Below are 57671 nucleotides of genomic sequence, written 5' to 3'. Positions count from 1 at the left end.
TGGCAGAAAAAAATATTGCGTTTAGCTTGATTGGCGGTTTTGAGAATACTGATGTTGGTTCATCGTTATGTTATGGCGCTTTGGTTGCTTTAGCGATGATCATGCTTTGTTTAATCCGCCAAAAAACAGCAGCAAGCTTGATTCTTCACGCCAGCTGGGTTGGTGCAAAATCGATGTTTGGTGCGATAATTATTTTATTCTTCGCGTGGACTATCGGTAGCGTGATCAGCGACATGCATACTGGCGCGTACTTATCATCTTTAGTGCAAGGCAATATCGACTTAGAGTGGTTACCAGTTATCTTATTTATTTTGGCTGGTATTATGGCATTTGCCACGGGCACCTCATGGGGCACGTTTGGTATTATGTTGCCGATTGCCGGAGATATGGCCGCAAATACCGATATTAGTTTAATGCTGCCGATGCTTAGTGCCGTTCTTGCTGGCAGTGTGTTTGGTGATCACTGTTCGCCAATTTCAGATACGACTATTTTGTCATCGACCGGTGCGCGCTGTGATCATATTGATCATGTTCGATCACAGCTACCATATGCATTAGCGACTGCCTTTATTTCGGTGATTGGTTTTATCGTTTTAGGCTTTACTGGTCAATTACTGATGGCGTTAGCTGTTACCTCTGCTGTTTTTGTGCTGATGCTTACCGCGATGAAAGCACTCGCTGCAAAATAATGCAGCGTTGAACTATTGACGTCGGCTTGCGACGTCAATAGTTTACTGTTTGATCCCCATCCCCATTCTTATCTCGAAATACCAAGCTCAAGCAGTTAGACACTGCAATTACCTTGTTAATATATCGAAGCCCGATCACCACAATAAATTAGGCAGCACTCGCTTGTTTTTTTGAGTTTGATTAAATTGTGTCCGGCGACTATTCTTGCTTTATTATATCGATACGTTGATTCAGATTTGTGTACTTATTTGTCGGTAGATAGGTAAATAGATAGCTAGATAGTATCGTGACTATTAGATTAGAATAGGGTTTGGTTTATTATGGCAATGTATATCACTGATGTTATTCGGTCCGACATGCTAAAACATGCACGCATCAGTTTTCCCAAAGAATGTTGTGGTTTCATTGTCGGCAGCACAGTGGCTGACGATCATCTTAATGGCAACTATCCTAATTCTAATAAACCTAATGATGTTAATGGCCGTTTTTACGTTGCATGTGAGCCGACTTTTACCCCCCATTGCCGCTGGCGATTTTCGGTTGATCCTCAACTGTTTCAGCAGGTTGCTGCAGAAGCTTTAGAACTCAATTTGCAGATTATTTGCGTCGTTCATTCTCACCCTAACCACTCCGATTTACCATCTGAGTTCGATCGTCAGCATGCGATAATTGGGCTCAATTATCTGATTATCTCGGTCTGCGATGGCCGTGTTCACAGTTATAATGCGTGGCAGTTACCCGATCCTAGCAGTATTTTTGTCGCGCAAGATATTATTCGACTTGAATAAAAAGCAGCGGCAGGTGCTGTACCGATAGGTGTTCTAAATGAAACCACAACTAACCCATATTGCTTTACATGTCAAAAATGTTGATTCTAGCGTGTTGTTTTATCAGGAATATTGCCAACTTGAGATCATTCACCGTCGTCACAATAGACACAGTGAGGTGATCTGGTTAGCTGAATTTGGCCGTGCTCAGGAATGGGTGTTGGTATTACTCGGTGGTGGCGAAAAACGCACCCAGTCATCGACTGATTTTGGACACCTTGGTTTTGCTGTTGCGACCAAAATCGAGGTAGACCAAATAGCGCTTATGGCTAAACAGCAGGGTATTTTGATATGGCCGCCAGTGCAGGAACCATTTCCGGTCGGTTATTATTGTGGGGTGGTCGATCCTAACGGTAACTATGTCGAATTTAGCTATGGTCAACCGCTTGGCCCTGGTGCAGAAATATCAATTGAACAGCTTAAGTAACCTTTAATTTAGGGGAAACTGACGATAAAACAGGATATTATCAGTGCTCGCATTAGGGGTTTAAAGGAGCTTATCGTTCAATGATCTACGATTATATTATTATTGGTGGCGGCATTGTCGGTATGGCTACCGCTTGGCAGCTGCAACAACGTTATCCTGATAAAAAGATTTTGTTATTAGAAAAAGAACAACAATTTTCACAACATCAAACAGGGCATAATAGTGGTGTGATCCACGCAGGAGTTTATTATGCCCCAGGCAGCCTCAAAGCCAAATTTTGCAAACAAGGCGTGGCGGCCACCATTGATTTTTGCGATCAATATCAGATCCCCTACGATCGTTGTGGCAAGTTATTGGTGGCAACGACTGCCGTTGAAGTTGAACGAATGCACGTATTATTTCTGCGTTGTCAGCAAAATGCTATTGCGGTTGAAATGCTTGACCAAGCCCAGTTAAAAGCCCGTGAACCTAATATTAGTGGGCTAGGTGCAATTTTTGTTAAAGATACTGCGATTGTTAATTATCAGCAAATTACCCGACAAATGGCGCAGTGTTTTAGTGACCTCGGTGGCGAAATCCGCCTTGGTCACCAAGTTATAGGCTTGCAAGAGCACCATGATAAAGTGGTGGTTGAGGCCAAACATACAGACATCGTATCTCGCTTTGAAACGCATTTTCTGATCACTTGTTCGGGCTTAATGGCCGATCGTGTCACCAAAATGCTTGGCATTAAAACTGATTTTCAAATTATTCCATTTCGTGGTGAATACTACCAATTGCCAGCAAAGTACAATCAGATCGTTAACCACCTAATTTATCCAATCCCTGATCCCGACTTACCTTTTCTCGGGGTGCATTTAACGCGGATGATTGATGGCCGGGTCACGGTTGGTCCAAATGCGGTGCAAGGGTGGAAGCGAGAGGGTTACGGACGATTTAATCTCAGCTTATACGATGTCTGGCAAATGTTTTGCTTTAGTGGTTTTTGGCGGGTGTTAAAAAATAATTTTAAAACCGGATTAATCGAGACTAAAAACTCACTCTATAAACCAGGTTACTTAAAATTAGTCCAAAAATATTGCCCCCGGTTGACGACGGCAGATCTAAAACCCTACCCAGCGGGTGTTAGAGCGCAAGCCGTGATGAGTGATGGCTCATTGGTGCATGACTTTTTGTTTGCCACTAGTGCCCGTAGTTTGCATGTTTGCAATGCGCCTTCACCTGCCGCGACATCGGCTATTCCAATTGGCCAATATATTTGTGACAAAGTCAGAACACAACAGGCTGATGTAAGCGAAAAAGAGTAAATCTAAACTGGCGATCGCTGCCAGTTAATCCCGTCGCGACATCGGCTATGCCAATTGGTCATTATATTTGTGACAAAGTCAGGATACCGCAAGTAGATATAAGTGTAAGGACTAAGCATAAATTTATGGTTGCTTGATTATCTGAGCGGCCACGACTTAATAATATGATATTGAACGCCCATTGGGCTGCTAACTGAATGATATAAATGTAACTGTTGCGGTTTTAACGTCAAAGTATTTATTGACGTTAAGCAAGGTAATGTTTTGGCTTTACGGATCAACGTGATGTGTGGACGGTACTTATGCGGGGCAGGATCTAAACCAAGACTTACCGCTATTGTTTCCAGATCATATACCAGCTGGCTTAATACACAATCTTGAGCAATGCCTGCGAAGCAGATTATTTTAGGTTTTTGCCATAACTCAAGCGTGGTTAAACTGACCGAAAATTGCGCCAACGGCAATTGACTTATCGCCATGGTAATTGCATGGCAAAGGTCATGGTCGCATTGGCCGAGATAAAACAGCGTCATATGTAAATTGGCTAACCTAGCAGGCCGACCTGTTGGCGCTAGTTGCTGTTGCAGTGCTGCTAGGGGCGCTACTTGGTCACTGTCAGGGCTAATCCCTAAAAATAGTCTTTTAGTCATGGTCGGCCCTTACTATGTAGATTGAGGTTAAAAATAATATAACGCAGTTAATTGCGCTTGTAATTGCGAGCTGCTCCATTGCTGATAATTGATTTGTGAACGCAGAGCCCAATCGACCCGTGGCGCCCAATGCCAAATGAGCTTGGTGATCGTATGATTATCATTAATACTGTTGAACAATATGCCGTGGTAAGCAGTGAACCCTAGCTTATGTTGGGGATTGAGTTGCCAAATAATGCCAGTTTCAGCCCCCAGCCCAGGTTCGGTGCTTTGGGTGATGCTGCCGCGATTAACTTCGGCAGAGCCAAGTAAATACCCGTGGATCTGACGAGGATCGCCCCATGACTTGCCATAACCTGCCTGAGCAAACCAGCGTCCGCTTTGTTTATTGACTGCAGGTTGACGGTCGAATCCGGCGCGAACATTCCATGACCAGCTATTAAATATTCTGTTGTGCGGAGCAAGCGACATCGCGTCGAGCAAATAGAGCTGCTCGAGCTTGCTGTCTCCTGTGTGATCAATGCTTAAGCGAGTATCTAGGAAGCTAATTTGAGCACCCGCAATAAATCCGCCAGCTCGGTCAAATAAATCATGGTAAGCCAGTCGCCAACTCAGGTCTAGCTCAGTAGACTGACCATCAACTTGACTGATGCCAACGCCAATTCTGGCCGAACCATGCCCTGTGTCTGGTGAATACAAGGGCTGAGTTGGCTCGGAGTAGGGTGATGCTACTTTTAGTAGACTACGCTGATATAATAAATTGGTCAGGCGTGGCGCAATCTCACGGCGAGCTAGACCTTGATCATAAAAATTGTAATTGAGCCATTCATAGCTCATTTCTAAAATGGCCGCTTGTTCGCTAATCGTAAATGAGTCTGGCACGGACCGATTATACTGTACGATATCTGCGCTGGCATTAAACTGTGCTGGATTAATCGACTGAGCATAATGAAGCAGTTTGGTACCAAGAGCAGGGCGATATTGGGGCGGATTAAGTAAGCCGTGCTGCTTTAGTACCGCTACTGTCTCTGATGGAATCGCTGAAAATTTAAAGGACGAGACCAAATCTAACTCTTCGCTGCCCAATTGCAGTAGCGCTAACAGCTGATAAGAGCAGTTTTCGTCAAGAAAATAATAATCGAATCTGGCGTCAACCAGTTCCCATAAATGTAGCAAAATACGTTGAACTTGCTCAGGGGAAAAGTTGAGTTGATATTCCCAAATATCACGCGATTCCAAATCGCTATATTCACGAACTTTTTGGTAGTAAGGCATCAGCGAAAAGGCGCCGGGGTATTGGCCGATCAATCCCTTGAACGCAAATAGTGCTGCGTTATCACTCTCATCAGGCGCGGCAGCAAAATTAACCGCAAAAGCGACTAATTCACGGTCACGATTCTGTCCATTGGCGTCAATTCGCAATAAGGTGTGACCAAACATCGATGATGGACTATTCATAAAAGCGGTAGGAAACACCAAAGTGATGCCTTTAGGATCGATAGTTTGGCGCCATTGCGATAATTTGGGACAGTTGAGCTGAGGCCAGTTGGTGTTTAGTTTTGATTTTAACCATTGATACCTTGCCGGATAACGACAAGCAATGTTGCTGCCATCTGAATGTTTAAAAGCAGCGATAGTAGCCACCAATTCAGCTTTGGGGTTGGTTTTTCCTTGCGCCGCAAGAAAAAAATCAGGATTGTCGATGGTGCTTTTCCAGCGAGTTTGAGTTGCCGGACCATAGTGTCCTAACTTGAGCCAATAGCCTTGATTGGCCAATTGGCTTACTTCAGTGGCGTTGGTCACATGAGCGATTACAACAAGAATCGTTAAAAAATAAAATTTAGTGTTTAGCATCGTATACAAAAAGGCCCCATAAGGAGCTCTTTATCAAAGGATTATAATAATATTCTTTAGCATATAGCTGTCATTTGTCAAAGCGAAGATTAATTACTGTCACTTTGACACGCATAAATTACCATTGCTAGTGAATATGTCCGGACGAACCGGATGGATTAAGCTAGGGTATAACTTGCAAGCTTAGAGTCTTGAGCAAGTAAGGCATTGAGGTTGTCAAATACTTGCTGCGAAGTGACGTTGCCAGTACTAAACACCTTAGCGAAGTTCGCTTGAGTGAACGCTGAAAAGGCCGCTTTATCTTGAGCTTTGATGCCCCATACTTCTGATAATGTTGCTAGTGTTTCGCCTTGGCCTTTCGCGATATCGCGCGCTAGGTTATCCATGTTGCCATCGATAAAAAGTGCAAGAGTTTCACGAGAAGTAATTGCGCCATCAGAAGAACAGCCTAACGTACCAAAAGTAATGCCAAACGTTTGATTACCAGAAGTTCCGTTGGTGGTTGCCCCTAGCACCTTTGGTGCTAAGCCGGTTTGTCCCTCAAAAGCCATTGAACCTAGACCACAACCAATATTTTGATCGGCCATTGCTTGAGACATCGGGATAAGCACTAAAGCAGCGGCTACGATTAATTTTTTCATTAATATTTCCTTGTGTTTTTGAACAGAGATAAAAAGTAAATTCACTTATTAAAGATTAAATCTAAGTAATATGTTGTCACCGCTAATCTCAAACCACCAGGTGTACCGTTAATCGATAGCAGCCAAGCATGCTTGTGATATCAAACATATTAATATTTAACTTAGCCGTTAAATTTAATGAAGCGAACCACAGATTTTAATTTGAACTGATTAGACACCATGGTGGCTTAACGACGAATGAATATACCAAAAAGATGACGCACCGAGCCATCAACCTAAGTAGCTGTTGTGCAATCGAATGCTAATAGCTATGTTGTACTACAGTGTTGCCATTTGAACAGCAAGTCGCCGTAAACCCATCGCTACTTCGGCGGACTTCGTTATGCCGCTGGCATCACGGTTCTACCTTCGTTCTGGGCTCTGGAACCGCATCTATGCTGCTCAAGATTATTTTTTAAATACCAACACTTTCAATCGATTATGCACATATCAACATCTAAGATGAACATAGCTAATGTTAATTAATGAACCATCTGGCTGCTAAAGCAATAATGCTTAGTATGGAGCATTAACTGGGCAAATTGTTGCTGGTTGAGGTGGATCAGGGTGCGATGATCGCCGCCCTCTAGGTAAACATCAGCTAGCTCGGTTAAGGTATCGTCGTATACGGCATTGATATGATAAGGCTGATTTAACGCCGGAATAGCGCCTTGATCGCAATCAGTAAACATTTTGTCGAGCTGCGATTGCTGGACCAAATGCAAACTCATATCGAGTTCAGTTTGTAATTTATGCAAACTTATTTTCCGATCGGCCGGTAATATCGCCATTAAATATCGACCTTGATGATCTTCTAAAATCACGGCTTTAGCGATGTTGGCGGCTGGGATTTTCGACGCGATAGCGGTGCTAATTGAGCTAGTGGAACTAATATGGCTAACGGTGTCGAAGCTGACTTGTTGCTGACTAAGGTACTCACCAACACGAATGGGAATGCTCATGGTTCTATCCTTTAATTAAAGGGAGAACCTAAAGTATATGCCTGATAGCAATTAATGCCAATAGCGATGTTTTGTTCGTCTTGCCAGCTAGAATAGCGGTTAGTAGTTGCTGGTTAAATGAGCTATAATGAGCGGGTAATTGCTGTTGGGTTGCGCTAATGTATCGAACGCTAATTAGAATATTCTTATTGGGTTGCCTGCTACTTAATGTTCTGGTGGTACGTGCCGAAGTCGAGACCGCCACTAAACCTGTGGTCATCGTTCCTGTGTTGTCAATTGACGGCGCGATTGGCCCGGCTGTTAGTGATTATTTATTGCGAGAAATCTCCGCGATAAACCTTCTGAATCAAACTCCTATTATTATCATCACGATCGACACCCCAGGCGGTTTAAGCTCAAGTTTACGTGATATTAATCAGGGTATTTTAAGTTCTAACATTCCAATTGTCTGTTTGGTTTACCCACAAGGTGCACGGGCCGCCAGCGCTGGCACCTACTTGCTTTATGCTTGCCATGTGGCAGCAATGGCAACCGCGACGACCCTCGGGGCTGCAACGCCGGTCATGATTGCGGGGCCATCTGCGGGTGCCAAAGAACAGCAGCCAAATGCCAAACCATCAGCCATGGAAAATAAAATACTAAATGATTCCATTGCTTATATACGTTCATTGGCACAATTGCGCCAGCGCAATGAAGAGTGGGCCGAATTGGCCGTGTCACAAGCCGCAACATTGACTGCTGCAGAAGCGTTAGATAAAAATGTCATCGACTTAATGGCCCAGTCACCAGAGCACTTGTTGAGTGCTTTGGCCAATCCAGCGTTAAAAATTAATCAAAACAAAGCTGCTTTGTCTCTCGCTGATGCCCAATTAGACTATCGTGATCCCGATTGGCGCAGTCAATTTATTGCAACCATTACTAACCCTAATATTGCCTACATCCTGATGTTAGTGGGGGTTTATGGTTTATTGCTCGAATTTTATAGCCCTGGTGTCGGAATTGCTGGAATAACCGGCGCTATTTCATTATTCATTGGCTTGTATGCATTTCAAATGCTGCCGCTTAATTACGCCGGTTTTGGTTTGTTATTGCTTGGCCTCACTTTGATGGTGGTTGAATCGATGGCCCCAAGTTTTGGGGTCTTTGGTATTGGAGGCTTGATAGCCTTTATTCTCGGCTCAATTTTTTTGATCGATACCGAGCTTCAGCAATTTCAGATTGCTATTGAACTGATTGTCGCCATAGCACTTGTTTCTGCTTTATTTATCGTGCTGTTGCTGGGAATGTTGTGGCGCTCCCGTCATAACGCGGTGGTCAGTGGCACCGAAGAAATTGTTGGAGCCTTGGCGCAGGTGACCGACGAATTTAATCAACAAGGATATGTCTTGTTAAATGGCGAACGTTGGGCAGCTTGCTGCGACGAACCGCTACAACCGGGGCAAATAGTGGTTGTTACAGCAATAGATGGCTTGCGCTTGCAAGTCTCTCAACGCCTGGCTAGCAGTAACAAAATGTCAGCAGGAGATTGAAATGAAAGGCTTTAATTTAGATACTGAGATGCTTATTACTGCGGCTTTAATTTTGCTGTTTCTAATCTTTATCTTTAGTGTTTTTAGGGTGTTAAGGGAATATGAACGCGGTGTGATTTTTCTATTAGGCCGGTTTCAACTAGTCAAAGGGCCTGGATTAATCATCGTGATCCCGATTATTCAGCAAATGGTGCGAGTAGACCTACGCACGGTGGTGATGGATGTGCCAAGTCAAGATGTGATAAGCCGTGACAATGTGTCGGTGCGAGTCAATGCGGTTATTTATTTTCGGGTCATTGATGCTCAAAAAGCGATTATCAATGTCGAAGACTTTCTGCAGGCGACGTCACAATTGGCGCAAACGACGCTGCGATCTGTATTAGGGCAACATGAACTTGATGAAATGTTAGCTAACCGCGATATACTTAATGCCGACATTCAAGCGATCCTTGATATTCGCACCGATGGCTGGGGCATTAAGGTATCTAATGTTGAGATAAAGCATGTCGATTTAAATGAAACAATGATCCGGGCGATAGCACGTCAAGCAGAAGCCGAACGAACAAGGCGAGCAAAGGTGATTCATGCCTCGGGAGAACTTGAAGCTTCAGCTAAATTGGTTGAAGCTGCGACCCAATTATCAACCCAACCCAATGCTATATTATTACGTTATTTACAGACCTTGACCGAAATTGCTGGCGAAAAAAATTCGACCATTTTATTTCCGATGCCAATGGATTTATTCAATGGCTTGCTTGGCAAGCCAGACCAGAAACAGAGCCCACATAAACCAACGGACGAAATAAGGTAATTAATCCTAATTTGGCCAATATGCTCTGGTTTGGATTCCCGCCATTTGTATTTTAAGTTTACACTGCACTTATGCTTACACTGCACTTATGCTTACGCTGCACTTTTGCTTTTTACATTGCACTTAAGTTTACATTGCACTATGTATGTCTGAGGCACTCACGTAAACTGGCCGCATCATCTTGCTAACGAAGAATTATACATGAGTGATTTCCAGACCGATCCAAGCCGCTATCAGATGGCTGACTTGCTAGATATTATGGCGCAATTACGTGATCCTCAAACGGGCTGTCCCTGGGATCTAAAGCAAGACTTCGGCTCGATTGTTAAACACACGATTGAGGAAGCCTATGAAGTAGCCGACGCTATCGAACGCAAAGCCTTTGATCAATTGCCTGGCGAATTGGGCGATTTACTGTTTCAGGTGATTTTTTATGCCCAGTTAGGCCAAGAGCAACAACGTTTCGATTTTAATGATGTCGTCAATAACATCTGTGCCAAACTGATTCGGCGTCATCCACATGTCTTTGGTTCTGGTACCTTTAGTAACGAGAGTCAGCTTAACGCGAATTGGGAAAATGAAAAAGCCAAAGAACGCGCGCAGCTTAGTGATAATCAACACATCAGTTTGCTTGATGATATACCGTCCAATATGCCTGCACTTAGTCGGGCGGCGAAAATTCAAAAGCGAGTAGCTCATCATGGTTTTGATTGGCCAACCTGGCACGGCTCAATGGACAAGATAAAAGAAGAGTTGCTCGAAGTAGAACAAGAACTGGTCGCCAAGCAAGTTGATCCGGTTAAAGTGAATGAAGAGCTCGGCGACTTGTTATTTGCAGTCGTTAACTTGGTTCGCTCACAGCACGTTGACCCCGAACAAGCGTTGCGTAATGCCAATATAAAGTTTGAGCGACGCTTTCGTGGCGTTGAGCAATTGTTGCAGCAACAGGATCTAACTACCGAGCAAGCGTCATTGACTCAAATGGATCAAATGTGGGATCAAGTTAAGGCGCAGGAAAAAATGTCGAAAACTTGTGATTAACCCAGTTTTTCAATTGTTCTAAATCGCGTTTTTTGATAGAATACTCTCCCGTCCTAGTACTTCAATATCTTTTGTTTTTACAATCTCATTGTTTAAGCTAAGCGCAAGCTATTTAGTGAAGTTACTTACTCAAATTCTCAACATTCGGATCTTCAGGTTAAACATGACAACGAAATATATTTTTGTGACGGGCGGAGTTGTATCTTCGCTAGGTAAAGGTATTGCTGCCGCATCATTGGCTGCCATTTTAGAAGCACGTGGCTTAAAAGTTACCATGATGAAGTTAGACCCATACATTAACGTTGACCCGGGCACGATGAGCCCGATTCAACACGGTGAAGTTTTCGTGACCGAAGATGGCGCCGAGACCGATCTAGATCTTGGTCACTATGAGCGTTTCATTCGCACCAAGATGACTAAAGGCAACAACTTTACGACTGGCCGTATTTATGAAGAAGTACTTCGTAAAGAACGCCGTGGTGATTACCTAGGTGCAACTATTCAGGTTATTCCTCATATCACTAATGCGATGAAAGATCGTATTGTTGCTGGTTGTAAAGGCGTCGACATTGCTATTGTTGAATTAGGCGGAACGGTTGGTGATATCGAATCACAACCATTTATTGAAGCCATTCGTCAATTAGGTGTTGAAGTTGGACGTGATCATGCGATGTTTATGCACCTGACACTAGTACCATACTTAAAAGCATCTGGTGAAGTGAAAACTAAGCCAACTCAGCATTCAGTTAAAGAATTACGTTCGATTGGTGTTCAGCCTGACATTTTGGTTTGTCGTTCAGAAGTTGGCATTCCTGCACATGAACGTTCAAAGATTTCATTATTTACTAACGTGACTGAAAAAGCGGTTATTTCACTGCCAGACATGGACAGTATCTATAAAATCCCTGCGCTATTAAAAGCGCAAGGCCTAGACAAGTTGGTGATTGAGCGTTTTGGCATTGAATGCCCTGAAGCTGATTTAAAAGAATGGGAGCAAGTTGTTTCTGAAGAAGCCAATGCGACTGGTCTGGTCAATATTGCAATGGTCGGTAAATATATTCAATTACCTGATGCTTATAAGTCGGTTAATGAAGCATTAAAACATGCGGGATTGAAAAATGGCGTTAATGTAAAAATTAACTACGTTGACTCGCAAGATCTTGAGTCTAAAGGCACCGACATTCTAAAAGACATGGACGGTATTTTAGTTCCTGGTGGTTTTGGTGATCGCGGGATCGAAGGTAAAATATTAGCGGCTAAATTCGCCCGTGAAAACGATGTGCCTTATTTAGGTATTTGTTTAGGCATGCAAGTGGCGTTAATTGAGTATGCTCGAAATGTTGCCTTGTTGGAAAATGCGAACAGCACCGAATTTAACAAAGAAACAGAACATCCAGTCGTTGGTTTAATCACTGAATGGTTAGACGAAGATGGTCAGGTTGAACAACGTGATACTAAATCTGATCTTGGTGGAACCATGCGAGTAGGTGCTCAACTTTGTCACCTTGAAGAAGGTTCTAAAGTTGCCCAAGTATACGGTGCAACAACGTGTATGGAACGTCATCGTCATCGCTTTGAAGTAAACAATAACTACGTTGAAAAACTTAAAGCTGCAGGGTTAAGCTTCACCGGTTTGTCAGCAGACAAAAAACTGGTCGAGATTATTGAGCTCAAAGATCACCGTTGGTTTGTTGCCGGTCAATTCCATCCGGAATTCACCTCAACCCCGCGCGATGGTCATCCGCTATTTGAAGGTTTTGTTGCAGCAGCAACTCAATACCAACAAGATTAATACCTTAAACCGCTTTCGAGCGGTTTTTTATTATGTGATGAATTTCCCAAAGCAACATTTTTAGGTGTATCATGACAAATAGTTGTTGTGAAACCATCAGTTATACCAATTGCACTAAAGAGATGATCATTTATCCTCGCTATAAATATTGATCGCTTAATTAATACAACGGGTATTATTATTTTTATTATTGATATCAAAGAGAATATAAAATGTCTAAGATTGTTAAAGTTATAGGTCGTGAAATTATGGATTCACGCGGCAACCCAACGGTTGAAGCTGAAATTCATCTTGAGTCTGGTGCTATTGGTATTTGTTGTGCACCGTCAGGGGCATCAACAGGTTCTCGTGAAGCATTAGAATTACGTGATGGTGACAAAGGCCGTTATTTAGGCAAAGGGGTGTTAAAAGCTGTTTCTGCGGTTAATGGACCAATTAGCGAAGCTATTTTAGGTAAAGACGCTAACGCTCAAGCCGAACTTGATCAACTAATGATTAAATTAGATGGCACCGAAAACAAAGCAACCTTTGGCGCTAATGCAATTTTGGCCGTTTCTTTGGCTGCAGCCCGTGCTGCCGCTTCAGACAAGCGTATTCCTTTGTATCAACACATCAGCGAACTTAATGGTTCTGCCGGTATATACTCAATGCCATTACCAATGATGAACATCATTAATGGTGGTGAGCACGCAGACAACAACGTCGACATTCAAGAATTTATGATCCAGCCTGTTGGCGCTAAAACGTTCACCGAAGGGTTACGGATGGGCGCTGAAGTATTCCATACCTTGAAAAAAGTATTAAGTGGTAAGGGTTACAATACTGCGGTTGGTGATGAAGGCGGATTTGCACCAGATCTTGGTTCGAACGCTGAAGCACTAGCGGTAATCAAAGAAGCGGTTGCTTTGGCAGGTTACGAGCTAGGCAAAGATATTACCTTAGCGCTTGATTGTGCTGCGTCAGAATTTTACCAAGACGGTCAATATCACCTTAAAGGTGATGACAAGGTGTTTTCTGCAGAAGAGTTTGGTGATTACCTTAAAGATTTATCTGAGCAATACCCAATTGTTTCAATTGAAGATGGCTTAGACGAAAGCGATTGGGATGGCTGGGCGAGCTTAACCGCAAAATTAGGTGATAAAGTGCAGCTGGTGGGTGACGATTTATTTGTTACTAATACTAAGATTTTAACTCGTGGTATTGAAAATGGGATTGCTAACTCAATCTTAATTAAATACAACCAAATTGGTACGCTTACCGAAACGCTTGAAGCAATAAAAATGGCGAAAGATGCTGGTTTTACCGTGGTTATTTCACATCGCTCTGGTGAAACAGAAGATACCTTTATTGCTGATTTAGCGGTTGGCACGGCAGCGGGCCAAATTAAAACAGGTTCACTAAGTCGTAGTGATCGTGTTGCTAAATATAACCAGCTAATTCGCATTGAAGAAGCACTAGGTAGCAATGCACCTTATAATGGTTTATCAGAAGTTAAAGGTCAGTAACGTTTAACTATCACGATAAAAAGCCAGCATTTATGCTGGCTTTTTTGTTTTTTGGCATCGGACATGGCGTATCAGCGACAACTGGTTCTGTATTAGTCCCAATTGTATTGGCTCTGTTGTACTAAAGAGTTGCCATTTGAACAGCAAGTCGCCGTAAATCCTTCCATGGAGGCTCTGGCGCAGCATCCATGCTGCACAAGCTTGCTTTATCAAACACCAACACTTTCAATGTATTGCGAAGCTAGCTACATTTAAAGTGAACAGAGCCAATTGTATTAAAGGTATGATCTTGTTGTGCACAGGGGGAATTAGCAAGAACAAGGCGCTTGAATGACCAATAGCTGGCTATTGGGATTGAGAGGTACGCAGTTGCCTACAGGACGTAGGTAAGGGGCGCGAGCAGGACGCGGTAGCCTTATTGTTGATTTAAACTAGCACAAGAGGTCAATTATTAAATGCAATTAATGGTATTAGTACGTAGAAAAATAAAGCAAAGAAATAATTGTTAATTTTAATAAGTGAAATAGGTCAATTAACCGGCAGAAATGGTATTGTTATCACAATAAAAACAAATAGTTGTGGTAGTGGATTTGATGAGAGTAATACTGGTAATTTTACTGATCTGTAGCAGTGGTATGTCAATGAGCTTATGGGCAAATGAATTAGCTGATGATGACCGTGATGGTGTGATAAATGCCCGCGATAAATGTCCACAGACCAAATTAGCGCTCAAAGTTGATAGCATGGGGTGCCAACAAGTGGTGATGAAAGTAAAACGGATCTTACTGAATATACCGTTTAAATCAGGCTCTGCCTATATTCATCCACGATACAATAAAACAATAGAAGTAGTTGCTAAACAACTCAATCGTTATCCGTTAGCCCGCTTGAGCTTAATCGGCCATACCAGTACCAGAGGTTTAAAAGATGCCAACCAAATGATGGCAATGGCTCGAGCTCAACGAGTTGCGTCTGTCTTAATAGAGCAATATAACATTGCTGTTACCCGAATAAGCCTTGAAAGTGCAAGTGCACAATCAGCGCTAAGCAGCTCTAAGGTCGAACTCGCCGAGCGCCGTGTAGTAGCCTACATTAGCCGTCACCAGATAATCAGTCACCATGATTATATCAATTGAGCGTGGCAGGCTTTATTTAAAGAGTCGCTTTGCTAATTAATACTGACGCTATCTGGTATGACAAAATAGCCGGTATTATTCGTAGCTAAGTGGGTCAGATAAATCATTGGCGCTAAAGGCTTCAAGACGCTCAACACAAGAACCACAAACACCACAGGCTTTTTCACGGCCGTTATAACAAGTCCAAGACTTGCCATAATCAAGACCCATGCGCAGGCCATCGGCTAATATTTCTATTTTGTTATTGGCAATATAAGGCGACACGATATCGACTGGCTCATAGTTAGCAATTTGCGAGACTTCATTCATCTTATGCACAAACTCAGGACGACAATCGGGGTAAATGGCGTGATCGCCACTGTGCGCGCCGTAATAGACGGCATTGGCGTCGATTGATACTGCATAGGCAATAGCCATCGATAGCAAGACCATGTTGCGGTTTGGCACCACGGTCGATTTCATGCTGTCTTCTTCGTAATGGCCTTGTGGAATATCGAGGTCGCTGTCAACCGTGAGCGACGAGCCGGTCATTAGTTGATTAATAGCACTAATATCAACGACTTTGTGCGGTACGGCGAGCTCTTGACAAACCCGCGCAGCATAGTCAATTTCTTTGCTATGGCGTTGGCCGTAGTTGAAGGTTAAAGGATAAACATCTTTGCCTTGTTCAATGGCTTTATGAAGTACGGTAAATGAGTCCATTCCACCAGAATAGATGACGACGACTTTTTGTTTCATGTTGCTTGTCCAAGGGCTATATACGTATAATACGCGCCAGTTTACGCGAACTTTAAGCAAATGAGTATGACCAAGCTACCACTAAATGAAATATTTGAATCAATTCAAGGGGAAGGCTCTTTTACCGGCGCACCCTCAATCTTTGTCAGATTACAAGGCTGTCCAGTGGGCTGCGCCTGGTGTGATACCAAACATAGCTGGTATTTAAAACCAGAGGATAAAACCACCTTTGAAACCGTCGTCGCAAAAGGCGGTGATGGTGATAGCTGGTGTGACGTTGAAATTGATCACTTAGTGACTCATTTACTGACTTACCAGGCGCGACATATTGTATTAACTGGCGGCGAGCCATGTTTATATGATTTGGTTGAGCTAACGACCAAGTTGATTAGCAGTGGCTTTAGCTGTCAAATTGAAACGTCGGGCACCTTTGAAATTAAAGTTGCTGCGAGCTGTCATGTTACGGTGTCGCCTAAGGTTGCGATGAAAGGGGGCTTTAAAATTTTAGACAGCGCGTTAGTTCGTGCCAATGAAATTAAACACCCAGTGGCAATGCAGCGCCATATTGATGAGCTTGATGCGCTGTTAGCACGACTAAGCCCTGAACAGTTAGCCGCTAAAAAAGTTTACCTGCAGCCGATTAGTCAGCAAAACCGAGCCACTAAACTGGCGATCGATACGTGTATTGCCCGTAATTGGTGGTTGTCGATTCAAACCCACAAATATTTAGATATTCAGTAATCATTAGATCTAAGTTGAGAGCGAATCGATGAAACTACTGGCCGTTACCACGGACCACCAAAAACAATTGATGAGTTGGTTTGAAAATCAGCAACAAATTATTGATTGGGCTGGGCCAGACTTTCGTTACCCGTTTGAGAAGGACTCATTCGCTCAAAATCTGATGCTCGATGCGCGGCCATCGTTTGCATTAATCGCTGATGACTCAAGCATGGTTGCGTTTGGTCAATATTATCAGCGGTTAGGTAAGTGTCATTTGGCTCGGTTAGTGGTTAAACCTTCGGCGCGTGGTCAGGGAATTGTTACTCAGCTGTTAACTCGTTTATGCGCGAGAGGGCTAAAAGAGTTGGCGCTAACCGACTGTTCGTTATTTGTGATGGCACATAACAATAAAGCAATTAACGCTTATTTGGCGGCTGGTTTTATTATTGAGCCTTATCCGTTGACGTTGCCGTCAGAACAGTGTCTTTATTTAGTGAAGACGTAAACTGTGCCCAGTAGTAAAAATTATCGGTCAATTTAACCGAGCAAGAGTGAGTTATTGCTCGGCTAGGGTTTATTACTGGGCTTGTAAAGTACCAGCTGCAGTGTGGCGAGTTATGCTATCTCAGACCACTGTCCGGTGGCCCAAAACGTTTCTAGTTGAACCAAATAAGGTTCGACGTCAATATTGTGCTTAGCGCGCCAAGCTTGGTTGTAATAACTGTGCTGATAACGCGAGCCATCATCGCAAATCAGCGTGACAATAGAGCCTGTTTGCTGTTGTTGCTGCATTTGCCGTAGCAAATGAATTACCCCGTAAAAATTGGTGCCGGTTGAGCCGCCACATTGACGCCCCAGCACTTTCTCCAGAAATAGCACCGCGGCGACCGAAGCGGCATCTGGTACTTTTTGCATCGTATCAATGACACCAGGCACAAAAGACAGCTCGACTTGCGGTCGACCAATACCTTCAATTTTAGAACTTGAATTAATGGTGAAAGAGGGATCTTTGTTGATGAAACCATCATAAAAAGCCGAATTTTCAGGATCAACAACATGCAGTTTAGTCGTGAGTTGGTTATAACGGATATAACGGCCAATGGTCGCACTTGTACCACCAGTGCCTGCGCCGGTAACAATCCACGTTGGCTCAGGGTGCTGTTCTTTGGCCAGTTGCTCAAAGATACTTTCGGCAATATTGTTATTGCTACGCCAATCGGTGGCTCGTTCGGCATAGGTAAATTGATCCATAAAATGACCGTTGGTTTCGCGCGCTAACCGGTGAGATTCTTGATATAAAGTGCTCGGGTCATCGACCAAATGACATTGACCGCCATAAAAGTTTATCTTTTTAATTTTTTCTTGTGAGGTTGTCGCAGGCATTACGGCAATAAAAGGCAAGCCGAGTAACCGCGCAAAATAGGCTTCTGACACCGCAGTACTACCTGATGAAGCTTCAATTATTGTGGTGTTTTTATTGATCCAACCATTACATAAGCCATATAAAAATAATGAACGTGCCAATCTATGTTTAAGGCTGCCAGTAGGATGAGTCGATTCATCTTTAATATATAAGGCAATATCAGCAAAGGCGGGAACATCAATTTTAAGTAAGTGAGTATCGGCACTGCGATGAAAATCAGATTCTATTTTTGCGACGGCTTGGTTTACCCAGGTTCTGCTCATGCTTAGCTCTATATTCCAAAAAGGAATAATGATATAACAATAAGGAATGAAAGGCGAGGGTTAATTAAGCTGATTTGTCCGGTTACGGCTCGATAATAGTGAGCTGTAGAGCGCACGTGATTGATAACTCGGTTAAGAAATTATTTTATCATTTCTTAACCGAGTTACTCCGACTTATTCGTTATTAGTTATTACTTTTTCTGGCGACGAAGTATTTCGTCGTATTCCCGTTTTATTTTAGTGTAGCGTTTTGCATGGGCATTCGTGAGGCGAACACCATTAAGCAGTCTTAAAGTTTCCTTACACTGCGGTAATATTGGCTTGATATGTTTTTTATGATCTTGCATTAATCGAGTTTGAACTTGAAATAAATTGAGTGCTGCACCTGAATTGACTGGTGATAGAGTAATAGCCTGCTCGAATAATTCGAGTGCTGCTAGGTTATTGCTATTGGTATAAGCTTCGATACCAGCTTTGGTTATTTTATTAAACTCTCGATGACGTTTAGCACTGTCTTCATCGGTGAGTTTGGCATTAATCTGGGCGATAACTTTAGCATCATCGGTCAGTTGGGCGGCGAACTTTTTCGCCAGATCAATTTCGTCAATATGAATCAGCGTAAGGCAGGCATCAGGGGCGAGTTCATTGGGTAATTCCCATTGATCATTTTCATCGCAAAAAGAGTGAATAGCTTCCATCAAGGTTTTCTTTGCTTTTAGTTTTTCACCTTTAGCAGCCTGTAATTGTGCTTGCAGCACTCCTTCAAGACAGCTGTATGAATAGGGAAGATTACGACCCTCTTCGGTTTTAGCGCGTTGTAACGTAATATTTAATTCATTTTGAAGCTTGGTAATATCATTTTTTTCTTCACAATTTTCAACAACGTCGATAATGCTTCTCGCGTAATTTGATAAGTTTGAGGTGCCAGCATGCACAGAGCGGCGACTAAGTTGCAGTAATTTGCCATAGCTGTCTTTTACCAAGCTTAAATCACCATTAATGGTAGCGACATCAACCATCTGTCGGTGTCGTTTCATCGAGTGAGGGGAAATATCAATGCTGCGTTTTAACGTTGTTTGAGCGTCAGGGGTATTGCCTGCGGCTAATTGTACTTGAGCTAATAAGTCGAGTGCTTCAACGTTGGTTGATTGTTTGCTCAGGATGGTGGTTAAGATCTGCTTTGCTTGATCGCACCGATTAAAGCCTAAATGGACCCGAGCCATATTAATTTTCGCCCATTGCAGGTCTCGTTCTTTTAGCACGGAGTTTAAAATAACCTCGGCTTCTTCAAATTGACCTTCATGGCACATGAAACCTGTCATCATTTCTAAACAAAAAGCGCTATAGCGATTTTTTTCTTTGATTAAGCTTTTGCAGGCAGCTATCGCGTGAAGGTAGTCACCTTTTTGTAGGCAATAATAAATTGGACTCATAGCATGACGTTTTGACCAAGCTTTTTGCAAACGGTTATCAAGTAAGCGCTGGGAAAATGGCTTAATAATATAATCATCGGGTTGCATTTCCATTGTGCCTAATACAGCAGCACGACTGGTTTCACCCGATATTATAATAAATAAGGCATCGGGTTTGATAAGCTTAAGCGTTCTAATTTCTTCAAGTAATTGGCGACCATTTTTATTGGCGCCTAAATTATATTCAACTAATAAAATATTGAAATTTTCAGCCCGGCACATTCGTACTGCAGCCTCGCCAGTTTCAGCAAAGCTCAGTTTTTTAACCCCAAAATTAGCTAAAATCCCTTTCATCATCATATGAAAAGGACGTTGGGGGTCGACTAATAAAAATTTCAGCTGATCGTACGGGATTTTTTCCATCAACAATAATAAGATCCGATTGTTATTAACTTTATAAAACTTAACATATAGTAGAGATTTATAAAGGGCTTATTGTTATTTCTTGATTAAGATGACGAATACTTTCGATGATTGTGACGCTGATTAAAAAGATTGTCGGCACAGCATGCGAAAATTGCTAAATTATCAACAAATATCACATTGTGCGTTATATCAATTATCGCGTGTTTGAACATCATTACGACAATCAAACATTACTGTATAAAAAATTAAAAAAATGATCTTGGCAATGGTTTTAACTATAAGTTGATTGGCTTGCCCATTGTTAATATGCGCAGTAATAAACATCAGGCGTTAATATATGGCTCCGCCGTCTCTTTTGCAGAAGTTTTTATTGATAATGACACGGTCACCCGTGTCATTTATGTTGGCAATGCTGATGTTGTTCAAGAACGACGGGTAAAAGCACAATATCCAGATCGGCAGTTAAAAGTCGTTAGCAAGGTCGCCGCCGCTAAACTGATTAAACAGGAAAAAAAGCAATTAGAAAACAGCTGCCAAACTACGATTTCCGTTAATATTAATTGGAAGGAATTTAAACAGAATGGTTTGAGAACAACTCCTGCTAAACTCGCCGCTTATCTCAAGGCTTTAGAAAAAGTTTGTCTATTAGATGCCGACTACTTAGAAGCTGTTAAAGACATAAAATAAATACAAGTCACTATTTCAGACAATATGGAGCAGCACCAGGTTGTGTTAGAAAATGAGACCCTATTGATCGCTATTGGCGACCAACTTGCCAGAACGTAGCGACCAAGCCATTTACGACTCTTTTTAATAAACTATAGCAAGGATACAAGATGAAAAAGCAATGCGTGCTGCTGACGAAAGTGTCGCGGCGCAACTGATAAAAGTGCATGCAAGTTGTGGCAATGACAAGCTGGCCGTTGCCTTTGTATGGGATGATTATAAAGCGATGATTAAAGCGAACAAAGCAACGATAAAATAAGAGCGTTATAAGAAGCAGTGGGTCATTTCTCAAGCCGGAGAGCGGGCTGTAGCATCACTTGAAGCAATGATGAAAATTTGCCAAGACGATGCCGATTACAAAGAAGAGATCGCGGCTGTTTCAAGTATTATGATTAAGCCAAAGGCAGAATTAAAAGACTACAATAGTGAGTTTAATTTAGATGATACGACAATTAACATTACTTTTGGTCATATGATGACTAGAAGAGCGTCTGATTTTGTTAATCTAGTTACGGAAATGTTTTAGATTTTAATTTTAAGGTTAGCGCTGATATAGCGTCGATGTAATTTGGAACAATAATGAGAATAGACTTGAGTGGTGGAGGGAGGTGGATTCGAACCACCGAAGGCTGAGCCGTCAGATTTACAGTCTGATCCCTTTGGCCACTCGGGAACCCCTCCATCTCAAGTGCGGCGAATAATAGAGGAGTTTTGGCCGCAGGTAAAGCGGTTTATTTAACTTTTTTTAATAAAGTTTTCATTCGGTTGGCCGATATATTAATTAACAGCAACTACCGTATTAATAATATGCAAATCGAGCGGATTTTATCCAACGAACTCCAGTTAGGGCAACAATTGAACAGCAGTGTGGTAAACGACCGCGCTAACTTTTCATTGCTATTAGCACTAATGTCGCAAGATGTTCAGGACCAAGCTCAATTTCATTTAGCCTCAAATACAACAATTGCTTCAACTGACGATCAACCGTCTTTAGCCGATAAATTTTCAGTGCCGTCACCACAACCACTCGTTTCAGATTTTGAGGGTGAAATACAGTCACTTGAATGCGGTCTGCTGGCCAAAGAACATGGTTTATTAGCGGCGCGCTTACGCCATTGTTTAGCGCCAGAACCACTCAGCTTCGAGTTGGATAAAAAACATGGCATCGCAGCCGATGTTTTTGATAGCCTTGACGTGATTACTGCGCAAAGATTTACCGGCGACTACCAAACACAACAATTTGAGCGTTTAATACCTGATGTAGTAATAGGGCAGCAGCAAAATTATGCCGCGGCGCTTAATCGAGTCTACAACTAATCACTTTGGCCAATCACATTAGATATGTTCACCTTAAATGTGGCTAGCTTCGCAATACATTAGTACAACAGAGCCAGTCACATTAGTTAACTATCACAACATTTCTTGAATTTCTTACCGCTACCACAAATACAGGCATCATTGCGTTTAGGCACAGTGCGCGGAACTTTAGGCGGCGTTGAACTGTGGTAATACCAAGCGTGAGTTTTTAGCATCGGCTGATCGCTAATCGCGGTTAACAGCGGATCGACAGGTTCTAAAGTAAAGTGTGACAGATCATGCAGGCATTGCACCTTGTCATTTTCTTTATACCAAGCGACAAACTCGACTTGTGCTGTGGTTGCCGTTTGACTGAAATTTATTACTTCTAGCGCTAACCACTGACAACTTTTAGCCCATTGCCCAATATCGACTTTAGAAATCGTGTCGCGAGTTGGTGGAGAATGAGTAGCGACTAAATAGTCAACCGCCAGTTTGGCAAAAGCACAATAACGGCTTTTCATTAATAGTTTGGCATCGCCAGCAAGGCGCGCACCGCTATGCAGGGGGTGACAGCAACTTATGTAGGGCACCAAAGAGCCACAGGGGCATTGTTGATTCATTTTTACTTTACCGTTTTACGAACTAGCTAATCTGATAGCCGCTATTATACGCACTAGCCCCACCAGATTAAAATAAGCTATGACCTTTTGGGGTAAACAGATTATGGTAAAGTTTGGCGGCAAATTCGTCGGTCATGCCTGAAATATAATCGGCGATAATTCGCATTTGCACCTGATCTTTTTTATCTTGAGCATTTTTCCAACGCTGCTTAGTATTATCAGGTAATAAGCGGTATGGATCAGAGGCGAAGGCTTCAAATAACTCCATCACAATTTGTTGGCCTTTATATTCCATCGCTTGAAATTCTGGTTTGTTAATCACGCGCTGCTGCACAAACTGCTTCAATATCTCGAGTACTTTGGCATAAGTTGGCTTTAATTTGGCATTATATCGCAGTAACGGCTGCTCAAATTGGGGTAATTCGGTTATTTCTATCGCGGTAATTAAAGCATTGACTAACTGACCAATTGCATCTTTACGTTTAAATTGCTCCGGGCCAAATAACTGCTTGGTAATGTCATGAATGTGCTGACTAATCCAGTTGTCGGCTAAGGAGTCAATTTGGCTGACCACATCTTGTTGCCACTGGTTAAGATTAACGGTCGCCATCACAATCGCATCTTCGAGATCATGCACCGAATAGGCAATATCATCAGCCAGCTCCATAATTGAACAGTCGAGCGATTTATGACAGCTGCTTAAGTGAATGCCAGCACCTGGCATTGTCTGGGTGAAAAGTTCGCGGTCGTGGGTGCTGAGTGGGGCTAATACCCAATCTAAATTTGAACTGTCGACATCGAATAGCGCCTTGGGTGGTAACCAGTTATGTGCTTTTAGTTGTCTGAAATTATTGATGTTTGTGTCATTGTATTGGCCTACAACTTGGTCGTGCAATACCGGGTATTTTAAGACTCCCAGTAAGGTACGGCGCGACAAATTCATGCCATGGTGTTCGGTATAAGGCTCCAGCCGCGTTAAAATCCGGAAAGTTTGACCATTGCCTTCAAAACCGCCGTGGTGGCGCATCATAAAATTAAGCGCTATTTCGCCACCATGGCCAAAAGCCGGATGACCAATGTCGTGTGCGAGGCCCAGCGCTTCAACGAGCATGTCGTCTTTCAATGCGGTGGCTAAGTGTGGATATTTTAATCGGAGTTGGGCGTTGATACCAGCGCCTATTTGCGCGACTTCGAGCGAATGGGTTAGTCGGGTCCGATAAAAATCACTTTGGCCAATGCCAACAACCTGAGTTTTTGCCTGCAAGCGTCGAAAGGCGGCGGAATGCAAAATTCGTGCGCGGTCACGTTGATAAATAGTGCGGTGATCTTGCTGGCGCAGCGTTGGCGCCGTAGATTTTCGCTGGTCCCAAATGGCTGATATATCGACGTTGGTCAATCGTAATGCTCCTAGCTATATAAGTTAATGCCCAAGCGATAGGCTATACCAATCCCATTAATTAAATGCTCACCTGTGCTTGTTTCAATTAATTTTCTCCACGCACAACAAGATCATATCTTTAATGCAATTGGTATAATGACAAATGTAGCAGGGTTTTTAAATGTAACTCAATAAATTTTAGATATTTTTTGAATATAGCTTGGCTGGGTACAAATACTTGATCAATAATTTCGCCCAGATTAAGTACTGGGCGAGAGATTGACTGATTTAGGGCGGATTATTGTGAATAATTATCCAGGAATCTACCAAAGCGCTCAATTGCATTGGTTAAATCATGGGCATGAGGCAAGGTAACTATTCTGACATGATCTGGTTCTGGCCAGTTAAAGGCCGTGCCGTGTACCAGTAAAATCTTTTCACTTTTAAGTAAATCGAACACTAACTTTTGATCGTCAACAATGTTGAATTTCTTGACGTCAAGTTTTGGGAACATGTACATCGCGCCTTTAGGCTTAACACAGCTAACCCCGTCTATTGCATTAAGTGCTTCCCATGCGGCATCGCGTTGCTCTAACAAGCGGCCACCAGGCAGAATAAGCTCATTAATGCTTTGATAACCCCCTAATGCTGTTTGAATCGCATGCTGACAAGGCACGTTGGCACACAACCGCATTGAGGCCAACATATTGAGGCCGCTGACGTAACTTTTTGCTTTATATTTGGCGCCTGAGACCACAAGCCAACCTGATCTAAAACCAGCAATCCGGTACGATTTTGACAGGCCATTAAAGGTTAATATTAATAAGTCATCGGCCAGCGATGCGGTATGAACATGTTGCGCTTCGTCATAAAGGATCTTGTCGTAAATTTCATCCGAAAAGACCACTAAGTTGTGTTCACGCGCAATGGCTAACAATTCTAGTAACAGTTCTTTGGAGTAGACCGCACCGGTCGGATTATTAGGGTTTATAATGACCAGCGCTTTAGTTTTGCTGCTAATTTTACTTTTGATGTCATCAATGTCGGGGAACCAATCAGCTTGTTCATCACAGCGATAATGCACCGCTTTGCCGCCAGCCAAATGAACTGAAGCGGTCCACAACGGATAATCAGGCGCAGGAATGAGTACTTCGTCGTCATTGTTTAACAAAGCCATAGTCGCAATTTGAATCAGCTCAGATACGCCGTTGCCAATAAAAATATCGTCAACATCAATGCCATGTATAATCTGCTGATAGTGATGAAACACCGCCTTTCTTGCTGAAAACAGCCCTTTTGACTCACAATAGCCTTGAGCCTGGGGTAAATTGTGAATTACATCGCGAACAATTTCGTCAGGAGCTTCAAAGCCAAACGGGGCAGGGTTGCCAATATTTAGCTTAAGAATACGGTGACCTTCTTCTTCAAGTCGTTGTGCTTCTTCATGTACCGGACCGCGAATGTCATAACAGACATTATCTAATTTGTTCGACTTGTTAATCACCTAAAAAACTCCACCCAAAATATATTTATTTAATCGTAGTTCAAGATACCGCATTGACTGTGATTTAGGAAGTTGTTGGTTAATAAAAAGTAAAAATGAGAGTAGGCGGGCATAAAAAAACCGCTGGTAAGTATTTACCAGCGGTTTAGAGTATTATTGAAAGCTAATGGCTGTTTAAGCAAGTTCGCTTAGGCACATCTCTTCTTTAATTTGATTAACCCAACCGGTAACACGCTCATCGGTTAGTTCAGGTTGGCGATCTTCATCAATGCCAAGTCCAACAAAGTGAGTATCGCTAACTAATGCTTTTGAGGCTTCAAACTCATAACTGGCGATTGGCCAGTGACCAACAATTATCGCGCCGCGAGGTTCGATAATGTCTTTTAAAGTACCCATCGCGTCAAGGAAGTACTCTGCGTAATCTTCTTGATCACCACAGCCGAAAATAGCGACTAATTTGTCGTTAAAATCGATTTTTTCTAGGTCTGGGAAAAAGTCATCCCAGTCACATTGCGCTTCACCGTAATACCAAGTTGGAATACCCAGTAATAATAAGTCAAATTCAGCAATTTCTTTAGTCGTTGCTTTGGCAATGTCATAAACATCAACTAGATTTTTGCCAAGTTGCTTTTGGATCATTTTTGCGACGGCTTCAGTATTACCAGTGTCGCTTCCAAAAAACATTCCTACGCTAGCCATAATTTTTCCTATTGTTCTGCGGGTGCTAGTTCAATTTCACTCAGTGACATCGGTTCGATGGCAATGTCCATCGCTCTGATTTGTGTCATAAGTATAGATTCAATGATTTGGCTACGGCTTAAATTGTGCTCCGCCGCCAAATGATTTAGTACATTAAATAACTCTGATTCAACTTTCAATTCAATCCGTTTTAACCCTTTAGCTTTATCGCGTTTGATTTGATTGCGCTTATTAATTAGCAATTGATCTTTACGTGATAAAGGGTTGGTTTTTGGGCGGCCACGGCTTTTTTGATCGGCGAATAGATCAATCGTTATTCTGTCGTTAGATGCTTTTGCCATAGTGCTACAATAATATAATAGATTAAGTGTAAATTGTTAGGTTGCAGTCCAAAAAAATTGGATCACGCCTTTCATTACAAAACCAAGACAACCAAATGTTAATACGGCCCACACGGTGACTTTTCCGAAAAAGGGGACATCCGCGGTATTAAGTACATCACGAATTGCCATACCAATAAGAAAAAACACGCCAGCAAAAAATAGATTTAAACCTACTGCTTCTAGCTGCTGAAATTCTTGCGGTGTCATTGTTGAGTTTTGCCTTGAAATAAGTGCTGCATTAAGTCAGTGCCGCGCAATATAGCATACCCGAGTATATCGCGCTATCGCTAGAGTCAACAAATGACTACAGATTGTAATTATTTCAATTATTATGATATTTTTCGATAAAATTTAACACTATTTTATTGAAAGCGCTCGGTTTTTCAGCATGTAACCAGTGACTGGTCCCTTGAATTATTTTTGCCGTTGCCGCGGGGAAATATTTCATGATTTCAGGACGATGTTCGGCAGTTATATAGTCCGAAAGCTCACCTTTAATAAACAGAGTTGGCCCTTGATATTGCCCTTTGCTCGGTAAGCTACCAATAATAGCTGGGTAAGCTTGCTCTATTGCGTCGAGGTTAAAGCGCCAACCAAAGCCGCTGGCTGTTTTTACTAAGTTTTTAAGTAAAAACAAACTGACTCCCGTTTCTATGCCTGCTTGCTCAAGGACTTGCTGCGCTTGTTTTCTATTTTTCAGGTTGATTAGGTCGACCGATTTTAAACCTTTAAAGACCAAGCCATGACGATTGCTGTAGCTGACAGGAGCGATGTCGGCAACCACTAATGCGGCTATTCTGTTTGAATAAGCGAGCGCCAGTTCCATGGCTACTTTGCCGCCCATCGAATGACCTACTACGCTCACTTGATCAAGCGATAGTGAGTCGAGCAACGCGATAACATCGCTCGCCATTGAGCTGTAGTTCGTCTCGGATTGATGTTTAGATAAACCGTGATTAACCAGATCAACGCTGATTACCTGAAAACTCTGGCTAAGATAACGGGCGAGTGCGCCTAAGTTATCAAGGGCGCCAAACAGACCATGAATAAGAACGACTGGCTCGCCATTCCCCTCAATTTTATAATTTAATAACATCAACAACTGTCGTCGTGGGTAAAGTAGCAACAAGTGTGACCGCAGCTTAGTTAAAAATCAAATATAATAATCGCAACCTCTAGCATATTTAGTGTTAACTTAGTAAAGGTTTTTACTAATATAAATGGACTATCCGCTTAATATTAGTAACAATGACTATATAAAAAAACTATACCCAATATTAATACAATTAATTTAAGCCGATCGCAATTGCCACCAACAGGAACCCCTTCATGCCAACAAAGCCCGCTAAAAAGTCACCTTTATATATCCCTCATGCAGGTCATGCATTACTAGACACCTCATTATTAAACAAAGGGAGCGCATTTAGTGTTGATGAACGAAAATCTTTTAACTTAACGGGTTTATTACCACCGTTAATTGAAACGATTGAAGAGCAGGTTGAACGTTCTTATTGCCAGTACAGTGCTTTTAATACTGCATTAGAGAAGCACATTTATTTACGTCGCATGCAAGATATGAACGAAACACTTTATTACCGTCTTATTAACGATCACCTCGAAGAAATGATGCCAATCATTTACACCCCAACGGTGGGCGAAGCTTGTGAGCGTTTCAGCGATATTTATCGTTGTGCTCGTGGTCTGTTTATTACTTATGAACAACGTGATCAAATTGACGATATTTTACATAATGCGATCAAAGGCAATGTAAAGGTAATCGTAGTAACCGACGGTGAACGTATTTTAGGTTTAGGCGATCAAGGCATGGGTGGCATGGGCATTCCGATTGGTAAGTTATCACTTTATACCGCTTGTGGTGGTATTAGTCCTGCTTATACGTTGCCAGTGATGTTAGATGTTGGCACCAACAATGAAGAATTGATCAATAACCCAATGTACATGGGCGTACGTAAGCCAAGAATTAATGACGAAGAATACTTTGAATTTGTCGACATGTTTATTCAAGCCGTAAAGCGTCGCTACCCTAACGTGTTATTACAATTTGAAGATTTTGCTCAGCCTAAGGCGATGCCGTTATTAGAACGTTACCGTGACCAGTTATGTTGTTTTAATGATGACATTCAAGGCACAGCATCGGTTACAGTGGGCTCGTTAATGGCAGCTTGTCGCTCGAACAGCGAGAAATTATCACAGCAAGTTGTTGCTTTTGTTGGTGCGGGCTCAGCAGGTTGTGGCATCGCCGAACAAATCATTAAGCAAATGGTGAGTGAAGGCATTAGTGAAGAGCAAGCACGCCGTCAAGTATTTATGGTTGATCGTTTTGGTTTGTTAACCAATGGCATGGAAGGCTTGCGTGATTTCCAGCAACGACTAAGTCAACCGCCGCAAGTTATTGCACAGTGGAATACTGCGGGCGAGTACGCGAGCTTGCTTGAGGTGATGTTAAACGCCAAACCAACTATTTTAATTGGTGTATCGGGTCAACCTGGTCTATTTACTGAACAAGTCATCAAAGCAATGTACCAAGGCTGCGAGCGACCAGTTATCTTCCCATTGAGCAATCCGTCAAAGCAAGTTGAGGCAACGCCACAGCAATTGATTGAGTGGACCGACGGTCAAGCGCTTATTGCGACTGGCAGCCCATTTGATCCTGTTGAATATAAGGGTAAAACCTATGTGACGCCGCAATGTAACAATAGCTATATTTTCCCTGGACTTGGTTTAGGTATTATCGCTTGTGGTGCTAAGCGCGTAACGGATGAAATGTTAATGGCAACCAGTTTATGTTTGGCTAATGCCTCTCCACTGGCCAATACTGGCGAAGGAAGTTTGTTACCCCCTTTAACTGAAATTGCCAATTTAAGTAAAGTGATGGCTTTCGATGTCGCAAAAATAGCGATGGCGCAGGGCTATGCTTTGCAAATCAGTGATGAAAAACTGCGTGAAAAAATTAAGAAAAACTTCTGGTTACCGCAATATCGAGACTATCGTCGCGTTTCAATTTAATCGTGGAGCTTTTGATGCCAATCTGTATAATCCCATTATTACAAATTGGCATCAATTACTGAACACACTAGGTTATACCAATTATTCAAACCAAATGAACTATTTGGCGTGATAGTCTGTCTTGATAGTTAGGCTTGGTATGAAGATAATCTAAGGGAATTAAATGAAATTTATTGAAGTTGAAGATGACTTGTATCGTTATATTGCGAGCCAGACCGAATCTATCGGTGAAAGTGCATCAGCAATTTTACGGCGTTTACTTGGATTGCCTCCGGTCGGTGAAATTAAACTAGAATCGGCACTTAATGCCAACGTTGCTAAAGCATCAACCATAATGACTGCCAATATAGTGGCTGAAAATATTGTGGCATCAAAAAAAATGGTCGCGAGCATGATTGCCTCGCCAGTTGTAGCGGCGATTAAAGATCAATTATCTGAGGTGAAACAAGAATTAACCCAGGAATCTGCAGTCGTTAGCGCTGATTTTTCTGATTTAGTTCAGCATTCACAAGTGCAAGAGCAGAAAGCCTCTATCGGGCGATTTTTAATGATCTTGAGCTTGTTATACGGTCAACAACCGCAACAATTTGCCAATGTGCTGAAGGTTAGTGGACGAGACAGAGTGTACTTTGCTAAAGATCAGCAGACACTATTAGCCAGTGGTGCTAGCTCTAAGCCGAAACAAATCGCTAATACCCCTTATTGGGTGGTCACCAATTCCAATAATGGCATGAAATGTCGCATTCTAAAGAAAGCCTTGTTAGCGATGGCTTGTCCGAATGATATCGCCGACCAGATAATTGAACAAATCTAATGTATACATAGCTATTAGCTAAAGTTACTTATCTATAGTTAATAAAAAAGGTCGCCTCGGCGACCTTTTTCTATTGCAGCCTAAAAGTTAGACCTTAGTGCTTACACACACCATCTTCAGGCTCACCATATAGGTAAAGACTGTGGTTGGTTAGTTTAATACCATTAGCTTCGGCGATTTCGCGTTGGCGTGTTTCAATCATTTCGTCATGAAACTCAATCACTTTGCCACAGTTTAAACAAACTAGATGGTCATGGTGATGCTTTGAACTTAGTTCAAATACCGACTTGCCACTGTCGAAATGATGGCGTGAAACAATGCCAGCATCATCAAACTGGTTCAGAACTCGATATACCGTGGCTAAACCAATTTCTTCGTCTTTTTCTAATAAGATCTTGTAGAGCTCTTCGGCGCTAATATGTTGGTTTTGTGGCAACTGTAAAATCTCTAAAATTTTAATGCGCGGTAAAGTAACTTTTAAGCCCGCTTTTCTCAGTGCTAGGTTTTCATCGGTCATTATTGTCTCATATTTCACTATAGTATTTATCAGATTATCATAACAGGCTAGCTTCAATAATTCATTATAAATGCGCCAAATTTAACAGATCTTAATGTATTGTTAATTTGGCTGAGTTTGCAAGAGCGAATAACCCCTACGGTAGCTCAGTTATCGCGCCATATACTGCACGCGTTAGCTGGCTCAATTGGGCTTGGCTGATAATATAAGGCGGCATCAAATAAATGAGCTTGCCAAAGGGTCTAATCCACACGCCTTGCTCGACAAAATATTGCTGAATAGCCACCATGTCGACCGCGCAGTTTAATTCGACGACGCCAATCGCGCCTAATACCCTAACGTCAACAACACTAGGTAGCGTCAAACAGGCTGCTAATTCACTTGTTAATTGTTGCTCAATCGCAGCGACTTGGTGCTGCCAGTTATTTTCATTAATGATGGTAAGACTCTCTGCGGCTACCGCGCAGGCTAATGGATTAGCCATAAAGGTCGGACCATGCATGAAAACACCAGCCTTGGTGCGACAAATTTCTTCACCAATGGCTTGGCTAGTTAGGGTTGCCGCCAATGTCATATAACCGCCAGTAATCGCCTTGCCTAAACAAAGAATATCCGGAGTGATGTCAGCGTGCTCATAGCCAAATAACTTTCCGGTGCGGCCAAAGCCTGTCGCTATTTCATCGCAAATGAGCAACACATCGTATTGATCACATAACCGGCGAACTGCTTTAAGATAATTCGGGTGATAAATTCGCATGCCGCCGGCACCTTGCACTATCGGTTCAATAATCATTGCTGCAATAGTGTGGTGGTGTGCTTCAAATAACTCGATTAAGGAATCGAGATCAGATTCTAACCACGGGCCGTCAAATCGGCTTTGCGGCGCAGCGGCAAATAACTGCTTGGTTAAAACGCCACTAAATAATTCATGCATGCCGTTAACGGGATCGCAGACCGACATCGCGGCAAACGTATCACCGTGATAGCCATTTTCAACGGTCAATAAGCGATATTTGCTTTGCTGACCTTTAGCAACCCAGTACTGCAGCGCCATTTTTATGGCAACTTCGACCGCAACCGAGCCTGAGTCAGCCAGAAAAACCCGATCTAACGATGGTGCGGTCATCGCCACTAATTGACGGCACAAAGCAATAGCGCTTGGGTGAGTAATACCCCCGAACATCACATGGGACATTTGATCGATTTGATCTTTGGCAGCCTGATTAAGCCGAGCATTGTTATAACCATGGATCGCGGCCCACCAACTGCTCATGCCATCAATTAACTGACGTCCATCATTTAAGGTCAGCTCGACGCCTTGGGCGCTAACGACCGGATAACAGGGCAGTGGATCGAGTAATGAAGTGTAGGGATGCCAGATGTGATCACGATCAAATTGTAAATCGGCTTTAGTGATGGTCAAAATTTCTCCAGATGTTGACTAGGTGGGGTTAACTTGGTTGACAGCTTACCTGAACAGGGTATCCTAGCCAACAATTTAAATATAATAATAGAGTAAGCAATGAGCGCATCTGAAATCCGTCATAACTGGACTTTAAGCGAAGTCGAACAAATATTTAATCAGCCATTTAATGATCTGATGTTTCAGGCACAAAGCGTTCATCGCCAACACTTTAAACCCAACGAAGTGCAAGTCTCTACGTTGTTATCAATTAAAACCGGTGCCTGCCCAGAAGATTGCAAATATTGCCCGCAATCGGCGCGTAATAAAACCGGCCTAGTAAAAGAGCAATTGCTGGAAGTTGAAAAAGTAATAAAAGCGGCAGAGCAAGCACGAACAGCCGGTTCAACCCGTTTTTGCATGGGCGCGGCGTGGAGCAATCCAAAAGACCGAGATATGCCACTGGTACTAGACATGGTGCGTAAAGTGCGTGGTATGGGCATGGAAACCTGCATGACCTTGGGCATGTTAACGGCCGCTCAAGCCCAACAGCTAAGTGATGCCGGTCTTGATTACTACAATCATAACCTTGATACCTCACCTGAATTCTACGATCAAATCATCACTACCCGTACTTATCAAGACCGGTTAAATACCCTTGATTACGTGCGAGGTGCCGGCATGAAAGTGTGCAGTGGTGGCATTGTCGGCATGGGCGAGAAAGCGCAAGATCGTTACGGCTTACTGCGTGCCTTGGCCAACCTTGAAAGTCACCCCGACAGTGTGCCAATTAACATGTTGGTTAAAGTGAAAGGCACGCCACTGGAAAATGTTGATGACCTTGATGATTTTCAATTTATTCGTACGATTGCAACGGCGCGGATCATGATGCCAAAATCGCATGTTCGTTTGTCGGCTGGGCGAGAAAAAATGAACGAGCAAATGCAAGCCATGTGTTTCTTGGCCGGTGCTAACTCGATTTTCTATGGCTGTAAATTACTCACAACCAGCAACCCTGAAGAATCTAGTGATGTTCAGTTATTCAAAAAGTTAGGTATAAATACCGAACGTGGTCGTCAATATTCTGATGAAGCATTTGAAGCCTCTATTCTTGATGCCGTTAAAATCGGCAGTCAAGATCAGATGTTTTACGACGCTACTACTTAATACTCGGTTGATAGTTAATGGCCTTTCAACGGTTAGCCACGCGACTGGCACAACAACAGGATAATCATGGTTACCGTCAGCGCCGCGCAGTGGCTGGCGGTAACCAGCGATTATTAAGTCATCAGCAGCAAAGTTACCTTAATTTTTCCAGTAATGATTATCTCGGCTTGGCGTGCGCTGGCGAGGTCAAATTGGCCGCGGTTAAAGCCGTCAATCAATATGGCGCAGGCTGTGGCGGATCACCGTTGGTGACAGGTCACAGCACGCTGCATCAATACCTTGAAGATTTGCTTAAAGACTTAACTGGTCAAGCGGCCGTGATGCTTTATACCTCTGGTTTTGCGGCCAATAGTGGGGTGATCGAAACTCTGCTCAGTAAAGATGATTACCTGGTGCAAGACAAGCTAAATCATGCCTCATTAATGGATGCGGGTGTGCGCAGCGCCGCCAAAATGAATCGCTTTGTTCATAATGATTTAAGCAGCCTCAACCAGCAATTAAGCAGCCGTCATGCGTTAGCTGCAACCGATCGCTTAGTGGTCACCGAGGGCATTTTTTCGATGGATGGTGACAGCGCGCCGTTGGCCGAAATTTCCGAGCAATGTCAGCGCCACCAATCATGGCTGATGGTCGATGATGCTCATGGTTTTGGCATCTACGGCGATGGTGCTGGCAGTTGCGCTGAAGCAGGAGTTTCGCCGGACATTTTAATGGCTACTTTTGGCAAAGCGATCGGCACCTCGGGTGCATTTGTCGCTGCCGACAGTGACGTTATCGATTACTTAGTCAATTTTTGCCGCCACTATATTTATTCAACTTCGTTATCCCCAATGGTGGTTGGCGCAACTATCGCGAGCATTAAACTGTCTCAGCAACCGTGGCGCCGGCTTAAACTTGAAGAAAATATAGATTATTTTCGCCAACAAGCATCTTTGCTTGGCTTAGCACTAATGCCGACGACCAGTGCTATTCAGCCGATTATCATTGGTGATAGTGCCCGGGCGATGGCTATTGCGATGCGCCTGCGTGAGCAAGGCATTTGGTTAACCGCCATTAGACCACCGACCGTTGCTATGGGCAGTGCACGTTTACGCATTACCTTATCTACTGAGCATCAACGAAGCGACATTGACATTTTATTACAAACGTTAGCCCAAGCACTTGAGCTGACCGAGCAGTGAGTATGAGCACAGAAATTAATTCGACCTTAACCCTGACACCAAGCGCTAGCCCAAGCAGAAACTCGGGTCATGTATTAACCGCAGCACCAGCAGCGAGCATTAACAAACAATCGATTGCTCAATCTTTTGGCGCCAGTGCCGCAAGCTATCATAGTGGCGCGGCGTTGCAACGCAATGTGGGCAATAACTTACTTGAACTTATGCTGGGGCAACCGCCACGGTTGCTCGATCTTGGCACCGGACCTGGCCATTTTAGCCGCGCACTCGCACAACGTTGTCAGCATTTGATTGGCATTGATATTGCGCCGCAGATGTTAAGTTTTGCCCGTGATACAAACCCGAGCCTTGATATAAGCTGGTTAGCGGGAGATGTCGAGCAGCTGCCGTTGGCCAATAACAGTGTTGATGGCATATTTAGCAGTCTGATGTTGCAATGGGTTCACGATTTGGCGCAGGCATTTAGTGAAAGCCAACGGGTGTTAAAACCGGGCGGGCGACTGGTGATGTCAACATTGGTTGATGGCACCTTGGCCGAATTGGCTGACGCTTGGGCTCAAGTCGATCAATTTCAACATGTTAATCGTTTTATGCCCAGTGCTCAATTATCACAAACTATCGCGGCATCTGGTTTCAAACTGGTGAGTTTTGAGGTGCAGCCAACGGTGGTGTGGTATGACGATGTCATCAGCTTAATGCGCGATTTAAAAGCGATTGGCGCTAACCAAACCGCGAGCAAACAACGTGGGTTAATGGGCAAGCAGCAGTTGCGCTTACTGAAAGACAGTTATGAAAAATATCGGGTAGCTGGTCAACTGCCCGCGACTTATCAAGTCGTTTATGCCGTATTGGAAAAATCTTAATATGAATCACCCTCAAACACACTCCTTTTTTGTTACCGGCACCGACACCGATGTTGGTAAAACTTATGTCTGTAATTTACTGCTTGAGCAATTAAAACACCAAGGACTGCGCGCAATTGGCTATAAGCCTATTGCGGCTGGGGCGCTGTTGACCAGTGATGGTCTTCGTAATGACGACGCCGTGATCTTACAAAGTGCCAGTGCGGGTGCGCCAGCTTACGAGTTGATTAATCCTATTTGTTATCAGCAGGCGATTGCGCCGCATATTGCTGCAAAAGAGCAGGGCGAGCAAATAAGCACCGCCCAGCTGACTCATTGGTGGCAGCAGCGCCCAACTGATTATCAAGTAGAGATTGTTGAAGGAGCCGGCGGCTGGCGATTACCAATTAATGACCAGCAATGGCTGAGCGAATTTGTGGTTACCGCCAAACTTGAGGTTATTTTAGTGGTCGGCATGCAATTGGGCTGTTTAAATCATGCCTTGTTAACGGTTGAGGCGATAAAACAAGACGGCGTTAACCTCGTGGGCTGGATTGCCAATCAGCTCGAGTCACCCATGGGCCATTATCAAACCAACCTTGATTATTTAATGGACCACATCGACGCGCCATTTCTGGGGCAAGTACTCTCAAACCAACAAACTCATGCTGCAGAGCCACTGTTTAATCTGTCCAAAATTATCGATTAATTGTTTTGCTTACCCAGGTAGTAGACTAATGTCTGGTTTTTATCTGTCAGTGATGCTCTAGGATGGAAAAAAGAGTTGGTTAATGAAGCGGATCACTAAGGCGATGATTAGTAAGACAACGCCTAATCGATAGATTTTGAATTCTGTCATTGCAAAGCCGTCTTTAAGTTGGTTGACCATCACGCGGATAATACTTTGATAATCGCCGGTTCTTAAGGTGTATTTTGCTAGCGCTGTGATGACTAACAGACCGCCAAGGGCAAATAAGCCCGGTTCAAGCATTGCTAAAAATTGCATCTTTTACTCTCTTTCAATAGTGATTGTTATTATTAGGGCCGCTAATCAGATAGTTGCAACGGCTAAACGCCACTATAACCAATTTGTTCGATAATGAAACGCGACTAAAGTGTGAGGATGACACATGGCTGAAGATGTTGAAATTACAGAAATCAAACAGTTTTTATCGCAAGTAGTGCCCTTTAGCAGTTTAAGTAGCCGCGCATTATCTCGCGCTGCGACAGGCCTTAGGATCAGTTATTTTTCGGCCAGCAGTGGTCACGTCGAAATCGATTACCACAACCCACAATTGTATGTTGTGCGCACCGGTGGTTTTGAAGTGTGTGACAAGCAAGGCAACTTACTTGATCGCTTAGGGCAAGGGGAATGTTTTGGTTATCCTTCGTTACTGACCGGTGAAAACATTAATAATCGGGTGACGGTGCTTGAAGACGGTTTGGTATATTTGTTAGATCTGGAATTATTCAAATACCTGCGCACGGACTCGACCGAATTTGACCGATTTTTTAATCGGGCTCATGCCAAACGAATGAAACGCTTTAGCGCTTCGAGCAATCAAGACGAGGTGATAACCCAAAAAATTGATGACTTGATCAAGCATCAAGTCATCAGCATTTCTCCCGATGCAACGGTAACTGCGGCGGCGACATTAATGGATCAACATCGTATTTCATCATTAATTATCGTGGAGGCAGAGTTACTCGTTGGCATTTTAACCGATCGGGATCTACGGAGTCGCGTATTGGCGGCAGGCCTTGATGGCGAGGTATTGGTTAAAGATGTCATGACTCACCAACCCTGCTTTATGAACAGCAATGCGTTGCTATTTGAAGCGTCAATGATGATGAGCACCCATAATATTCATCATTTGCCCATTGTCGACGGCACGACTCCGGTTGGTATGTTAACCACAACCGATTTAGTCCGGGCGCAAAACAATCAACCGATATTTCTAATTGGTGAAATAAACCGTCAGCATAACCTTGCCGGTTTAGTTGAAATTAGTCGTAAGTTCCCGCAGTTATTACATTCATTAATCGCGTCTGATGCGCGGGCCGATCAAATAGGGCGAATTTTAACCCTACTATCTGATGCATTGACCCGCCGCTTATTAATCCTTGGCGAAACGCAAATGGGTAAGCCACCGTTTGAATATAGTTGGATGGTATTTGGCTCTGCCGGGCGGATGGATCAAACCGCGGGTTCCGATCAGGATAACGCGATGATTTTAGCGCAGCAGCCAACGACCGAACAAGCATTGTACTTTAAAGCCTTGAGCGAGTTTGTTTGTCATGGCCTTGATGCTTGTGGTTATATTTATTGTCCGGGCGATATCATGGCGCAAAATGATCAATGGCGCGTATCGTTATCGACTTGGCAAGATTATTTTCATCGCTGGGTGGCGACACCAGCACCGCAGGCGTTACTGCACAGCACCATATTTTTTGATATGCGAGTGGTGGCGGGCAGTGTCGAGTTATTTGACCTGTTACAACTGCAAGTATTAAAACAAACTAAGGGCAATCAAATATTTATTGCAGCGATGGCTGCTAATGCTGTCGCAAGCAAACCACCGCTGGGCTTCTTTGGCAAGTTTGTGCTAGAACGTGATGGTGAAGAAAATAAGGTGTTAGATCTCAAACATCGTGGGGTGGCGTTAATTAATGACATTGCGAGAATTTATGCGCTCGCCGAAGGGCTAACTGAAGTTAATACCAGTGCGCGGCTTGATCAATTACTCGGACGGAAAATTTTGAGTAACAAGGATGTCAAAAATCTTAAAGATGCCCACGAGTTCATCGGCCACCTGCGCTTAAAAAATCAAGGTGCTCAGGTTGGCAGTGGTAAAACCGCGAACAACTATTTAAAACCCCGTGATATTTCATCCTTGTTACGTCACCAGCTAAAGGATGCATTTGAAGCGGTTAACAGTGCCCAAAATGGTCTTAAAATGAAATTTACCCGTGGGATGTATTAAGCGATGTTTACGCGTGGGCAAGTTGTGACATGGATGTCAAAAAAACGCGAGTTAAATCCTGTGCTCTGCCGAGTGTTTAAAAGGGCCCAGCGATGAGCTTAAAGAAGGTACAGCTATGAGCTTAAATCTTTCTATTGGCCAGTTTAATCGCTTGCTGTTAGGGCTTAAAGCGACTGATCCAGCCATGCAGCAGTATATTGCACAAGGTTGCGATTTGTCCCAGCCCTATAACCAACTTGAGCTGTTAAGTGTCGATCTCGAAATGACCGGACTCAATGCTAAAAAGCATGAGATTATTAGCATGGGTTGGGTGCCGATTATTGCCGGAGAAATTATTTTATCACAAGCGCGGCATATTTTGGTTAAGCCGCAAGCGGGCGTCGGAGACAGCGCAACCATTCATGGTATTCATGATCATCAGCTTGATGACGCAATGCCACTCAGTCTCGCACTAGAACAATTGCTGCAAGCAATGCAGGGCAGAGTGCTGGTGGCGCATCACGGCGCGCTTGATATTGCTTTTATTCAACAAGCCGCTAAAAAACTCTATGGTCACAAATTACCCTTTGATTTACTCGATACCCTGTTACTTGAGGCTAAACGTTTACAACGACAAGGCAGTCATTACGACAAACAAAAGTTGCGGTTATATGCATGCTGTGAGCGCTATCAATTACCACCATTAAGTGCGCACAATGCATTGTCAGATGCGTTGGCGACAGCGCAACTTTTACTCGCTCAAGCAGCGGCTATTGGCGGTAGCAGTGTGCTCAGTGCTAAACAATTAATGCGATATAGCCATTAATAACTCGCCAAAATCGGTGGTAATCTCGAGCAATTTGAGCATTTATGCCATTGCTACGTACTTATAATTAGCTAATTAAGTCAAAGTCGGCTTAAGCATACATCAGCACTATTATTTGTTAGAATAACGCCAAACTCATTATGTTAAGAAAACCCATGACGACATCACAACCAAAAAACCCATTACATGGCATGACCCTTGAACAAATATTGAATAAATTGGTCGATGTTCATGGCTGGAAGGTACTGAGCAAGGAAATAGAAATTCGTTGTTTCTACAACGATCCCAGTGTTAAGTCTAGTCTTAAGTTTTTGCGTAAAACACCTTGGGCACGGGCTAAGGTTGAGCAATATTACCTTGATACCTGTCAAAGTACCTTTGTATGGCCAGAATTGAACAAAGCTAAAAAAGACTAAACTGCAACTTCTATTGCGTATCAAGTCCAAACTCAAGTCCAAACAAAAATCTAAACTACAAGGCTAAACCCTAAGATAAACTCTAAGGTAAGGCCTGCTGTAAATCCATTTTATATCATTCGAATTCATGTTCTAAGTCATAGTCTAAGTCATCTTTTGACGAAATAATTCATTGTTTAGATTATCCAAATTACGTTAAATTATCGGGGTTATCATTACTTTCGTCGCAGGTTTGCCGAAGTTGATGCACGTTCTATTATTATTTTTTTATAACGACGTTTATACAGATTCTTTTCTGGTGGTTTATTGATCTGCTTAGGGCAATATTTGCCCCACAACAAAAATAGTTGGCAGTTCCTTGATATTGATCAATTATAGCGAATTAAATTGTGGTTAAGAGCGGTGTTTATGCCATTGCTTTGAGCTACCATCGATCCTTTAAAAAGTTGTAAGTGATAGTAATAGTGATGCATAAATTTAGTAACGCCGAGGAAGTTGTATTTCCGGCCTCAGAACAACTGGTATCAATTACCGATGTTCGTGGGGTCATTACCTATGTTAACGATAATTTTGCCCGTGTTGCAGGTTATAGCCCGCAAGAGTTGATCGGTAAAAATCATAACATTGTGCGGCATCCAGACATGCCAGCGGCGGCTTTTAGTGACTTATGGCTTAAATTAAAAGATAACCAGCCTTGGCGTGGCATGGTTAAAAACAGATGTAAAGACGGTAGTTTTTATTGGGTTGACGCTTATGTTACACCGTTAAGTGAAAACGGGGTGGTTACTGGTTATCAATCGGTCCGTGTCTGCCCAACCACTGAACAAAAGCAAGCCGCTGAAACTTTTTATCAGCAAATAAATGCCGAAAAACCAGTCCGCGACTATCACGCTAATCGCTCGCTAAAACATCTGTTGTTGGCTGGCGCTGTGACAATGGTCAGTGCCGCGCAATATTATTTAACCCAAAATTTCGCCAGTCTATTACTGACTTGGTCATGCGTCGCAGCGATGTGGGCGATTTATAGTGAAGAGTTGGTGACGTTGCCAAGCTATATTAAACGACTTCAATTGCAGTTTGATAGCCCATCGCGTTTTGTTTTTTCAGGTAAAGGCTTAACAGCAATCGCCGACTACGCGTTAGGTTTATCGCAAGCACGGTTACGAACCGTATTAGGACGCAGTAATGACTACGCCAAAGGTTTAGTAACGACCGCCGACATTCTTGACGACTCATCGACGCAAACCTTGACCGGTTTGACGGTGCAAAATGATCACCTGGCACAATTATCGAGTGCGATAACTCAAATGAGTTTATCGATTAATGAGATAAGTCATAGCACGGTTCAGTCTAAAGATCATGTTGATACGGTAAACCAACAATGTATCGACGCCATTACGATTATTAATAAGACTGAAAATACGACGTCGGTCTTGGCTGACGAGGTGGCGCACGCCGCAAAGGCAGCTGCTTCATTAATCAGCGATGCCGACAACATTTCAAACATCATGACCGAAATTGGCGGCATTGCTGACCAAACCAACCTACTTGCTTTAAATGCTGCCATCGAAGCGGCGCGAGCGGGTGAGCTTGGCCGAGGGTTTGCGGTGGTTGCCGACGAAGTTCGAACTTTGGCTAACCGCACTCAAAACGCGACGGCGCAAATTCAAGGGTCGGTAGTTGCGTTGCAGCAAACATTGTCCGATTGGGCGCAAATGATGCTTAACAATCAACAACAAGCCAAGCAGTGCAGTGAACAAAGTTTATTGGCGCGCCAATCTATGGACAACATCGTTGACATGATGACGCAACTGACCGATACCTCTACTCAAATTGCGGCGACCACGGAAGAACAAAGTGTGGTGGCACAACAGATTATAAGCAGCGTTCATGTGCTTGATGAGATATCGCTAAACAATAAGAACCTGGCACAAGAATTACAGGTTAATGGCAAGATCGTGCAGCGCCGGGCTGAGGAAATTAACCAACTCAGTGCGACGTTTCAATAACCCGCTTTTAGTAACGGTTGTTTTAAGTCACGATCTGTTTTAATTAAGATTTTTTTAAATAAAATCGTTTTAACTAGAATTGTTTTTAATCAGGATTAGGCCATCGCGATGGAAAATAAAATCAAGCAATTAGGCTGTTCATGTTACGAAAACAGCGCCATTAAAAATACACTTAATATGGTATATAAGCAGCTGCAACCAGACCATTGTTTTGTTGCATCACTAAAGCCTGGCGCTGATCAAATGGACACCCTATATCACCTTGCTGCCGGTCAGCAGGGCGATAGCTTTGTTTATCAATTAGCCGGATCACCTTGTCAGCAACTGCTGAGCAATAAAGAGCTTGTCAGTTATGCTGCGGATGTCCAGCAATCGTTTCCAACGGATCGGGTGCTTAAAAAATTCAAGGCGCAAGCCTTTATTGGTAGCCTGTTGTACGACGATGACAATCAAGAAATCGGCTTACTGGTGTGTTTGTTTAAACAGCCAGTAGTAGAACATACAGCTGCCGTGGATTGGTTATTAACCTTAAGTCACATTAGCACACAGCAAGGGGGATTGACTGGGCATCAACACAGCACCAACCAATTGCTCGCCCAGTTAGAAACGGGCGAGCGAGTAACAAAAATGGGCAGCTGGCGTTGGGACATCAGTCATAATCTATATTCGTGGAGCAATGAAGTTTATCGGATATTTGAGTTAGATCCGGCGGTTGGCGATATTAGCTGTCAGGAATTAACCGAGTATGTTCACGTTGATGATCGCGCGCGGGTACTCGAAGTGCTAAGTGCTATCGCCAGTGGCAAAAAAACAGCATTTGAGATTACTTATCGAATCGTCTTAGCCAATGGTAACCACAAGCACCTACATGTCATTGGTCAGTCAAGTGATGTGCTTGGCGAACGTCCGCTATATTTTGAGGGTACGGTGCAAGATGTCACTGAATTATCTCAACTAAACTTAGATAAGCAGCTGTCAGACTTTGTGTTTAATCATACCAGTGAATCGGTGATGATCACGAACAGCGAAAACAAGATAATTTCGGTTAATCAAGCGCTGGAGCAGCTAACAGGTTATAGCCAAACCGAGCTATGTGGTCGCAACCCTAACGTGCTTTCCTCTGGGCTGCAAGATCAAGACTTTTATCAACAAATGTGGCACACGATTAATCAACAGGGTCATTGGAAAGGCGAGTTGTGGAATAAGCATAAAAATGGTCAAGTGTTCCCCGAAGAGTTAGTCATTAATCGGGTCACCAATGAGCAAGGCAATATTAGCCATTATGTCGCGATTTTTCGAGACATCTCACAGTGGAAAGCAACTGAGCACCAATTACGTTTTTATGCTGAATGTGATCCGCTGACCAAGTTAACGAACCGCCGGGCCTTTATTGAACAACTAGAGTTACACTTACAGGGCAATGGTAGCATTGGTATCAGTGCCGTTGTTTGCATTGATTTAGATCATTTTAAAGAAATTAATGATATCTACGGCAATGACGTCGGCGATTTATTGTTAGTTGAAACGGCGCAGCAACTGACAAAAATAACCAGTGAGCACGATATTGTTTGTCGCTACGGTGGCAATGAGTTTACCTTATTATTAGCATATAGCAGTCAGGAAAAAGCCAAAAAAATTGTCAAAAAAATTCAGCGCAGTTTTCATCACGGTATTAAGGTGGCTGATTTTTCTATAAATGTCACGGTAAGCATTGGGGTCGCGATGTACCCCGACTCGGGGCTAACAGCCAAGTTATTATTGCGCCATGCTAGTAATGCAATGGCTAATGCTAAGCAAACAGGAAGAAACTGCATTGCTTATTACGATGTTAAATTACAACGTCAATACCAGCGTAAATTGGAATTAAAAGAACAGTTAATTCAGGCCCTTGAACAGCAAAAATTACAAGTATTTTATCAGCCAATTGTTGATATCAGCCGTAACACTATTGCTAAGTTTGAAGCGCTCGTACGCTGGCCAGATGGCGATGGCGGTTTTATTTCACCAGAACAATTTATCCCGATTGCAGAAGAGTTTGGTTTAATTTCCCAAGTCGGTAATTTTGTATTAGATCGCGCTTGTTCAGACTTAAAGGCGCTACATCAGCAAGGTTATCAGCAAATTTGTTTTTCAATTAACCGCTCGATCAGTGAATTTTACACCAATGAAATAAAACAGCAGTCGATAGCTGCAACAATTGCAGCAGCAGGCCTGCCTTATGAATCGATAGTGATTGAAATAACCGAATCAATTGCAATGTCCGAAAATCGTTACGCTAAACAAGCCCTCGCACAATTAAGACGCAAAGGCATTAAAATTGCTCTAGATGACTTTTGTACCGGTTATTCATCGCTAAATTACTTAATTGATTATGAAATTGATTTAATTAAAATTGATCGCTCATTTGTTAAGGGCATTGGCTGTGACATTAAAAGCCAAATATTAACCTCAACCGTACTTGAATTAGCGTTAAAACTAGGACTAGAGGTGATTGCAGAAGGTGTTGAAACCGAACAACAATTGGAGTTTTTACGCCAATCGGGTTGTCACTTTATTCAAGGGTTTATCTTTAGTCCTGCATTGAATATTAACGATTGTCAGCAGTTGTTGGCGCAAGATATACTCAGTGCTTCGTGGCAAGAAATTGTTAATAAATATCGTTAATTACATCATCTAAAAGCAGAGTATATGAAGGTAGAAGTAGTTATTTTAAATGCGTTTACCCGAGATGGCAGCGGTGGTAACCCAGCGGGTGTGGTGTTAAATGCAGATTGGTTAAGTGCCCAACAAATGCAGGCTATTGCTAGGCAAGTTGGTTTATCTGAAACTGCTTTTGTGATGTCTTCAGCGTTAGCCGATTTCGCAGTCCGATTCTTTACCCCGACCGCTGAAGTTGACTTTTGTGGCCATGCCACAGTGGCGGTCTATTGCTTAATGCAACAACGTCAATTGTTAAAGGCAAAGCAACTGAGCCAAGTGACCAAAGCGGGCATTTTGACGGTAACGATCGACGCTCAAAACGCGGTGTTAATGCAATTGGCTTTACCAACATTTGGTGCCCGCTTTGCAGCTGCGCAAATTGCCGCGATGCTAAATATTTCTCCTGAACTTATTGATGCCACCCAATTACCGCTTGAAGTGGTCGCCACTGGGCTGGCTGATTTAATAGTACCGATAGTTGCTGGCGGGCTCGATCAAGTGGTGGCAGATCACCACGCAATAGCTCAGTTTTGTCGTGCGCATGATTTGGTTGGTTTTCATTTATTTGAGTTAACCGACCAACCGAATAAATTTTCCGCCCATTGCCGTAACTTTGCGCCATTGTTTGGCATCAACGAAGAATCAGCCACTGGCAGTTCTAGTGGCGCATTAGCCTGTTATTTGCATCGTCATTTACCCGACGCGCCAACAGCGTTTGTTTTTGAGCAAGGCCGCTTAATGGCACAAAGCTCACGCCTGAGCGCGGTTATTGATCATCAAGGCGCTCAAATCACCCATGTCAGCGTCGGTGGTACCGCGACCATCAGCCATACGATTAGCTTAGCGGTTTAGGATGCAGTTAGCTTAGGAGCTATTAACTTAGAGCTAGCGGCTTAGGATATTATTGGTTTTGCTCCGGCCACCGCAATTTATGTTGGATAAGCTCGACTAATTAGCTGTTTAAATTCTTGAGCGGCCAACGACAGTGGCGCGCGATGACTGGTAATTATGCCTACGCGTCGACTCACTGTCGGCTCTGCAATGGGTCGACATATCACACCTAATGAATGCAACTGTGTTTGACATAACGCAGGCATGGCACTAACCCCCAACCCCGTCGCTACCATTTGGCCAATAGTTGCTAATTGATTCGCTTCAAATTCAACTTGTAATTCAATTCCTTGCTCAAGCAGTGCTTGCTCAATCAGCTGGCGAATACTTGATGGCCGCTGCAATAATATAAAAGGTTCATTGGCAATATCTTGCCAATGAATCTCTTGTTGCTTAACCAGTGGGTGCTTGGCAGGTAAGGCAACAATAAACCGATCGGTAAACAGAGGTTCAAAATCAAGATCATCGGACACGCCAGGATCGAAAGATACCGCAAACTCAGCCTCGCCAGAACGGATCATCGCGACGCTGTCTTCTGCAATAACATCATGAACCTTGATATTTATGGCGGGATATTGCTGATGGTATTGTTGAATATGCGCTGGCAGCAAGGTGCTGGCAAAAGAGGGCATGGCCGCCATGGTTAAGGTGCCACGGTTTAAAGCAAACAAATTATTGAGATCGGAAAAAGCGGCATCCCAATCGGTTAATAACCGCTTTGCGATGGGGAAAAATGTTTTTCCCTCAGGTGTTAACACTACACTGCGGGTAGTACGGGCAAACAATTGCCCGCCGATGCTTTGTTCTAAATTTTTAATGCTAATGCTTAATGCCGGCTGCGACAAATGCACTAGCTCACTGGCTTGGGCAAAGCTACTGGTTTGAGCAATAGCTACAAAAGCTCGAATTTGTTTTAAAGTAACATTCATAAAAGTGTCGGTGTACCGAGTAAATAATAAAGCGGATTATATATTTATAAAATTAATCAATTGTTGAATTAATTAAAATTGTTAAATATATAAACATATAGGATGCTTAAACTCAACTTGATTGGTTAACTAATTCACCAATAGCAATTTGAGGAAGAGTAAAATGGCGGGTTTTAATAAAGTAGTAAATAGTTATCAAGAGGCTTTGGCTGGTCTAGAAGATGGCATGACAGTGATCGCTGGTGGTTTTGGCTTATGCGGGATCCCTGAGAATTTGATCAAAGAGATTCAAAAAAAGGGGACCAAAGATTTAACTGTCGTCTCTAATAACTGTGGTACTACTGAACATGGTTTAGGTCTGTTATTACTAGACCGTCAAATTAAAAAAATGGTCGCCTCTTATGTTGGTGAAAACGCAAACTTTGAAGCACAGATGATGGCCGGTGAGCTCGACGTTGAATTAACACCTCAAGGCACCTTGGCTGAGAAAATGCGCGCTGGTGGTGCTGGCATTCCGGCATTTTATACCGCGACTGGTTACGGTACGCCGGTGATGGAAGGTAAAGAAACCCGAGAGTTTGACGGCCGCCATTATATTTTAGAACAAGCGATCACCGGCGATTTTGCAATCGTTAAAGCGTGGAAAGCCGATACTTTGGGTAATTTAGTGTATCGAAAAACTGCTCGTAACTTTAATCCGCTAGCGGCCACCGCAGGAAAAATTACCGTGGTTGAAGTAGAAGAGCTTGTTCAGCCCGGCGAACTCGATCCCGATGAAATCCACACCCCAGGTATTTATGTCGACCGCGTTATTGTTGGTCAATTCGAAAAAATTATTGAACAACGCACCACGCGTTCAGCATAGGAGCATAACATGGCACTTACCAGAGAGCAGATAGCACAACGTGTAGCGCAAGAATTACAAGATGGCTATTATGTCAATTTAGGGATAGGCATTCCAACCTTAGTGGCCAATTACGTGCCTAAAGACATTGAAGTGATGTTGCAATCCGAAAATGGATTATTAGGCATGGGGCAATTTCCGACCGAACAAGAGATCGATGCTGATTTAATTAATGCTGGAAAGCAAACGGTAACAATGGCCGTTGGCGCTTCGTTGTTCGATTCTGCTGAATCTTTTGCAATGATCCGCGGTGGTCATGTGGACTTAACGGTATTAGGCGCGTTTGAAGTTGATTGCCAAGGCAATATTGCTTCTTACATGATCCCTGGCAAGCTGATTAAAGGCATGGGCGGGGCAATGGACTTAGTCGCGGGCGCTGACAACATTATTGTGACGATGACTCATGCTTCTAAAGCGGGCGCTTCAAAGTTATTGAGCGAATGCAGCTTGCCGTTAACGGGCAAAGGTTGCATTAAAAAAGTCCTGACCGATTTGGCCTTTCTTGAAATAAAACAAGGCAAATTTCATTTGCTAGAACGTGCTCCTGGCGTCTCAGTTGAAGAAATTATTAAATTAACCGCCGGTGAATTAGTGGTACCAGAAAATGTACCGGAAATGGTATTTTAATTAAAAATATTTACTGGCTAAAAAGGCTAAGGGAAAATATATGTCAACTCGTGAAGTTGTATTTTTAAGTGCGGTACGTACTGCAATTGGTGATTTTGGTGGCTCGTTAAAAGGCGTTGCACCGACTGACTTAGCAGGGCAGATGGTTGCTGCTGCGGTTGAGCGCGCTAACGTTGATAAAGCAGATGTCGGTCATTGTGTTATTGGTACTGTAACCCACAGCGATCGTCGCGATATGTATATGAGTCGCGTTGCTGCTATTAACGGTGGTTTACCGGTAGAAACACCCGCTTTAACGGTTAATCGCTTATGTGGCTCTGGCTTACAAGCCATTATTTCGGCAGCGCAATTATTATTGCTCGATGACTGTGATGTTGCTGTTGCTGGTGGCGCTGAATCTATGTCACGCGTGCCATATTGGCTACCTACGGCACGTTTTGGCAGTAAGATGGGCGACGCGCAAATGGTTGATCCTATGGTGGGTGCATTAACCTGTCCAATTGGCGATACACACATGGGCATTACTGCTGAGAATATCGCAACGCGCTGGAACATTAACCGCGAAGAGCAAGACTTAGCTGCGGTTGAATCGCATCGTCGCGCGCAGCATGCTACTGAGCAAGGGCGCTTTGTTGATCAAATTGTTGCGGTTGAATTAAAGTCACGTTGCGGCAGTGTTGATTATGTTACCGATGAACATATTCGTTATGACTGCACCCTAGCTGATATGGCAAAATTACGCCCAGCGTTTAAAAAAGAGGGTAGCGTTACCGCTGGCAATGCGTCTGGTATTAACGACGCCGCTGCCGCTGTGATCATGGCCGATAGTGATTATGCCAAGGCAAAGGGACTAAAACCGTTAGCAAAACTAGTGGGTTATGCCTTTGCTGGGGTCGATCCTGAAATTATGGGTATTGGCCCAGTGCCTGCGGTTAAAAAATTATTAGAAAAAACCGGTATTACAAAAGATCAGATTGATGTGTGGGAGGTTAATGAAGCATTTGCCGCTCAAGCATTGGCTGTAGCTCGTGACTTAGAGCTAGATATGACAAAGGTTAACCCTAATGGTTCTGGGATCTCGCTGGGTCATCCCATTGGGGCAACGGGCGCGGTCATTACGGTTAAAGCTATTCATGAGTTGCAACGAGTACAAGGTAAATATGGCGTTGTTACTATGTGCATCGGTGGTGGACAAGGCATTGCAGCATTGATTGAGCGACTGTAGCCCACTGTTTTAATAGCAAATAGCAAATAGCAAATAGCAAATAGCAAATAGTTGAATTTTGCTGATTTTAAAACCACGATAACAGACTTGTTGTCGTGGTTTTTTGTTTTATCGCCTTAAAACTATTTATTTGTATTAGGATAAAAACACTATAATTTTATTTTAATTAGGCATATAGTATTTAATTCATAACGGTTTTGTACGCAACGTACCCGTTAAGTAATAGAGATTTAAAATGGATTATAAATCGAGAATTGGGGAAGGGAATTGAAGTTAACCGATCAAAGCCTTATTGAACAAATGAAGATCACTTCGTTTGAAATTGCGCAGCGCAAAGAACTATTGAATCTTACTCATGCAGATTTAGCCTTATTAAGCAGCCATAAGCTGATGGTTGAAGCTAACATCGATGACATGGTGTTTGAGTTTTATGAAAATCAAACTCAAGTTGATGAAATATCCTTATTAATTGGCGACGCTGATACTTTGCAGCGTCTACAATCGGCGCAGCGAAAATATATTCTCGATTTATTTTCAGGCAATTACGACGACGAATATGTTAATAACCGACTGCGTATTGGACTAGTCCATAAACGAATAGGGGTTGACCCTAAGCTTTACTTGGCCAGTGTAAGACAACTAAAAGCTGTCGTCACAGAAGTATTATCCGCATTTATTCCCGATCATGATCAATTAACAGCAACCTTAGTGGCGCTGGAAAAATTATTCTATTTTGATATAACTTTAGTGTTCGATACCTATATTGATACCATGGTTAACGAAATTAAAATTGCCCAGAAAAAGACTGAAGATTACGCCACCAGTTTGGAAGCGGTAGTGGCTGAGCGTACCCAAGAATTAAAAGAACAAGCCCAGCTAGATCCCCTAACCAACATTTACAACCACCGCGCATTGCATGAATTTTTGGGCCGCGAGCTGGCGTTATCACAACGAAAGAAAACATCAGTATCATTAGTTTATTTTGATATTGACCATTTCAAACAGATCAATGATACATGTGGTCATGTCGTTGGCGACGAAGTGCTCAAGCATTTATCGCTTTGCATGCTTGGTAGTATTCGAGTGGTTGATTATGCTTGCCGTTATGGCGGTGATGAATTTTGCGTATTATTACCCGATTGCTCTTTAAAAGATGCCGAAGGAGTGTGCCAAAAAATAATCGATAAATTTGTTAATAAATACCCTGACTATTCAATAAGCATGGGCATTGCTGAATCAACCTACGAAACTCAACTAGAATCGGAAGAGTTAGTTCAACAAGCCGATAGGCAAATGTATTTAGCAAAAAAAGAGCTAGGTTGCCAAGTGTGCGCTTAAGAAACTAGCTTATTCGATCAGCTAGTTTTAAGGCTAGTTTTTAAGGTGAGTTTTTAAGGTATTAGCCTTTAGATTTTGAAAAATAATTTAAGCACTTACTGCACAAACACTGATCCAAAACTCTAATGGGCTCAGTTATTAGCTCCGGTTCTACTCGAGGTTGGTTAAAACACCAACACGTTGATCGCCCAGCGCTAATACCACATTGATTACGCTTGAGACACTGCGGGCAAACTAGCTCACTGGCCACTTGTGATGGCGTGGCAGCAATATCTAGTCCAAGTTCATGCCGAGCTCCATCTGAGTGATTAAGTTCGCTCTTGTTTAACTCCTCAATCATCAGCGCTAACCTTGCTATTTTTACATTGGACAGCTGCCGATAGTCAAAATAGGGACACACAATTACGCGTTGCTCGCGGTTAATAGCGAACTCATCATCTAACCAATCTAATGTAACCGTTAATTGACCACTGGCTAGCAGCGATCTGGCATAAGTACGACCGATAATAATGTGAATGCTCGGTTTGTTTGTTTTAAGCGTTTTATTGTTCAGCTCTTTATCATTCAGTTCGTTATCGATAAGGATTTTGTTGGTAAGCTGGGGCGGGCTAAAAAATAACGCGGTGTGCGAATTAGTTTGCAGCAGGTGATGGTCACGAAAAATCTGCCAGGTTGGTGCCAAGCTCGAAAAATTGAACTGGGATGGATTAAGCGCATAAAGCAGTTTAGCGTAAACATTAAAAACTTTACGCCAGCCATTGCCACATTGCTGGCCAATAGTTGTTATTTCATCTTGTACTAGCGGGCTAAATTGCTGTTGACTGCAGTAGGGCTCAATGGGCGGTCGGTTTGCTATATATACTGCAATGTGGTGTTGCGCGCAGCCGAGGCCATGTTGGTGCTTCATGAGGTAATCCGAAAATTGCGTTAAATCAGTTCAGCGTCAATGATACCAAATTCGTTAACGTCATAACAAAAAAAAGGAGCCGAAGCTCCTTAATTATTATCTTAGCTTAACTTGGCCGTTAGCCGAGCAGTAAACTGTCGTCACTTAACTCAGCACCATGTTGATTTTTCTTAAATAAATCAAGCAAATCACTTACGGTTAAACCTTTACGATCTTCACCACTAACATCAAAAACCACTTTGCCTTCGTGCAACATAATAGTTCGGGTGCCCACTTCTAACGCCTGCTGCATGCTGTGAGTAACCATTAATGCGGTAAGCTTGTTTTCTTCAATAATTTCACAGGTTAGCTCAATCACAAAAGCTGCCGTTTTAGGATCAAGCGCAGCGGTGTGTTCATCTAACAGTAAAATCTTGGCCGGCTGTAAGGCCGACATTAACAAGCTAATAGCTTGGCGCTGACCACCAGAGAGTAAACCAATTTTATCTTTAACTCGGTGTTCTAAGCCGAGCCCCAAACGTGCTAATTGCTTTTTAAATACCGCTCTGTTTTTAGAATTTAGCGCTGAACCAAAGCCAGTTTTTTGACCACGGTACCAGGCCAGTGCCATATTCTCTTCAATGGTCAAATTCTCACAACTACCCGCTAACGGATCTTGAAACACCCGTGAAATAAGCTTGGCCCGCTTCGAGGTTGACCAATTGGTGATATCAGTATCACCGACTTGGATTTTACCGCTGCTAATGCTTACTTCACCACTCAGCGAATTAAGCAATGTTGACTTGCCCGAGCCGTTACTGCCAATCACAGTAACGAATTCACCTTGATTAATCGTGATATCTATTCCACGAACGGCACGCGTTTCTAATGGGGTTCCTTCACCAAAGGTGACTTTAATGTCTTGTAAATGGATCATTAATTTGAGCTCCGGCTACGTCGATTATTAAATTTAGCTTTTAACTGCGGAGCAACAATAGCTAGGGTAACTAGAATAGCAGTGACCAGATTTAAATCTTGAGCTTTTAGCCCGATAAAATCAGCATAAAGGGCCAATGCAATCGCAAATCGATACAAAATCGAGCCAACAATACAGGCTAATAACGCTAACAATAAGGTTTTAGGATGAATAATAGCTTCGCCACCAATGACCGATGCTAGGCCAATAACAATCACCCCAACGCCCATCGTAATATCGGCACTTCCTTGGCTTTGCGCAAACAAACTGCCGGCTAAACCGACTAAGCCGTTCGACACCGCCATACCAAGAATAATCATGCGGTCGGTATTAATGCCTTGTGCACGAGCCATACGAGCGTTAGCACCAGTCGCACGCATTGCTAGACCAGGTTGTGAATTTAAAAACTTGAGCAAGATAAAAAACACAATGACCACTACAATCGCAAAAGCGAGTGGGGTGGCCATATAATAAGGCATGCCCCATGTTTCAGTCGGTGTTAATACCGTGACATCGCCTAATAAGGCAACATTTGGCTTACCCATAATGCGCAGATTAATTGAATAAAGTGCAATCATGGTTAAGATCGAGGCCAGTAAGTTCAAAATACCGAGTTTGGTATTAAGGAAAGCGGTGACGGTACCCGCGCACATGCCTGCACCGAACGCGGCGAGGGTTGCTAACCAAGGGTTAACACCTGACACGATCATAATGGCGCTAACGGCAGCTCCCAGCGGGAAGCTCCCGTCAACGGTTAGGTCGGGAAACTCGAGTACTCTAAAAGATAAGAAAACCCCAAAAGCAACAAGTGCAAATACCAACCCACTTTCAAGCGCACCAAGCGCTGCTATCATAGACATTAAAATTACTTCTCTTGTTCGGCTGCGGCTTTTCTTTCAGCGTTAGTCATTGTTTTTACGATTTGTTTGGCTGACTTAATGAAATCTTCAGACAAAGTAATACCCATCGTTTTAGCGGCTTCAGGGTTAACGTATAATTCGGTCTTATCAACGCCTTGAGGTTGAATATCACCAACATTTTTACCATTTAAAATAGCAACCACCATTTTGCCAGTTTGACGGCCAAGATCGTAGTAGTTAAAGCCTTGTGCAGCAATAGCACCACGCTTAACGGTATCGGTATCGGCAGCAATCACCGGAATGTCTGCTTGAGCGGCTACTTTGATCACGGCTTCAAAGGCTGAAACCACGGTATTATCAGTAGGCACATAAATTGCGTCAACCTTGCCAACTAATGAGCGTGCAGCGGCTAATACATCAGAAGAACGTGGCGAGCCAGCTTCGACGACAGTCATGCCATGAGCCGGAGCGAACTTTTTAACGAGATCAACTAAAGTCGCTGAGTTAGCTTCACCTGGGTTATAAATAACGCCCAGTCGAGTCGCATGTGGCACGATAGTTTTAACCAAGGCCATGTGGCTATCAATCGGTGATAAATCAGAAACACCGGTAATATAACCACCGTTGGCATTGTCCATTGATTTGACTAATTTTGCGCCAACTGGGTCGGTAACCGCTGAAAATACTAATGGAATACCGCGCGCCGAAGATGCAAGTGCTTGGGCTGATGGCGTGGCAATGCCAACGACAACATCAGGTTGTTCGCCAGCGAATTTCTTGGCGATTTGCGCCGCAGTTGAAGGCGCGCCTTGAGCACTTTCAAATGACAATTTTAAATTTTTTCCCTCGGTATAACCCTGAGCGGCCAATTCGTCTTTTACGCCATTGTGAACCGCGTCTAATGCTGGGTGTTCAACAATTTGGGTAATGGCTACGTGTTTTTGGCTGGCATAGGCAGTGTGGCCAACCAGCGGTAACACTAAAGTGGCTGAAACTAAGATACTTAGAAGTGAACGTCTTGTTAAATTCATGAAAACCTCGTGTTGTTTTTGTTTTAAATTATTTGTCTAGAATAGCCCAAAGAAATGAACGATGGGAAGCACTATATCTAAAAAAATGATTAAATTTATCGGCTTTTTTGGACAGCTTGTCGGTAATTCACACTAACTGTTCAGCATGTGAACACAGCGAGGAGGTAATTGGATAAAATAAATACGAAAAGGCTGAGGTGGCATTGTGCGTAAAGGGTTAAATTTTTGAGGTGTTAGCTATAATGTTTAAAGAATTAGCTATATAAGTGCCGCGTCAAAATTTGGTAGTGTAACAACATCACCGGCGAGTAAGTTATCGATATGGATGTCGCCAATCCGAACTCTGACTAGTCTTAATGTGGCAAAGCCAACTGCAGCCGTCATTTTTCTTATCTGACGATTTTTCCCTTCACACAAAGTGATAGATACCCAACTAGTAGGGCCATGTCTCGGATCTCGAATTTTACGACCACGAGCAGGGAGTTGAGGCTCACCATCTAGCTTGAAAGCTTTACAAGGCAGGGTTAAATATTTAGTGCCATTAATACCAATCTCAACACCATTTTGAAGCAGAGACATCGCTTCTTCAGTAATCGTGCCATCGACTTGCACGTAGTACTCTTTCTCTATTCCTTTGGATCTGACTTTGTGGCTCATCATACCGTCGGTTGTGAGTAACAATAAGCCTTCAGAGTCGTGATCTAGTCGGCCTATCGCCATCGTTTTATCGGGGAAGTTATATAGCTCGCCTAATAGATGTTTCTTCTTGCGTGATTCCGGTACAAACTGACTTAAAAAACCATATGGCTTAAATATTTTGAAGTGTTGGTGATTTGGGCTTGGCGCAGCGAGTTCTTTTAAGCTGATTGAATTAGTGATTGAATTTGTGGTTGGCATTAAAGAAAGCTTTGATTGTAAAGTCGAAGAGGTATCGCATTATACAGTTAGTCTGGGCCAGATGCCCAGCGCCACTACAAACAACAACGGTAAATCGCTATCGCGAAAAAGCGAGTGATCATATGCTTAATTGGTAGGTGTAATCATTTTTTATGCCGGACATTATATTTTTCCGATAAGTACCTGTTATTATATCAATATATAAACCCCGTCCAATGAGCATCTTATAATGAATAGCGAAATCGAACAGTTTGAAAAATATTACGCCATGTTAACTGAGTACTTGCTGACCTATAGTGCACAGTTCGTTGGTGCTATTTTCATTCTATTGATTGGATTGTGGGTAGCTAAGAAGTTAGGCGCGGTTGTGTTTAACATCATGAGTCGTCACAACGTCGATATTACGCTCACAAATTTTGTGAGCAGTGTCGTTAAAGTGCTGCTGACTATCACAGTTGTTATTATCACCTTAGGTAAAATTGGCATTAGTGTTACGCCTTTTATTGCGGCGATTGGCGCGGCATCGCTAGGCGCAGGTTTAGCCTTACAAGGTATGTTGTCAAACTATGGTGCAGGCCTTGCGATTATCGCGACGCGACGCGCCCGTTTGTTGTTGGCGATACGATTGAGGTTAAGCATGTTTGCGGGCAAGTTAAAACGATTGAATTAGGTCATACCATTTTGATCAATGAAGACAACGTTGAAATCACGGTACCCAATAAACACATTGTTGGCGAAATAATACATAATTCGTTTAAGTTCTCACTAGTTAAGGGAGAAATTGATATTAGTTACGACGCAAATTCTGACGATGCAATTAGCCTTATTGAGCAAGTATTAAACGAACACGAATTGGTGGCTGAAAATCCCAACGCTCAAATTGGCATTGAATGTTTTGCGGCCAGTGGTGTGACAATTAGCTATCGGTATTGGGTCCCAACGGCCAAGATAATAGAAACAAAGTTGGCCATCAATAATGGCGTTTATAAAGCAATGAATAATGGCAACATTGAAATACCTTTCCCACAACGTGTTGTAAGGGTTAGGCAAGAATCTGACGATTAATGAAGTACCTAATGATTAATCACTTGCATATTTCAGGCTGAAACATTAGTTTAAGGTCTCATGCAAAAAGATTATATTTTTTATAACGACGCACCAACTGGAGCTTAAATCACAGTGATACAGTTTTCTTTTATTCCCCTTAAAAAACTAACAACTGACGCCTTAAATTCACTCGAAACACGCTATGAATTAGAAGAAGAGGTTAAGCTAGATAACGTGCAGCAACTTCATTTATTTGTCTCATGTTTTGGCGGAAAAATGAACGAGGAGGGGTTGAAAGATGTTACCGATGTTGATGCTATATGGCGTATATCTGGAAAACTTAAGCCATTTAGTGAGTCTGAACTAGACAGCTTTTATGAAAAGTGGCTAGCATTATCAAAACGAGAAAATAATATCGATGAGTTTTGTCAAATGGTGTCTTTTAATAGCTTTTTATTAGAATTAAATAAAGCTAAGTTCAAAGTAGTATTACAAAACTCTGCACAATAATACTGATCCAGTATTGTCAGTAGGTCTATGTAATACCGGCATTTGATCCCCTTAATGTTAGCCGTTTTTAAGTTGATTTAGCACAGAGCGAATTAGTACTCTGTGCAATGTGTAAATCGATTAATCGAGCGTTTATTGCTCAGTAGGTCCAACATCCATACCATCGTATGAACCCAGTCCATTTTCATGAGCAAAAATATAAAACTCATCATTTGTCTTATCAAGAGATTTACTATTATGAATTTCTATTTTTTCCACATGTAAATAAAATGAATCAGCCTCATTCTCATTTTCTTTTTTAGCCTGAAATATATCAACTACGGTGTAACCCATCAATAGAATTTTAGGAATAGCCAATTCTAATTTATTAGGATCATCATCAGCAAAGAAATACCCCCAAAGAAGTGGTTTTGATAAATCCCATTGACCATGCTCGGCAATGTCATTAAACATTTCGTCGAGCTGCTCAATAGTAATATTTTTGTTCGGTATGTTAGCCATAATTTTTCTCTTCAGAACTCAAGTTAAATCTTAATAAGAAAAGTACAATAATTAATTTTGATACTGCACTCTTCTAAACTTATAACGACACGCCCTGAGGTGGACGGCCAGTAAGAAATCGGCTTATTATAGCCCGAATTCAACATGCAAGTGCACCACAAGCAGTAAGATATTCTAAATGAAAGCATTCGGGTAAATAGGGCTCTAGTCACCTTACAAAAATCAGTTCTATAAAAACACTAAAACAAAGACGAAAGGAGATCAGTTAGTAACCAATTTATTCAAGAAGTTTAGCCGTCTAAATTTTATGGGTGATGAGATGGACGCTCGCGCAATCGGCGTCAATGCGCCAAACTAGATTTGAGTCTTAGTTAATTAACGGA

57 protein-coding genes, 1 tRNA gene and 1 pseudogene (1 of these 59 running past the window's edge) are annotated in these 57671 nt (G+C 42.8%); 34 read left to right on the top strand and 25 right to left on the bottom strand.

Annotation, left to right across the window (positions count from 1 at the left end):
* From HRU23_13705 to lhgO, 4 genes are all read left to right on the top strand, one after another.
* Positions 1-689: the 3' portion of a Na+/H+ antiporter NhaC family protein gene (locus HRU23_13705; protein NRA55193.1), read on the top strand. 874 nt of this gene lie to the left of the window's left edge; the window shows 689 of its 1563 coding nt (coding positions 875-1563); its start codon lies off the left edge, out of view; its stop codon occupies positions 687-689.
* A 321-nt stretch (positions 690-1010) separates the two neighbouring features.
* Entirely contained in the window at positions 1011-1478 is a 468-nt protein-coding gene (locus HRU23_13700; GenBank protein ID NRA55192.1) for a M67 family metallopeptidase, read from the top strand.
* A 37-nt stretch (positions 1479-1515) separates the two neighbouring features.
* The gene (locus HRU23_13695; GenBank protein ID NRA55191.1) at positions 1516-1944 is read left to right on the top strand and encodes a VOC family protein; all 429 of its coding nucleotides are present in this window, start codon (positions 1516-1518) and stop codon (positions 1942-1944) included.
* Between the two features lie 80 nt (positions 1945-2024).
* Complete coding sequence (gene lhgO, locus HRU23_13690) at positions 2025-3251, top strand: L-2-hydroxyglutarate oxidase (protein ID NRA55190.1); 1227 nt, start codon at positions 2025-2027, stop codon at positions 3249-3251.
* A gap of 137 nt (positions 3252-3388) precedes the next feature.
* On the opposite strand, the gene thpR is transcribed toward lhgO, so the two are convergent.
* The 4 genes from thpR to HRU23_13670 all read right to left on the bottom strand — a co-directional run bounded on the left by thpR (position 3389) and on the right by HRU23_13670 (position 7397).
* Positions 3389-3901 carry an RNA 2',3'-cyclic phosphodiesterase gene (gene thpR, locus HRU23_13685; protein NRA55189.1) on the bottom strand — a complete coding sequence of 171 codons (513 nt, stop codon included), beginning with the start codon at positions 3899-3901 and terminating at the stop codon, positions 3389-3391.
* A gap of 27 nt (positions 3902-3928) precedes the next feature.
* Positions 3929-5755, bottom strand: a complete 1827-nt coding sequence (locus tag HRU23_13680; GenBank protein ID NRA55188.1) for a DUF4105 domain-containing protein — start codon at positions 5753-5755, stop codon at positions 3929-3931.
* A 158-nt stretch (positions 5756-5913) separates the two neighbouring features.
* A complete protein-coding gene (locus HRU23_13675; protein NRA55187.1) occupies positions 5914-6396 on the bottom strand; it encodes a DUF3015 domain-containing protein in 483 nt (160 codons plus the stop codon).
* Positions 6397-6917: 521 nt separating this feature from the next.
* Positions 6918-7397: a YbaK/EbsC family protein gene (locus HRU23_13670; protein NRA55186.1), complete on the bottom strand. Its 480-nt coding sequence runs from the start codon at positions 7395-7397 to the stop codon at positions 6918-6920.
* Positions 7398-7555: 158 nt separating this feature from the next.
* Between HRU23_13670 and HRU23_13665 the strand changes: the two genes are divergently transcribed.
* The 6 genes from HRU23_13665 to HRU23_13640 all read left to right on the top strand — a co-directional run bounded on the left by HRU23_13665 (position 7556) and on the right by HRU23_13640 (position 15211).
* A complete protein-coding gene (locus HRU23_13665; GenBank protein NRA55185.1) occupies positions 7556-8926 on the top strand; it encodes a nodulation protein NfeD in 1371 nt (456 codons plus the stop codon).
* Between the two features lies 1 nt (position 8927).
* Entirely contained in the window at positions 8928-9737 is an 810-nt protein-coding gene (locus tag HRU23_13660; protein NRA55184.1) for a slipin family protein, read from the top strand.
* A gap of 201 nt (positions 9738-9938) precedes the next feature.
* On the top strand, positions 9939-10778 hold the full coding sequence (gene mazG, locus HRU23_13655; GenBank protein ID NRA55183.1) for a nucleoside triphosphate pyrophosphohydrolase: 840 nt from the start codon (positions 9939-9941) through the stop codon (positions 10776-10778).
* Between the two features lie 163 nt (positions 10779-10941).
* The gene (locus tag HRU23_13650; protein ID NRA55182.1) at positions 10942-12570 is read left to right on the top strand and encodes a CTP synthase; all 1629 of its coding nucleotides are present in this window, start codon (positions 10942-10944) and stop codon (positions 12568-12570) included.
* A gap of 212 nt (positions 12571-12782) precedes the next feature.
* Complete coding sequence (gene eno / locus HRU23_13645) at positions 12783-14075, top strand: phosphopyruvate hydratase (protein NRA55181.1); 1293 nt, start codon at positions 12783-12785, stop codon at positions 14073-14075.
* A 641-nt stretch (positions 14076-14716) separates the two neighbouring features.
* Complete coding sequence (locus HRU23_13640) at positions 14717-15211, top strand: OmpA family protein (protein ID NRA55180.1); 495 nt, start codon at positions 14717-14719, stop codon at positions 15209-15211.
* Between the two features lie 75 nt (positions 15212-15286).
* Here HRU23_13640 and queC read toward each other — a convergent pair whose 3' ends face one another.
* Positions 15287-15949: a 7-cyano-7-deazaguanine synthase QueC gene (gene queC / locus HRU23_13635; GenBank protein NRA55179.1), complete on the bottom strand. Its 663-nt coding sequence runs from the start codon at positions 15947-15949 to the stop codon at positions 15287-15289.
* A 66-nt stretch (positions 15950-16015) separates the two neighbouring features.
* Here queC and queE point away from each other — a divergent pair, with 66 nt between their 5' ends.
* The gene (queE, locus tag HRU23_13630) at positions 16016-16690 is read left to right on the top strand and encodes a 7-carboxy-7-deazaguanine synthase QueE (protein NRA55178.1); all 675 of its coding nucleotides are present in this window, start codon (positions 16016-16018) and stop codon (positions 16688-16690) included.
* A 28-nt stretch (positions 16691-16718) separates the two neighbouring features.
* Positions 16719-17177 carry a GNAT family N-acetyltransferase gene (locus HRU23_13625; protein NRA55177.1) on the top strand — a complete coding sequence of 153 codons (459 nt, stop codon included), beginning with the start codon at positions 16719-16721 and terminating at the stop codon, positions 17175-17177.
* Between the two features lie 110 nt (positions 17178-17287).
* On the opposite strand, the gene HRU23_13620 is transcribed toward HRU23_13625, so the two are convergent.
* Together HRU23_13620 and HRU23_13615 are read right to left on the bottom strand one after the other, a co-directional pair.
* Positions 17288-18358: a PLP-dependent cysteine synthase family protein gene (locus HRU23_13620; GenBank protein NRA55176.1), complete on the bottom strand. Its 1071-nt coding sequence runs from the start codon at positions 18356-18358 to the stop codon at positions 17288-17290.
* A 191-nt stretch (positions 18359-18549) separates the two neighbouring features.
* Positions 18550-20193 (bottom strand): tetratricopeptide repeat protein, encoded by a 1644-nt coding sequence (locus HRU23_13615; GenBank protein ID NRA55175.1) that lies wholly within the window; start codon positions 20191-20193, stop codon positions 18550-18552.
* A gap of 309 nt (positions 20194-20502) precedes the next feature.
* Here HRU23_13615 and HRU23_13610 point away from each other — a divergent pair, with 309 nt between their 5' ends.
* The 3 genes from HRU23_13610 (at position 20503) to HRU23_13600 (ending at position 21448) form a co-directional block, all read left to right on the top strand.
* Positions 20503-20883: a hypothetical protein gene (locus HRU23_13610; protein ID NRA55174.1), complete on the top strand. Its 381-nt coding sequence runs from the start codon at positions 20503-20505 to the stop codon at positions 20881-20883.
* Positions 20884-21043: 160 nt separating this feature from the next.
* Positions 21044-21181 (top strand): hypothetical protein, encoded by a 138-nt coding sequence (locus HRU23_13605; GenBank protein NRA55173.1) that lies wholly within the window; start codon positions 21044-21046, stop codon positions 21179-21181.
* 69 nt (positions 21182-21250) lie between these two features.
* Positions 21251-21448, top strand: a complete 198-nt coding sequence (locus tag HRU23_13600) for a hypothetical protein (GenBank protein ID NRA55172.1) — start codon at positions 21251-21253, stop codon at positions 21446-21448.
* 70 nt (positions 21449-21518) lie between these two features.
* Here the strand turns inward: HRU23_13600 and HRU23_13595 are convergent.
* Positions 21519-21603: transfer RNA gene (locus tag HRU23_13595), tRNA-Tyr, on the bottom strand.
* 30 nt (positions 21604-21633) lie between these two features.
* Between HRU23_13595 and HRU23_13590 the strand changes: the two genes are divergently transcribed.
* Positions 21634-22239, top strand: a complete 606-nt coding sequence (locus HRU23_13590; GenBank protein NRA55171.1) for a hypothetical protein — start codon at positions 21634-21636, stop codon at positions 22237-22239.
* Between the two features lie 86 nt (positions 22240-22325).
* Here HRU23_13590 and HRU23_13585 read toward each other — a convergent pair whose 3' ends face one another.
* From HRU23_13585 to HRU23_13555, 7 genes are all read right to left on the bottom strand, one after another.
* Positions 22326-22841 carry an SEC-C domain-containing protein gene (locus HRU23_13585; GenBank protein ID NRA55170.1) on the bottom strand — a complete coding sequence of 172 codons (516 nt, stop codon included), beginning with the start codon at positions 22839-22841 and terminating at the stop codon, positions 22326-22328.
* A 67-nt stretch (positions 22842-22908) separates the two neighbouring features.
* The gene (locus tag HRU23_13580) at positions 22909-24222 is read right to left on the bottom strand and encodes a deoxyguanosinetriphosphate triphosphohydrolase family protein (GenBank protein ID NRA55169.1); all 1314 of its coding nucleotides are present in this window, start codon (positions 24220-24222) and stop codon (positions 22909-22911) included.
* A 295-nt stretch (positions 24223-24517) separates the two neighbouring features.
* Positions 24518-25723 (bottom strand): pyridoxal phosphate-dependent aminotransferase, encoded by a 1206-nt coding sequence (locus HRU23_13575; protein ID NRA55168.1) that lies wholly within the window; start codon positions 25721-25723, stop codon positions 24518-24520.
* A 174-nt stretch (positions 25724-25897) separates the two neighbouring features.
* Complete coding sequence (gene fldA, locus HRU23_13570; GenBank protein NRA55167.1) at positions 25898-26422, bottom strand: flavodoxin FldA; 525 nt, start codon at positions 26420-26422, stop codon at positions 25898-25900.
* A gap of 8 nt (positions 26423-26430) precedes the next feature.
* On the bottom strand, positions 26431-26763 hold the full coding sequence (gene ybfE, locus HRU23_13565; protein NRA55166.1) for a LexA regulated protein: 333 nt from the start codon (positions 26761-26763) through the stop codon (positions 26431-26433).
* Positions 26764-26799: 36 nt separating this feature from the next.
* Positions 26800-27012 (bottom strand): DUF2788 domain-containing protein, encoded by a 213-nt coding sequence (locus HRU23_13560; protein ID NRA55165.1) that lies wholly within the window; start codon positions 27010-27012, stop codon positions 26800-26802.
* Positions 27013-27127: 115 nt separating this feature from the next.
* Positions 27128-27901 (bottom strand): alpha/beta fold hydrolase, encoded by a 774-nt coding sequence (locus HRU23_13555; GenBank protein ID NRA55164.1) that lies wholly within the window; start codon positions 27899-27901, stop codon positions 27128-27130.
* Between the two features lie 233 nt (positions 27902-28134).
* Here HRU23_13555 and HRU23_13550 point away from each other — a divergent pair, with 233 nt between their 5' ends.
* Positions 28135-29832 carry an NAD-dependent malic enzyme gene (locus HRU23_13550; GenBank protein NRA55163.1) on the top strand — a complete coding sequence of 566 codons (1698 nt, stop codon included), beginning with the start codon at positions 28135-28137 and terminating at the stop codon, positions 29830-29832.
* Between the two features lie 163 nt (positions 29833-29995).
* A complete protein-coding gene (gene seqA / locus HRU23_13545) occupies positions 29996-30646 on the top strand; it encodes a replication initiation negative regulator SeqA (GenBank protein NRA55162.1) in 651 nt (216 codons plus the stop codon).
* 94 nt (positions 30647-30740) lie between these two features.
* Here the strand turns inward: seqA and fur are convergent, their stop codons facing one another.
* A complete protein-coding gene (gene fur, locus HRU23_13540) occupies positions 30741-31163 on the bottom strand; it encodes a ferric iron uptake transcriptional regulator (protein ID NRA55161.1) in 423 nt (140 codons plus the stop codon).
* 136 nt (positions 31164-31299) lie between these two features.
* Positions 31300-32580 carry an adenosylmethionine--8-amino-7-oxononanoate transaminase gene (bioA, locus tag HRU23_13535; GenBank protein NRA55160.1) on the bottom strand — a complete coding sequence of 427 codons (1281 nt, stop codon included), beginning with the start codon at positions 32578-32580 and terminating at the stop codon, positions 31300-31302.
* Positions 32581-32685: 105 nt separating this feature from the next.
* On the opposite strand from bioA, the gene bioB reads away from it, so the two are divergent.
* From bioB to bioD, 4 genes are read left to right on the top strand one after another with little or no spacing between them, the layout of a single operon-like run.
* Entirely contained in the window at positions 32686-33732 is a 1047-nt protein-coding gene (bioB, locus tag HRU23_13530; protein ID NRA55159.1) for a biotin synthase BioB, read from the top strand.
* A 17-nt stretch (positions 33733-33749) separates the two neighbouring features.
* A complete protein-coding gene (locus HRU23_13525) occupies positions 33750-34913 on the top strand; it encodes an 8-amino-7-oxononanoate synthase (GenBank protein NRA55158.1) in 1164 nt (387 codons plus the stop codon).
* 2 nt (positions 34914-34915) lie between these two features.
* On the top strand, positions 34916-35773 hold the full coding sequence (gene bioC, locus HRU23_13520; protein NRA55157.1) for a malonyl-ACP O-methyltransferase BioC: 858 nt from the start codon (positions 34916-34918) through the stop codon (positions 35771-35773).
* Position 35774: 1 nt separating this feature from the next.
* Positions 35775-36461 carry a dethiobiotin synthase gene (gene bioD, locus HRU23_13515; GenBank protein NRA55156.1) on the top strand — a complete coding sequence of 229 codons (687 nt, stop codon included), beginning with the start codon at positions 35775-35777 and terminating at the stop codon, positions 36459-36461.
* Between the two features lie 57 nt (positions 36462-36518).
* Here bioD and HRU23_13510 read toward each other — a convergent pair whose 3' ends face one another.
* A complete protein-coding gene (locus tag HRU23_13510; protein ID NRA55155.1) occupies positions 36519-36758 on the bottom strand; it encodes a hypothetical protein in 240 nt (79 codons plus the stop codon).
* Between the two features lie 124 nt (positions 36759-36882).
* On the opposite strand from HRU23_13510, the gene HRU23_13505 reads away from it, so the two are divergent.
* From HRU23_13505 to HRU23_13480, 6 genes are all read left to right on the top strand, one after another.
* Complete coding sequence (locus tag HRU23_13505; GenBank protein NRA55154.1) at positions 36883-38736, top strand: cyclic nucleotide-binding/CBS domain-containing protein; 1854 nt, start codon at positions 36883-36885, stop codon at positions 38734-38736.
* Positions 38737-38851: 115 nt separating this feature from the next.
* On the top strand, positions 38852-39541 hold the full coding sequence (locus HRU23_13500) for a 3'-5' exonuclease (protein NRA55153.1): 690 nt from the start codon (positions 38852-38854) through the stop codon (positions 39539-39541).
* 155 nt (positions 39542-39696) lie between these two features.
* On the top strand, positions 39697-39957 hold the full coding sequence (locus tag HRU23_13495) for a DUF2132 domain-containing protein (protein NRA55152.1): 261 nt from the start codon (positions 39697-39699) through the stop codon (positions 39955-39957).
* A 467-nt stretch (positions 39958-40424) separates the two neighbouring features.
* Complete coding sequence (locus HRU23_13490) at positions 40425-41966, top strand: methyl-accepting chemotaxis protein (GenBank protein ID NRA55151.1); 1542 nt, start codon at positions 40425-40427, stop codon at positions 41964-41966.
* A 108-nt stretch (positions 41967-42074) separates the two neighbouring features.
* A complete protein-coding gene (locus HRU23_13485) occupies positions 42075-44630 on the top strand; it encodes an EAL domain-containing protein (protein ID NRA55150.1) in 2556 nt (851 codons plus the stop codon).
* 24 nt (positions 44631-44654) lie between these two features.
* A complete protein-coding gene (locus HRU23_13480; protein ID NRA55149.1) occupies positions 44655-45518 on the top strand; it encodes a PhzF family phenazine biosynthesis protein in 864 nt (287 codons plus the stop codon).
* A gap of 77 nt (positions 45519-45595) precedes the next feature.
* Here the strand turns inward: HRU23_13480 and HRU23_13475 are convergent, their stop codons facing one another.
* Positions 45596-46486 carry a LysR family transcriptional regulator gene (locus HRU23_13475; protein NRA55148.1) on the bottom strand — a complete coding sequence of 297 codons (891 nt, stop codon included), beginning with the start codon at positions 46484-46486 and terminating at the stop codon, positions 45596-45598.
* Between the two features lie 163 nt (positions 46487-46649).
* On the opposite strand from HRU23_13475, the gene HRU23_13470 reads away from it, so the two are divergent.
* The 4 genes from HRU23_13470 (at position 46650) to HRU23_13455 (ending at position 50580) form a co-directional block, all read left to right on the top strand.
* On the top strand, positions 46650-47351 hold the full coding sequence (locus HRU23_13470) for a CoA transferase subunit A (protein NRA55147.1): 702 nt from the start codon (positions 46650-46652) through the stop codon (positions 47349-47351).
* A 9-nt stretch (positions 47352-47360) separates the two neighbouring features.
* Positions 47361-48017 carry a CoA transferase subunit B gene (locus HRU23_13465; protein NRA55146.1) on the top strand — a complete coding sequence of 219 codons (657 nt, stop codon included), beginning with the start codon at positions 47361-47363 and terminating at the stop codon, positions 48015-48017.
* 40 nt (positions 48018-48057) lie between these two features.
* Positions 48058-49242, top strand: a complete 1185-nt coding sequence (gene bktB / locus HRU23_13460; protein NRA55145.1) for a beta-ketothiolase BktB — start codon at positions 48058-48060, stop codon at positions 49240-49242.
* Positions 49243-49509: 267 nt separating this feature from the next.
* Positions 49510-50580 (top strand): GGDEF domain-containing protein, encoded by a 1071-nt coding sequence (locus HRU23_13455; GenBank protein NRA55144.1) that lies wholly within the window; start codon positions 49510-49512, stop codon positions 50578-50580.
* Positions 50581-50641: 61 nt separating this feature from the next.
* Here HRU23_13455 and HRU23_13450 read toward each other — a convergent pair whose 3' ends face one another.
* The 5 genes from HRU23_13450 to HRU23_13430 all read right to left on the bottom strand — a co-directional run bounded on the left by HRU23_13450 (position 50642) and on the right by HRU23_13430 (position 55230).
* Positions 50642-51487: a cysteine-rich CWC family protein gene (locus tag HRU23_13450; protein NRA55143.1), complete on the bottom strand. Its 846-nt coding sequence runs from the start codon at positions 51485-51487 to the stop codon at positions 50642-50644.
* A 118-nt stretch (positions 51488-51605) separates the two neighbouring features.
* Entirely contained in the window at positions 51606-52403 is a 798-nt protein-coding gene (locus HRU23_13445; GenBank protein NRA55142.1) for an ABC transporter ATP-binding protein, read from the bottom strand.
* The gene (locus HRU23_13440; protein NRA55141.1) at positions 52403-53302 is read right to left on the bottom strand and encodes an ABC transporter permease; all 900 of its coding nucleotides are present in this window, start codon (positions 53300-53302) and stop codon (positions 52403-52405) included. Before HRU23_13440 ends, HRU23_13445 begins: the two co-directional genes overlap by 1 nt.
* A 5-nt stretch (positions 53303-53307) precedes the next feature.
* Positions 53308-54333, bottom strand: coding sequence for an ABC transporter substrate-binding protein (locus HRU23_13435; protein ID NRA55140.1), 1026 nt, complete (start codon positions 54331-54333; stop codon positions 53308-53310).
* 258 nt (positions 54334-54591) lie between these two features.
* Positions 54592-55230 carry a pseudouridine synthase gene (locus HRU23_13430; GenBank protein NRA55139.1) on the bottom strand — a complete coding sequence of 213 codons (639 nt, stop codon included), beginning with the start codon at positions 55228-55230 and terminating at the stop codon, positions 54592-54594.
* Between the two features lie 226 nt (positions 55231-55456).
* Between HRU23_13430 and HRU23_13425 the strand changes: the two are divergent.
* A pseudogene (locus tag HRU23_13425) lies at positions 55457-56295 on the top strand (mechanosensitive ion channel family protein).
* Between the two features lie 114 nt (positions 56296-56409).
* Complete coding sequence (locus HRU23_13420) at positions 56410-56787, top strand: hypothetical protein (GenBank protein NRA55138.1); 378 nt, start codon at positions 56410-56412, stop codon at positions 56785-56787.
* Positions 56788-56919: 132 nt separating this feature from the next.
* On the opposite strand, the gene HRU23_13415 is transcribed toward HRU23_13420, so the two are convergent.
* Positions 56920-57288, bottom strand: a complete 369-nt coding sequence (locus HRU23_13415) for a ribonuclease E inhibitor RraB (GenBank protein ID NRA55137.1) — start codon at positions 57286-57288, stop codon at positions 56920-56922.
* Between the last annotated feature and the right edge of the window lie 383 nt (positions 57289-57671).

It is taken from the genome of Gammaproteobacteria bacterium (assembly GCA_013214945.1).
In the GTDB taxonomy this organism is placed as follows: Bacteria; Pseudomonadota; Gammaproteobacteria; order Enterobacterales; family Psychrobiaceae; genus Psychrobium.
This window is presented reverse-complemented; position numbering and strand designations above follow the sequence as displayed.

What these genes read in the sequence shown, in the direction of transcription:
- HRU23_13600 (NRA55172.1), top strand. Translation starts at nt 21,251, where the DNA reads ATGAAAATTTGCCAAGACGATGCCGATTACAAAGAAGAGATCGCGGCT.
- HRU23_13470 (NRA55147.1), top strand. Translation starts at nt 46,650, where the DNA reads ATGGCGGGTTTTAATAAAGTAGTAAATAGTTATCAAGAGGCTTTGGCT.
- HRU23_13500 (NRA55153.1), top strand. Translation starts at nt 38,852, where the DNA reads ATGAGCTTAAATCTTTCTATTGGCCAGTTTAATCGCTTGCTGTTAGGG.
- HRU23_13585 (NRA55170.1), bottom strand. Translation starts at nt 22,841, where the DNA reads ATGAATCAACAATGCCCCTGTGGCTCTTTGGTGCCCTACATAAGTTGC.
- HRU23_13605 (NRA55173.1), top strand. Translation starts at nt 21,044, where the DNA reads ATGCGTGCTGCTGACGAAAGTGTCGCGGCGCAACTGATAAAAGTGCAT.
- HRU23_13695 (NRA55191.1), top strand. Translation starts at nt 1,516, where the DNA reads ATGAAACCACAACTAACCCATATTGCTTTACATGTCAAAAATGTTGAT.
- HRU23_13675 (NRA55187.1), bottom strand. Translation starts at nt 6,396, where the DNA reads ATGAAAAAATTAATCGTAGCCGCTGCTTTAGTGCTTATCCCGATGTCT.
- fur (NRA55161.1), bottom strand. Translation starts at nt 31,163, where the DNA reads ATGACCGATGAAAACCTAGCACTGAGAAAAGCGGGCTTAAAAGTTACT.
- mazG (NRA55183.1), top strand. Translation starts at nt 9,939, where the DNA reads ATGAGTGATTTCCAGACCGATCCAAGCCGCTATCAGATGGCTGACTTG.
- HRU23_13625 (NRA55177.1), top strand. Translation starts at nt 16,719, where the DNA reads ATGAAACTACTGGCCGTTACCACGGACCACCAAAAACAATTGATGAGT.
- HRU23_13560 (NRA55165.1), bottom strand. Translation starts at nt 27,012, where the DNA reads ATGACACCGCAAGAATTTCAGCAGCTAGAAGCAGTAGGTTTAAATCTA.
- HRU23_13495 (NRA55152.1), top strand. Translation starts at nt 39,697, where the DNA reads ATGACGACATCACAACCAAAAAACCCATTACATGGCATGACCCTTGAA.
- HRU23_13465 (NRA55146.1), top strand. Translation starts at nt 47,361, where the DNA reads ATGGCACTTACCAGAGAGCAGATAGCACAACGTGTAGCGCAAGAATTA.
- lhgO (NRA55190.1), top strand. Translation starts at nt 2,025, where the DNA reads ATGATCTACGATTATATTATTATTGGTGGCGGCATTGTCGGTATGGCT.
- HRU23_13660 (NRA55184.1), top strand. Translation starts at nt 8,928, where the DNA reads ATGAAAGGCTTTAATTTAGATACTGAGATGCTTATTACTGCGGCTTTA.
- HRU23_13490 (NRA55151.1), top strand. Translation starts at nt 40,425, where the DNA reads ATGCATAAATTTAGTAACGCCGAGGAAGTTGTATTTCCGGCCTCAGAA.
- HRU23_13550 (NRA55163.1), top strand. Translation starts at nt 28,135, where the DNA reads ATGCCAACAAAGCCCGCTAAAAAGTCACCTTTATATATCCCTCATGCA.
- HRU23_13510 (NRA55155.1), bottom strand. Translation starts at nt 36,758, where the DNA reads ATGCAATTTTTAGCAATGCTTGAACCGGGCTTATTTGCCCTTGGCGGT.
- HRU23_13620 (NRA55176.1), bottom strand. Translation starts at nt 18,358, where the DNA reads ATGAGCAGAACCTGGGTAAACCAAGCCGTCGCAAAAATAGAATCTGAT.
- fldA (NRA55167.1), bottom strand. Translation starts at nt 26,422, where the DNA reads ATGGCTAGCGTAGGAATGTTTTTTGGAAGCGACACTGGTAATACTGAA.
- bioC (NRA55157.1), top strand. Translation starts at nt 34,916, where the DNA reads ATGAGCACAGAAATTAATTCGACCTTAACCCTGACACCAAGCGCTAGC.
- HRU23_13430 (NRA55139.1), bottom strand. Translation starts at nt 55,230, where the DNA reads ATGCCAACCACAAATTCAATCACTAATTCAATCAGCTTAAAAGAACTC.
- HRU23_13475 (NRA55148.1), bottom strand. Translation starts at nt 46,486, where the DNA reads ATGAATGTTACTTTAAAACAAATTCGAGCTTTTGTAGCTATTGCTCAA.
- HRU23_13525 (NRA55158.1), top strand. Translation starts at nt 33,750, where the DNA reads ATGGCCTTTCAACGGTTAGCCACGCGACTGGCACAACAACAGGATAAT.
- HRU23_13450 (NRA55143.1), bottom strand. Translation starts at nt 51,487, where the DNA reads ATGAAGCACCAACATGGCCTCGGCTGCGCGCAACACCACATTGCAGTA.
- HRU23_13650 (NRA55182.1), top strand. Translation starts at nt 10,942, where the DNA reads ATGACAACGAAATATATTTTTGTGACGGGCGGAGTTGTATCTTCGCTA.
- HRU23_13445 (NRA55142.1), bottom strand. Translation starts at nt 52,403, where the DNA reads ATGATCCATTTACAAGACATTAAAGTCACCTTTGGTGAAGGAACCCCA.
- HRU23_13415 (NRA55137.1), bottom strand. Translation starts at nt 57,288, where the DNA reads ATGGCTAACATACCGAACAAAAATATTACTATTGAGCAGCTCGACGAA.
- HRU23_13435 (NRA55140.1), bottom strand. Translation starts at nt 54,333, where the DNA reads ATGAATTTAACAAGACGTTCACTTCTAAGTATCTTAGTTTCAGCCACT.
- bioD (NRA55156.1), top strand. Translation starts at nt 35,775, where the DNA reads ATGAATCACCCTCAAACACACTCCTTTTTTGTTACCGGCACCGACACC.
- HRU23_13440 (NRA55141.1), bottom strand. Translation starts at nt 53,302, where the DNA reads ATGTCTATGATAGCAGCGCTTGGTGCGCTTGAAAGTGGGTTGGTATTT.
- ybfE (NRA55166.1), bottom strand. Translation starts at nt 26,763, where the DNA reads ATGGCAAAAGCATCTAACGACAGAATAACGATTGATCTATTCGCCGAT.
- HRU23_13615 (NRA55175.1), bottom strand. Translation starts at nt 20,193, where the DNA reads ATGGAAAAAATCCCGTACGATCAGCTGAAATTTTTATTAGTCGACCCC.
- HRU23_13480 (NRA55149.1), top strand. Translation starts at nt 44,655, where the DNA reads ATGAAGGTAGAAGTAGTTATTTTAAATGCGTTTACCCGAGATGGCAGC.
- HRU23_13700 (NRA55192.1), top strand. Translation starts at nt 1,011, where the DNA reads ATGGCAATGTATATCACTGATGTTATTCGGTCCGACATGCTAAAACAT.
- HRU23_13680 (NRA55188.1), bottom strand. Translation starts at nt 5,755, where the DNA reads ATGCTAAACACTAAATTTTATTTTTTAACGATTCTTGTTGTAATCGCT.
- queE (NRA55178.1), top strand. Translation starts at nt 16,016, where the DNA reads ATGACCAAGCTACCACTAAATGAAATATTTGAATCAATTCAAGGGGAA.
- bktB (NRA55145.1), top strand. Translation starts at nt 48,058, where the DNA reads ATGTCAACTCGTGAAGTTGTATTTTTAAGTGCGGTACGTACTGCAATT.
- eno (NRA55181.1), top strand. Translation starts at nt 12,783, where the DNA reads ATGTCTAAGATTGTTAAAGTTATAGGTCGTGAAATTATGGATTCACGC.
- HRU23_13505 (NRA55154.1), top strand. Translation starts at nt 36,883, where the DNA reads ATGGCTGAAGATGTTGAAATTACAGAAATCAAACAGTTTTTATCGCAA.
- bioB (NRA55159.1), top strand. Translation starts at nt 32,686, where the DNA reads ATGAGCGCATCTGAAATCCGTCATAACTGGACTTTAAGCGAAGTCGAA.
- HRU23_13640 (NRA55180.1), top strand. Translation starts at nt 14,717, where the DNA reads ATGAGCTTATGGGCAAATGAATTAGCTGATGATGACCGTGATGGTGTG.
- HRU23_13665 (NRA55185.1), top strand. Translation starts at nt 7,556, where the DNA reads ATGTATCGAACGCTAATTAGAATATTCTTATTGGGTTGCCTGCTACTT.
- HRU23_13670 (NRA55186.1), bottom strand. Translation starts at nt 7,397, where the DNA reads ATGAGCATTCCCATTCGTGTTGGTGAGTACCTTAGTCAGCAACAAGTC.
- seqA (NRA55162.1), top strand. Translation starts at nt 29,996, where the DNA reads ATGAAATTTATTGAAGTTGAAGATGACTTGTATCGTTATATTGCGAGC.
- queC (NRA55179.1), bottom strand. Translation starts at nt 15,949, where the DNA reads ATGAAACAAAAAGTCGTCGTCATCTATTCTGGTGGAATGGACTCATTT.
- HRU23_13555 (NRA55164.1), bottom strand. Translation starts at nt 27,901, where the DNA reads ATGTTATTAAATTATAAAATTGAGGGGAATGGCGAGCCAGTCGTTCTT.
- HRU23_13610 (NRA55174.1), top strand. Translation starts at nt 20,503, where the DNA reads ATGCGCAGTAATAAACATCAGGCGTTAATATATGGCTCCGCCGTCTCT.
- thpR (NRA55189.1), bottom strand. Translation starts at nt 3,901, where the DNA reads ATGACTAAAAGACTATTTTTAGGGATTAGCCCTGACAGTGACCAAGTA.
- HRU23_13485 (NRA55150.1), top strand. Translation starts at nt 42,075, where the DNA reads ATGGAAAATAAAATCAAGCAATTAGGCTGTTCATGTTACGAAAACAGC.